The 57671-nt window shown below is 72.2% G+C and carries 43 protein-coding genes, 2 rRNA genes and 1 other RNA gene (1 of these 46 cut by a window edge); 26 read left to right on the forward strand and 20 right to left on the reverse strand.

Going from position 1 to position 57671, the window contains the following annotated elements:
- Both CP980_RS20555 and rrf read left to right on the forward strand, forming a co-directional pair.
- Positions 1-2208: ribosomal RNA gene (locus CP980_RS20555) — 23S ribosomal RNA — on the forward strand (it extends 916 nt beyond the left edge of the window).
- A gap of 77 nt (positions 2209-2285) precedes the next feature.
- Positions 2286-2402 (forward strand): 5S ribosomal RNA (gene rrf / locus CP980_RS20560).
- 119 nt (positions 2403-2521) lie between these two features.
- Here the strand turns inward: rrf and CP980_RS20565 are convergent.
- Genes CP980_RS20565 through CP980_RS20585 form a run of 5 tightly spaced genes read right to left on the reverse strand, consistent with a single transcriptional unit; the run spans position 2522 to position 8018 of the window.
- Positions 2522-3832 (reverse strand): DUF58 domain-containing protein, encoded by a 1311-nt coding sequence (locus tag CP980_RS20565; RefSeq protein WP_150528783.1) that lies wholly within the window; start codon positions 3830-3832, stop codon positions 2522-2524.
- Positions 3832-4794, reverse strand: coding sequence for an AAA family ATPase (locus CP980_RS20570; protein ID WP_150528784.1), 963 nt, complete (start codon positions 4792-4794; stop codon positions 3832-3834). Before CP980_RS20570 ends, CP980_RS20565 begins: the two co-directional genes overlap by 1 nt.
- Positions 4791-6035: a DUF4350 domain-containing protein gene (locus CP980_RS20575; RefSeq protein WP_150528785.1), complete on the reverse strand. Its 1245-nt coding sequence runs from the start codon at positions 6033-6035 to the stop codon at positions 4791-4793. The genes CP980_RS20570 and CP980_RS20575 overlap by 4 nt, the downstream gene beginning before the upstream one ends.
- A complete protein-coding gene (locus CP980_RS20580; RefSeq protein ID WP_150528786.1) occupies positions 6032-6712 on the reverse strand; it encodes a DUF4129 domain-containing protein in 681 nt (226 codons plus the stop codon). Before CP980_RS20580 ends, CP980_RS20575 begins: the two co-directional genes overlap by 4 nt.
- Positions 6713-6719: 7 nt before the next feature.
- Positions 6720-8018, reverse strand: coding sequence for a hypothetical protein (locus CP980_RS20585; RefSeq protein WP_150528787.1), 1299 nt, complete (start codon positions 8016-8018; stop codon positions 6720-6722).
- Positions 8019-8260: 242 nt separating this feature from the next.
- On the opposite strand from CP980_RS20585, the gene mtrA reads away from it, so the two are divergent.
- From mtrA to CP980_RS20615, 6 genes are all read left to right on the forward strand, one after another.
- Positions 8261-8950: a two-component system response regulator MtrA gene (gene mtrA / locus CP980_RS20590; protein WP_189973359.1), complete on the forward strand. Its 690-nt coding sequence runs from the start codon at positions 8261-8263 to the stop codon at positions 8948-8950.
- 70 nt (positions 8951-9020) lie between these two features.
- Positions 9021-11030 carry an MtrAB system histidine kinase MtrB gene (gene mtrB, locus CP980_RS20595; RefSeq protein WP_189998558.1) on the forward strand — a complete coding sequence of 670 codons (2010 nt, stop codon included), beginning with the start codon at positions 9021-9023 and terminating at the stop codon, positions 11028-11030.
- Positions 11020-12873 (forward strand): LpqB family beta-propeller domain-containing protein, encoded by a 1854-nt coding sequence (locus CP980_RS20600; RefSeq protein WP_373312879.1) that lies wholly within the window; start codon positions 11020-11022, stop codon positions 12871-12873. The genes mtrB and CP980_RS20600 overlap by 11 nt, the downstream gene beginning before the upstream one ends.
- Positions 12874-12949: 76 nt before the next feature.
- A complete protein-coding gene (locus CP980_RS20605; protein ID WP_150528788.1) occupies positions 12950-13699 on the forward strand; it encodes a ComF family protein in 750 nt (249 codons plus the stop codon).
- 260 nt (positions 13700-13959) lie between these two features.
- A complete protein-coding gene (gene hpf, locus CP980_RS20610) occupies positions 13960-14655 on the forward strand; it encodes a ribosome hibernation-promoting factor, HPF/YfiA family (RefSeq protein WP_373312881.1) in 696 nt (231 codons plus the stop codon).
- Between the two features lie 199 nt (positions 14656-14854).
- A complete protein-coding gene (locus tag CP980_RS20615) occupies positions 14855-15556 on the forward strand; it encodes a response regulator (protein ID WP_030161389.1) in 702 nt (233 codons plus the stop codon).
- 70 nt (positions 15557-15626) lie between these two features.
- Here the strand turns inward: CP980_RS20615 and CP980_RS20620 are convergent, their stop codons facing one another.
- Positions 15627-16796 (reverse strand): winged helix-turn-helix domain-containing protein, encoded by a 1170-nt coding sequence (locus tag CP980_RS20620; protein WP_132754805.1) that lies wholly within the window; start codon positions 16794-16796, stop codon positions 15627-15629.
- A gap of 9 nt (positions 16797-16805) precedes the next feature.
- Positions 16806-17387 carry a GNAT family N-acetyltransferase gene (locus CP980_RS20625; RefSeq protein WP_099891930.1) on the reverse strand — a complete coding sequence of 194 codons (582 nt, stop codon included), beginning with the start codon at positions 17385-17387 and terminating at the stop codon, positions 16806-16808.
- A gap of 241 nt (positions 17388-17628) precedes the next feature.
- On the opposite strand from CP980_RS20625, the gene secA reads away from it, so the two are divergent.
- Positions 17629-20418, forward strand: coding sequence for a preprotein translocase subunit SecA (gene secA, locus CP980_RS20630; protein ID WP_132754807.1), 2790 nt, complete (start codon positions 17629-17631; stop codon positions 20416-20418).
- Positions 20419-20591: 173 nt separating this feature from the next.
- Here secA and CP980_RS20635 read toward each other — a convergent pair whose 3' ends face one another.
- The gene (locus CP980_RS20635) at positions 20592-20981 is read right to left on the reverse strand and encodes an Rv3235 family protein (RefSeq protein ID WP_132754809.1); all 390 of its coding nucleotides are present in this window, start codon (positions 20979-20981) and stop codon (positions 20592-20594) included.
- A gap of 359 nt (positions 20982-21340) precedes the next feature.
- Here CP980_RS20635 and CP980_RS20640 point away from each other — a divergent pair, with 359 nt between their 5' ends.
- The 3 genes from CP980_RS20640 to CP980_RS20650 all read left to right on the forward strand — a co-directional run bounded on the left by CP980_RS20640 (position 21341) and on the right by CP980_RS20650 (position 27854).
- Complete coding sequence (locus CP980_RS20640) at positions 21341-21841, forward strand: DUF6912 family protein (protein WP_150528789.1); 501 nt, start codon at positions 21341-21343, stop codon at positions 21839-21841.
- Entirely contained in the window at positions 21838-22533 is a 696-nt protein-coding gene (locus CP980_RS20645) for an HAD family hydrolase (RefSeq protein WP_229907051.1), read from the forward strand. Before CP980_RS20640 ends, CP980_RS20645 begins: the two co-directional genes overlap by 4 nt.
- Positions 22534-22886: 353 nt before the next feature.
- Positions 22887-27854 (forward strand): NAD-glutamate dehydrogenase, encoded by a 4968-nt coding sequence (locus CP980_RS20650; RefSeq protein WP_099891938.1) that lies wholly within the window; start codon positions 22887-22889, stop codon positions 27852-27854.
- A gap of 72 nt (positions 27855-27926) precedes the next feature.
- Here CP980_RS20650 and CP980_RS20655 read toward each other — a convergent pair whose 3' ends face one another.
- Both CP980_RS20655 and CP980_RS20660 read right to left on the reverse strand, forming a co-directional pair.
- Complete coding sequence (locus CP980_RS20655) at positions 27927-28670, reverse strand: ABC transporter ATP-binding protein (protein ID WP_132755999.1); 744 nt, start codon at positions 28668-28670, stop codon at positions 27927-27929.
- 91 nt (positions 28671-28761) lie between these two features.
- Positions 28762-29679, reverse strand: a complete 918-nt coding sequence (locus tag CP980_RS20660; RefSeq protein ID WP_132754813.1) for an ABC transporter permease — start codon at positions 29677-29679, stop codon at positions 28762-28764.
- A gap of 158 nt (positions 29680-29837) precedes the next feature.
- Here CP980_RS20660 and CP980_RS20665 point away from each other — a divergent pair, with 158 nt between their 5' ends.
- Positions 29838-30485: a TetR/AcrR family transcriptional regulator gene (locus tag CP980_RS20665; RefSeq protein WP_150528790.1), complete on the forward strand. Its 648-nt coding sequence runs from the start codon at positions 29838-29840 to the stop codon at positions 30483-30485.
- 37 nt (positions 30486-30522) lie between these two features.
- Here the strand turns inward: CP980_RS20665 and CP980_RS20670 are convergent, their stop codons facing one another.
- The 5 genes from CP980_RS20670 to CP980_RS20690 all read right to left on the reverse strand — a co-directional run bounded on the left by CP980_RS20670 (position 30523) and on the right by CP980_RS20690 (position 39871).
- Positions 30523-32772: a bifunctional glycosyltransferase/CDP-glycerol:glycerophosphate glycerophosphotransferase gene (locus CP980_RS20670; protein WP_150528791.1), complete on the reverse strand. Its 2250-nt coding sequence runs from the start codon at positions 32770-32772 to the stop codon at positions 30523-30525.
- 175 nt (positions 32773-32947) lie between these two features.
- Positions 32948-33859 (reverse strand): carbohydrate ABC transporter permease, encoded by a 912-nt coding sequence (locus tag CP980_RS20675; RefSeq protein ID WP_132754819.1) that lies wholly within the window; start codon positions 33857-33859, stop codon positions 32948-32950.
- On the reverse strand, positions 33856-35175 hold the full coding sequence (locus tag CP980_RS20680) for a carbohydrate ABC transporter permease (protein ID WP_189998567.1): 1320 nt from the start codon (positions 35173-35175) through the stop codon (positions 33856-33858). The genes CP980_RS20675 and CP980_RS20680 overlap by 4 nt, the downstream gene beginning before the upstream one ends.
- A 64-nt stretch (positions 35176-35239) precedes the next feature.
- A complete protein-coding gene (locus tag CP980_RS20685) occupies positions 35240-36646 on the reverse strand; it encodes an ABC transporter substrate-binding protein (protein WP_150528793.1) in 1407 nt (468 codons plus the stop codon).
- Positions 36647-36787: 141 nt separating this feature from the next.
- Entirely contained in the window at positions 36788-39871 is a 3084-nt protein-coding gene (locus CP980_RS20690; protein ID WP_150528794.1) for an FHA domain-containing protein, read from the reverse strand.
- Positions 39872-40319: 448 nt separating this feature from the next.
- On the opposite strand from CP980_RS20690, the gene CP980_RS20695 reads away from it, so the two are divergent.
- Both CP980_RS20695 and CP980_RS20700 read left to right on the forward strand, forming a co-directional pair.
- Positions 40320-42092, forward strand: coding sequence for a serine/threonine-protein kinase (locus CP980_RS20695; RefSeq protein WP_132754827.1), 1773 nt, complete (start codon positions 40320-40322; stop codon positions 42090-42092).
- Between the two features lie 149 nt (positions 42093-42241).
- Positions 42242-43507, forward strand: coding sequence for a serine/threonine-protein kinase (locus CP980_RS20700; RefSeq protein ID WP_132754829.1), 1266 nt, complete (start codon positions 42242-42244; stop codon positions 43505-43507).
- A gap of 53 nt (positions 43508-43560) precedes the next feature.
- Here the strand turns inward: CP980_RS20700 and CP980_RS20705 are convergent, their stop codons facing one another.
- Positions 43561-44592 carry an isopenicillin N synthase family dioxygenase gene (locus CP980_RS20705; RefSeq protein WP_150528795.1) on the reverse strand — a complete coding sequence of 344 codons (1032 nt, stop codon included), beginning with the start codon at positions 44590-44592 and terminating at the stop codon, positions 43561-43563.
- A 313-nt stretch (positions 44593-44905) separates the two neighbouring features.
- Here CP980_RS20705 and prfB point away from each other — a divergent pair, with 313 nt between their 5' ends.
- Positions 44906-46015 (forward strand): peptide chain release factor 2, encoded by a 1110-nt coding sequence (prfB, locus tag CP980_RS20710; protein WP_099891960.1) that lies wholly within the window; start codon positions 44906-44908, stop codon positions 46013-46015.
- A 77-nt stretch (positions 46016-46092) separates the two neighbouring features.
- Here prfB and CP980_RS20715 read toward each other — a convergent pair whose 3' ends face one another.
- Complete coding sequence (locus tag CP980_RS20715) at positions 46093-46287, reverse strand: hypothetical protein (protein WP_030161346.1); 195 nt, start codon at positions 46285-46287, stop codon at positions 46093-46095.
- Positions 46288-46550: 263 nt separating this feature from the next.
- On the opposite strand from CP980_RS20715, the gene ftsE reads away from it, so the two are divergent.
- The 5 genes from ftsE (at position 46551) to ssrA (ending at position 50447) form a co-directional block, all read left to right on the forward strand.
- The gene (gene ftsE, locus CP980_RS20720) at positions 46551-47240 is read left to right on the forward strand and encodes a cell division ATP-binding protein FtsE (RefSeq protein ID WP_048476194.1); all 690 of its coding nucleotides are present in this window, start codon (positions 46551-46553) and stop codon (positions 47238-47240) included.
- A 17-nt stretch (positions 47241-47257) separates the two neighbouring features.
- Positions 47258-48190: a permease-like cell division protein FtsX gene (ftsX, locus tag CP980_RS20725; protein ID WP_132754833.1), complete on the forward strand. Its 933-nt coding sequence runs from the start codon at positions 47258-47260 to the stop codon at positions 48188-48190.
- 67 nt (positions 48191-48257) lie between these two features.
- The gene (locus tag CP980_RS20730; RefSeq protein WP_132754835.1) at positions 48258-49472 is read left to right on the forward strand and encodes a S41 family peptidase; all 1215 of its coding nucleotides are present in this window, start codon (positions 48258-48260) and stop codon (positions 49470-49472) included.
- A gap of 18 nt (positions 49473-49490) precedes the next feature.
- The gene (gene smpB / locus CP980_RS20735) at positions 49491-49976 is read left to right on the forward strand and encodes an SsrA-binding protein SmpB (protein WP_099891966.1); all 486 of its coding nucleotides are present in this window, start codon (positions 49491-49493) and stop codon (positions 49974-49976) included.
- 82 nt (positions 49977-50058) lie between these two features.
- Positions 50059-50447, forward strand: a transfer-messenger RNA (tmRNA) gene (ssrA, locus tag CP980_RS20740).
- Between the two features lie 62 nt (positions 50448-50509).
- On the opposite strand, the gene CP980_RS20745 is transcribed toward ssrA, so the two are convergent.
- The 3 genes from CP980_RS20745 to CP980_RS20755 are packed head-to-tail and all read right to left on the reverse strand — an operon-like array spanning position 50510 to position 52365.
- On the reverse strand, positions 50510-50812 hold the full coding sequence (locus CP980_RS20745) for a type II toxin-antitoxin system RelE family toxin (protein ID WP_150528796.1): 303 nt from the start codon (positions 50810-50812) through the stop codon (positions 50510-50512).
- A complete protein-coding gene (locus CP980_RS20750) occupies positions 50809-51090 on the reverse strand; it encodes a type II toxin-antitoxin system Phd/YefM family antitoxin (protein ID WP_229907052.1) in 282 nt (93 codons plus the stop codon). The genes CP980_RS20745 and CP980_RS20750 overlap by 4 nt, the downstream gene beginning before the upstream one ends.
- Before the next feature lie 45 nt (positions 51091-51135).
- Entirely contained in the window at positions 51136-52365 is a 1230-nt protein-coding gene (locus CP980_RS20755) for an MFS transporter (protein WP_373312886.1), read from the reverse strand.
- A gap of 84 nt (positions 52366-52449) precedes the next feature.
- On the opposite strand from CP980_RS20755, the gene CP980_RS20760 reads away from it, so the two are divergent.
- The 5 genes from CP980_RS20760 (at position 52450) to CP980_RS20780 (ending at position 57553) form a co-directional block, all read left to right on the forward strand.
- The gene (locus CP980_RS20760) at positions 52450-53421 is read left to right on the forward strand and encodes a LysR family transcriptional regulator (protein ID WP_132754839.1); all 972 of its coding nucleotides are present in this window, start codon (positions 52450-52452) and stop codon (positions 53419-53421) included.
- A gap of 97 nt (positions 53422-53518) precedes the next feature.
- The gene (locus tag CP980_RS20765) at positions 53519-54898 is read left to right on the forward strand and encodes a nitrate/nitrite transporter (RefSeq protein WP_150528797.1); all 1380 of its coding nucleotides are present in this window, start codon (positions 53519-53521) and stop codon (positions 54896-54898) included.
- A 125-nt stretch (positions 54899-55023) separates the two neighbouring features.
- Positions 55024-56190 carry a uroporphyrinogen-III synthase gene (locus CP980_RS20770; RefSeq protein ID WP_150528798.1) on the forward strand — a complete coding sequence of 389 codons (1167 nt, stop codon included), beginning with the start codon at positions 55024-55026 and terminating at the stop codon, positions 56188-56190.
- A gap of 172 nt (positions 56191-56362) precedes the next feature.
- Positions 56363-56887 (forward strand): GNAT family N-acetyltransferase, encoded by a 525-nt coding sequence (locus CP980_RS20775; RefSeq protein WP_132756005.1) that lies wholly within the window; start codon positions 56363-56365, stop codon positions 56885-56887.
- Between the two features lie 96 nt (positions 56888-56983).
- Entirely contained in the window at positions 56984-57553 is a 570-nt protein-coding gene (locus tag CP980_RS20780) for a CGNR zinc finger domain-containing protein (protein ID WP_132754845.1), read from the forward strand.
- Positions 57554-57671: the final 118 nt, after the last annotated feature.

The following is a 57671-nucleotide window of genomic DNA, read 5'->3' on the forward strand; positions in this document are numbered from 1 at the left end:
CTCCCCGAAATGCATTTAGGTGCAGCGTCGTGTGTTTCTTGCCGGAGGTAGAGCACTGGATAGGCGATGGGCCCTACCGGGTTACTGACCTTAGCCAAACTCCGAATGCCGGTAAGTGAGAGCACGGCAGTGAGACTGTGGGGGATAAGCTCCATGGTCGAGAGGGAAACAGCCCAGAGCATCGACTAAGGCCCCTAAGCGTACGCTAAGTGGGAAAGGATGTGGAGTCGCAGAGACAACCAGGAGGTTGGCTTAGAAGCAGCCACCCTTGAAAGAGTGCGTAATAGCTCACTGGTCAAGTGATTCCGCGCCGACAATGTAGCGGGGCTCAAGCGTACCGCCGAAGTCGTGTCATTGCAGCAATAGGGCCAACGCCCGCTGTGATGGGTAGGGGAGCGTCGTGTGCCGGGTGAAGCAGCAGCGGAAGCTAGTTGTGGACGGTTCACGAGTGAGAATGCAGGCATGAGTAGCGATACACACGTGAGAAACGTGTGCGCCGATTGACTAAGGGTTCCTGGGTCAAGCTGATCTGCCCAGGGTAAGTCGGGACCTAAGGCGAGGCCGACAGGCGTAGTCGATGGACAACCGGTTGATATTCCGGTACCCGCTTTGAAACGCCCAATATCGAATCAGGCGATGCTAAGTCCGTGAAGCCGTTCCGGACCCTTCGGGGAAAGGAAAGTGGTGGAGCCGACGAACCAGACTTGTAGTAGGTAAGCGATGGGGTGACGCAGGAAGGTAGTCCAGCCCGGGCGGTGGTTGTCCCGGGGTAAGGGTGTAGGCCGAGGGGTAGGCAAATCCGTCCCTCATATAAGGCTGAGACCTGATGCCGAGCCGATTGTGGTGAAGTGGATGATCCTATGCTGTCGAGAAAAGCCTCTAGCGAGTTTCATGGCGGCCCGTACCCTAAACCGACTCAGGTGGTCAGGTAGAGAATACCGAGGCGTTCGGGTGAACTATGGTTAAGGAACTCGGCAAAATGCCCCCGTAACTTCGGGAGAAGGGGGGCCATCACTGGTGATCGGACTTGCTCCGTGAGCTGGGGGTGGCCGCAGAGACCAGCGAGAAGCGACTGTTTACTAAAAACACAGGTCCGTGCGAAGCCGTAAGGCGATGTATACGGACTGACGCCTGCCCGGTGCTGGAACGTTAAGGGGACCGGTTAGTGACCTTTCGGGGTTGCGAAGCTGAGAACTTAAGCGCCAGTAAACGGCGGTGGTAACTATAACCATCCTAAGGTAGCGAAATTCCTTGTCGGGTAAGTTCCGACCTGCACGAATGGCGTAACGACTTCTCGACTGTCTCAACCATAGGCCCGGTGAAATTGCACTACGAGTAAAGATGCTCGTTTCGCGCAGCAGGACGGAAAGACCCCGGGACCTTTACTACAGTTTGATATTGGTGTTCGGTTCGGCTTGTGTAGGATAGGTGGGAGACTTTGAAGCCCCAACGCCAGTTGGGGTGGAGTCGCCGTTGAAATACCACTCTGGTCGTGCTGGATGTCTAACCTCGGTCCGTGATCCGGATCAGGGACAGTGTCTGATGGGTAGTTTAACTGGGGCGGTTGCCTCCCAAAGGGTAACGGAGGCGCCCAAAGGTTCCCTCAGCCTGGTTGGCAATCAGGTGTTGAGTGTAAGTGCACAAGGGAGCTTGACTGTGAGACCGACGGGTCGAGCAGGGACGAAAGTCGGGACTAGTGATCCGGCGGTGGCTTGTGGAAGCGCCGTCGCTCAACGGATAAAAGGTACCCCGGGGATAACAGGCTGATCTTCCCCAAGAGTCCATATCGACGGGATGGTTTGGCACCTCGATGTCGGCTCGTCGCATCCTGGGGCTGGAGTCGGTCCCAAGGGTTGGGCTGTTCGCCCATTAAAGCGGTACGCGAGCTGGGTTTAGAACGTCGTGAGACAGTTCGGTCCCTATCCGCTGTGCGCGTAGGAATATTGAGAAGGGCTGTCCCTAGTACGAGAGGACCGGGACGGACGAACCTCTGGTGTGCCAGTTGTCCTGCCAAGGGCATGGCTGGTTGGCTACGTTCGGGAGGGATAACCGCTGAAAGCATCTAAGCGGGAAGCCTGCTTCAAGATGAGTATTCCCACCTCCTTGAGAGGGTAAGGCTCCCAGTAGACGACTGGGTTGATAGGCCAGATGTGGAAGCCCGGTAACGGGTGGAGCTGACTGGTACTAATAGGCCGAGGGCTTGTCCTCAGTTGCTCGCGTCCACTGTGTTAGTTCTGAAATAACGAACAGCTGTGTTGCCGTCCAGTGTTCAAATTTCATAGTGTTTCGGTGGTCATAGCGTTAGGGAAACGCCCGGTTACATTCCGAACCCGGAAGCTAAGCCTTTCAGCGCCGATGGTACTGCAGGGGGGACCCTGTGGGAGAGTAGGACGCCGCCGAACAATCATTGTGAAAAGCCCCGTACCGGGTATCCGGTACGGGGCTTTTTGCGTTTACGGTCCCTCACCATTTCCTTCGCTGTTGATGGGCGCCCGACCGGCGTAGCCAGTCGGGGCGCCCGCTACAGGCGGCCCGCCGCCTTCAGGGAGAGGTAGGCGTCGGCCAGGGCCGGGGCCAGGGTGTCCGGGGTGGCGTCGACCACGTGGACCCCGTGGCGGGACAGCTGGTCCGCCGTGCGGCGGCGGGTGGCCTGGGACTGGGTGCCGGCCGCGGCCTCGTAGACCGCGTCGAGCGTGCCGCGGGAGCGCGTCATCTCCTCGACCCGGGGGTCGGCCACCGAGGCCAGCAGGACCGTGTGGCGCTGCGTGAGGCGGGGGAGGAGCGGGAGCAGGCCCTCCTCTGTCGGGGCTGCGTCCAGGCTCGTCAGGAGGACCACCAGGGACCGGCGCGGGGCGTTGCGGAGGATCGTGGAGACCAGCGTCCGGGTGTCGGTCTCGACGAGTTCCGGTTCCAGCGTGGCCATGGCGTTGACGAAGGCCGGGAGGATGTCGCCGGCCGAGCGGCCCTGGACCTGGGCGCGGGTGCGGCGGTCGTGGGCCAGCAGGTCCACGCGGTCGCCGGCGCGGGAGGCCAGGGCGGCCAGGAGTAGGGCGGCGTCCATCGCCGAGTCCAGGCGGGGGGCGTCACCGACGCGGCCCGCCGAGGTGCGGCCGGTGTCGAGGCAGATCAGGATGTGCCGGTCGCGTTCCGGGCGCCAGGTGCGGACGGCGACCTTGTTCTGGCGGGCCGTGGCCCGCCAGTCGATGGAGCGGGTGTCGTCGCCGGGGACGTAGTCGCGCAGGCTGTCGAACTCGGTGCCCTCGCCGCGCGTCAGGACGCTCGTACGGCCGTCCATCTCGCGCAGGCGGGCCAGGCGCGAGGGGAGGTGCTTGCGGCTGGTGAACGGCGGCAGGACGCGGACCGTCCAGGGGACGGTGTGGGTGCCCTGGCGGGCGAGCAGGCCGAGCGGCCCGTACGAGCGGATCGTGACGCGGTCGGCCCGCCGGTCCCCGCGCCGGGTGGGGAGGAGCCGGGTGGTGATCCGGCGGCGTTCGCCGGCCGGGATCACCAGGGTGTGCCGGGAGGCCTCGGTCTCGGTGCCGGCGGGCCAGCTGCTGGGGGGCCAGGCGTCGCGGACGCGGGCGCGCAGCGGGCGGGCGCCCGGGTTGGTGACGGTGAGGTGGACCTCGGCGGGTTCGCCGAGGCGTACGGAGGTGTCGCCCGAGCGGGTGAGGGTGAGCCCGCGGACGGGAGCGGCGAGGGCGTAGTCGACGGCGCAGGCCAGTCCGAGGGCGCCGTTGACCGCGAGCATTCCCGTCCAGCTGGGTTCGAGGATGCCGACGGGGAGGCTGCCGAGGGCCGCCAGCAGGGCGGCGCGTCCGGTGAGGGCCATCAGCGCGGGACGGGGACGTGGGACAGGATCGCGGTGATGACGGCGTCGGCCGTGACGCCTTCCATCTCGGCCTCCGGGCGGAGCTGGACCCGGTGGCGCAGGGTCGGCAGGGCGAGGGCCTTGACGTCGTCGGGGGTGACGTAGTCGCGGCCGGTGAGCCAGGCCCAGGCCCGGGCGGTGGCCAGCAGGGCGGTCGCGCCGCGCGGGGAGACGCCGAGGGTGAGGGAGGGCGATTCGCGGGTGGCGCGGCAGACGTCGACGACGTACCCGGCGATCTCCGGGGAGACGGACACCTTGGCGACGGCCTCGCGGGCGGCTTCGAGATCGGCCGCGCCGGCGACGGGGCGCAGGCCCGCGGCCTGGAGGTCGCGGGGGTTGAAGCCGGCGGCGTGCCGGGTCAGGACGCCGATCTCGTCCTCGCGGGAGGGGAGGGGGACGGTGAGCTTGAGGAGGAAGCGGTCGAGCTGTGCCTCGGGGAGGGGGTAGGTGCCCTCGTACTCGACGGGGTTCATGGTAGCGGCGACGAGGAACGGCTCGGGCAGCTCGCGCGGGGTGCCGTCGACGGTGACCTGGCGCTCCTCCATGGCTTCGAGGAGGGAGGACTGGGTCTTGGGCGGGGTGCGGTTGATCTCGTCGGCGAGGAGGAGGTTGGTGAAGACCGGGCCGTTCTGGAAGGAGAACTCGGCGGTGCGGGCGTCGTAGACGAGCGAGCCGGTGACGTCGCTGGGCATGAGGTCCGGGGTGAACTGGACGCGCTTGGTGTCGAGTTCGAGGGAGGCGGCGAGGGCCCGTACGAGGAGGGTCTTGGCGACGCCGGGTACGCCTTCGAGGAGGACGTGGCCGCGGCACAGGAGGGCGACGACGAGACCGGTGACGGCCGAGTCCTGGCCGACGACGGCCTTTCCGATCTCGGTGCGGATCGCTTCCAGGGAGGAGCGGGCGCTGTCCGTGGTGGCCGTCATGAGGTGCGGACCTCTCTTTCGAGGGCGTCGAGGTGGTCGGCGAGCGCGACGAGCGCCGCGTCGGTGGTCGGTGTGGTGCCGAAGAGGAGGCCGGTCAGGTCCGCCTGTCGCTCCGTCAGGCGGGCGGAGACGGCCGGGAGCAGGGCCTGCGGGTCGTGGGCCTGGGTGGGCGGTACGCCGAGCAGGGCGGCCAGGCGTTCGCGGGCGGCGGCGCGCAGCACGGTGGCGGCGCGGTCGCGGGCTGCGGCCTTGCGGTAGAGGCGGGCGCGGCCCTCGGTGGTCTCGGAGGCGCGGACGGCGACGGGCAGCTTCTCGGTGACGAGGGGGCCGAGGCGGCGGGCGCGCCAGAGGGCGGCGAGGGCGGCGGCGACGAAGAGCTGGAGGAAGGCCCAGCTCCAGCCGTGGGGGAGGAGGTCGAGGAAGCTCTGTTCCTGCGCGGGGTCACCGTCCTCGGCCTCGGCGGGGGAGGGCAGGTACCAGACGAGGTCGGGGCGGGTGCCGAGGAGTTGGAGGGCGAGGGAGGCGTTGCCCTCGGAGGCGAGCTCCTTGTTGAGGAGGATCGTCTCGGAGCCGAGCAGGACGGTGTCGCCGCCGGTGGTGCCGGAGGGGAGGACGAGGAGGGTGGGGTGGCCGCCGCTGGGGTAGCAGGCGGTGCCGGTGGCTCCGTCGGTGGTGTAGCGGTGGTCGCCGCCGGTGGTGGCGCGGCCGGCCGTGGCGGCGGCGGGCAGGGGGCAGCCGGGGTCGAGGTCCTCTTCGAAGGCGGTGCCCTTGGTGCGGGCGGCCGGGGCCAGGTCGTGGAGGCTGGGGCTGCCGGGGGCGATCAGGACGGTACGGCCGCCGGAGAGGTCGATGGCGGAGCGGATGGCGCGCAGCCGGCTCTCGCCGAGCCGGTCGGGGTCGGTGACCAGCAGGGTGGTGGCGGGGCCGGCCGCGGCGGCGGCCTCGCGGGCGGTGGTGACGACGCGGGTGGTGACGCCGCGGGCCCGGAGCAGCTCGGCGACGGCCCGGCTGCCGTCGGGGTCCGCGGAGCGGGGGTCGAGCCGGCCGTGGCGGCTGCCGGAGGAGAGGGCGGCGAGGGTGACGGCGGCGACGATCAGGATGCCGAGGCAGATCAGGAAGCCCCTGCTCCGCCGCCACAGGGTGCGGGGGGTGGTGACGGCGGCTGCGGCGGTCGTGCGGGGGCCGGGGGCCGCGGCGGTGACTGCGTCCGTCGCCGGGGCGCGGGGGTCCGGGGGCGTCATGAGGGGGTGCCCGTCAGGAGGGGCTTCGCGTGGGTCAGGGCGAGGTCCAGGGTGCGCAGGTGGGCGTACGTCTCGGGGTGGGCGGGGCGGCCGCCGTACGTGACGTCGTCGAAGGCGCGGGCCGCCGCGCGGAGGGCTTCGGCGTGGTCGGGGAGGGAGGCGGCGGCTTCGGCGGCGGCCTCGTCGGCGGTGCGGCCGGGGCGCGGGTCGAGCACCGTGCGCTCCTCCAGGGAGCGGACGACGGCCCGCATGCGCTCCTGGACCGCCGCGTTCCAGTGGCCCTGGGCGGCGTGGGCCTCGGCGGCGGTGCGGTGGTCGGCGGCGCTGCGCAGGCCGTCGCCGAACAGGGCGGCCGCGCCGGTGGCGGTCCGGCGGGGGGAGCCGAGCCGCCACCACAGGGCGGCGACGGCCAGGGCGACGAGGACGGCGATGGCGACCAGGCCCAGGGTGCCGCCGGGGGTGGCGCCCGAGGCGTGGTCGAAGAGGTCGCCGACCCACGCCCAGAAGCGGTCCAGGGCGCGCTGGAGGAGCCCCGGGTCGTCCTGGTGGTACATCTGCTTCGACAGTTCGCGTTCGGCCGCCTCGCGGGCGGGATCGCGCGGTGTCGTGACCGGTGGTTGCTCCGCGGCCGGCAGGAACGCCGCGGAGCGCGTGATGAGGCCCCCCGTACTCATCATCGGCGCGTCAGCCTCCGGTGGGCGGTGCGGCCGCGTCCGAGCCGTAGTTCTCCAGACCGGCCGCGCGGGCGAGCTCCAGGTCGAGGGCCTCGCGGCGGATGCGCTGGTCGACGTAGAGGAGGACGGTGACGCCCGACTGGATCGGCATGGTGATGGTCTGCGCGATGACGGCGCCGACGGCCGAGAGGATGAGCGGGGCCCAGCCGTTCATGACGGCGCCGGTCTCCAGGCCGGTCGCTCCGGCGTCGACGAGGCCGATCGCGACTCCGAGGGCGGTCAGCGGCCAGACGATGATGCCCGCGACGAAGGTGGTGATGATGCCGGTCAGGGCGGTGATGCCGAAGATGCGCCACCACGAGCCCTGGACGAGCCGGGAGGAGCGCCGCAGCGAGGTGGCGACGCTGCTCTTCTCCAGCATCAGCGCGGGCGAGGCCAGGCTGAACTTGATCCCGAGCCAGAGGAGGAGCGGGAGGGCGACGCAGCCGCCGAGGAGTCCGAGGTCGATGTTGCCCAGGGCGATGCCGGGGGCGATCAGGACGCCGACGAGGAGGACGCCGCCGATGCCCAGCAGGAGGGTCAGCCCGAGCAGGCGGAGCAGCTGGGGGCGGGCCTCGCGCCAGGCGGCGCCGATGGTCGAGGTGTGGCCGAGCACGGCCCGGCTGAAGATCATCGTGAGCATGGCGGTGGCCACGATGGTGCCGATGAGCTGGATGAACCCGTTGGCGACGAGGGCGAGCATGCTGCCGCCGAGGGTGTCGACGACGTCGCTCACGCTCGGTTCCTCGGCGGAGGTGACGGGGAGGTCGGAGAGCGTGTACTTCTGCACGAGCACGCTGATGACCTGCACGACGGTGGCCACGACGAGCGTGATCGGCAGGACCGAGCGCCAGTGGCTGCGCATGGTGGCGACGGCGCCGTCGAGGATCTCGCCGAGGTCCAGGGGGCGCAGCGGGATCACGCCGGGCTTGGCGGCCGGGGGCTTGCCCCACTGGCCGGGGCCGCCGGCGGATCCGTACGGGCCGTACTGGCCCTGACCGGCCCGGGGGCCCGCGTACGATCCCCAGCCCGCGCCCGGCTGCGGCTGCGGGTGCGGCGGCTGCGGGGTCTGCGGTGCCTGGGGCGTGCCGGGGCTGGACCACTCGCCGGGCGGCGGCTGCTCGGCGGACCACTTCGGCCCGCCGGCGGGAGGCTGCTGCGCGGGCGCCTGAGCGCCCTCGGCGGCGCCGTCCCGGCCGTCGGGTGCGCCCGGCCTCTCGCCGTCGGACGGGGAGGGTCCGGGCACGGCCCGGCCCGGAGAGTCGTTCATCGTCGCTCCTTCACGTGCACTGCGGGGCTGGCTGGGGCGGGGGCGCGGTCGGCTGCCATCGTGCCACGTGGGAACGTTGAGCGGACCGGCCGTCCCCCCGGATCTCCGGCAGCCCGCGCCTTCAATTGTCGCCCGGATCCGGGGCAGACTGGTCGCCCTGATCTCCACGCAGGTCCGAGGGGCGATTTCCAGCCCTTTTGGCTGTGGGACAGCTCACCGCCAGGTAACGATTAGCTAATGGGATGATGTCAAGCATGAAGGGACGAGTCCTTGTCGTCGACGACGACACCGCGCTGGCCGAGATGCTCGGCATTGTGCTGCGTGGAGAAGGTTTTGAGCCGTCGTTCGTAGCGGACGGCGACAAGGCACTGGCTGCCTTCCGCGAGGCGAAGCCGGATCTCGTGCTGCTCGACCTCATGCTGCCCGGACGGGACGGCATAGAGGTCTGCAGGCTGATCCGGGCCGAATCCGGCGTGCCGATCGTCATGCTCACCGCGAAGAGCGACACGGTGGACGTGGTCGTGGGCCTGGAGTCCGGGGCCGACGACTACATCGTCAAGCCGTTCAAGCCCAAGGAGCTGGTGGCCCGCATCCGGGCCCGCCTGCGCCGGTCGGAGGAGCCCGCGCCCGAGCAGCTGGCCATCGGTGACCTGGTCATCGACGTGGCCGGGCACTCGGTCAAGCGCGACGGCGCCTCGATCGCCCTGACCCCGCTCGAATTCGACCTGCTGGTCGCCCTCGCGCGCAAGCCCTGGCAGGTGTTCACCCGCGAGGTGCTGCTGGAGCAGGTCTGGGGCTACCGGCACGCGGCGGACACCCGTCTGGTCAACGTGCATGTGCAGCGGCTGCGCTCCAAGGTCGAGAAGGACCCGGAGCGCCCCGAGATCGTCGTGACGGTGCGCGGTGTCGGCTACAAGGCCGGACCGAGCTGACGTGCCGCCCGGCAAGACCCGCAGCGGCTCCCGCCGAGGAGTGCTGAGGGGAGGCCGGCAGCTCCGTCAGATGGCCGACGGAGCGCCCGGTGGTCCGGTGCTGCGGCTGTTCGTGCGCCTCGTGCGACGGCCGCTGCTTCCGGCTGTCCGGCTGTGGCGGCGCAACATCCAGCTGCGCGTGGTCGCCGCGACGCTGCTGATGTCGCTGGCCGTGGTCCTCGCGCTCGGTTTCGTGGTGATCGCCCAGGTCAGCAAGGGGCTCCTCGACGCCAAGGAGGAGGCCGCGCAGAGCCAGGCCGCGGGCGGGTTCGCCGTCGCGCAGGAGAAGGCCAACACGCCTTCCGCGGTGGACGGGCCCGACGCCACCGACAACAAGGTCGGGCGGGACGCCAGTACCTGGATGAACTCGCTGGTCAAGCAGCTCGCCAGTGGCGGCCAGACCGCCTTCGAGGTGGTCGCCCTCGGCGCCGGCCCCGACGCGGGCGGGCAGCCCGGCGGGCAGCCGAGCGGGCCGTTCGTCTCGGGCGTCAAGGGCGCCCGCGCCTCCGGGAACGTGGACCCGACCGCGAGCGTTCCCACCGCGCTGCGCCGCAACGTCAACCACGCGACCGGGACCTTCAAGACCTTCTCGCAGATCCGGTACACCGCCGGGTCCGGGGACAAGGCCCCCGAGCCCGCGCTGGTCGTGGGCAAGCGGCTCACCGACATCAACGGGGACCCGTACGACCTGTACTACCTCTTCCCGCTCACGCAGGAGGAGGAGTCCCTCAACCTCATCAAGGTCACCATCGCCACCGCGGGCGTGTTCGTGGTCGTGCTGCTCGGCGCGATCGCCTGGCTCGTCGTACGGCAGGTCGTGACGCCCGTGCGGATGGCCGCCGGGATCGCCGAGCGGCTGTCGGCCGGGCGGCTCCAGGAGCGGATGAAGGTCACCGGCGAGGACGACATCGCCCGTCTGGGCGAGGCCTTCAACAAGATGGCGCAGAACCTCCAGCTCAAGATCCAGCAGCTGGAGGACCTGTCGCGGATGCAGCGGCGCTTCGTCTCCGACGTCTCGCACGAGCTGCGCACGCCGCTGACGACCGTACGGATGGCGGCCGACGTCATCCACGACGCCCGGGTCGACTTCGACCCGGTCACCGCCCGCTCCGCCGAGCTGCTCGCCGGTCAGCTCGACCGCTTCGAGTCGCTGCTCGCGGACCTGCTGGAGATCAGCCGGTTCGACGCGGGGGCCGCGGCCCTGGAGGCGGAGCCGATCGACCTGCGGGACGTCGTACGCCGGGTCATCGACGGCGCCGAGCCGCTCGCCGAGCACAAGGGCACCCGGATCCGGGTGCTGGGCGACACCCAGCCCGTCATAGCCGAGGCCGATTCCCGCCGGGTGGAGCGGGTGCTGCGCAACCTCGTCGTCAACGCGGTGGAGCACGGTGAGGGCCGTGACGTGGTGGTCCGGCTCGCTTCGGCGGGCGGGGCCGTGGCGGTGGCCGTACGGGACTACGGGGTCGGGCTCAAGCCCGGCGAGGCCACCCGCGTCTTCAACCGCTTCTGGCGGGCCGACCCGGCCCGGGCGCGCACGACGGGCGGTACGGGCCTGGGCCTGTCCATCGCCGTAGAGGACGCCCGGCTGCACGGCGGCTGGCTCCAGGCCTGGGGCGAGCCGGGCGGCGGTTCGCAGTTCCGGCTGACCCTGCCGCGGACCGCCGACGAGCCGCTGCGCGGGTCGCCGATCCCGCTGGAGCCGGAGGACTCCCGGTCCAACCGGGCCAGGGCGGCGGCCGAGGCGGCCGGTTCGAAGAAGTCCTCGCGGGCGCAGGAGGGCCAAGGCCGCGGCGACCGGTCGCCGATACCGCCGCGGTCGGCGGTGGCCGGCGCGCTGCCGGTGCCCGCGGACCCGACGGCGCTGCCGGGCAGCGGGGCGCGCGTCGTCGCCCGCCCGGCCGATCCCGACCAGGCGTCGGCGGACCGGGCGCCGACGGACCAGGCGTCGGAGGAGCGGGCGCCGGCGGACCGGGCGGCGGCCGACCGCGCCGCCGCGCAGCAGTCAGCAGCAGCACAGGAGGATGGCGCAGGTGGACGCTGAGCCCGCACGGGTGCGCAGGGACGGCCGCCGCCGGTGGCGGGCGGTGCGGGCGTACGCCTTCGGCGCGGCCGGGCTGCTGCTGGCGGGCTGCGCCTCCATGCCCGACCACGGCGAGATCCGCGAGGTGAAGGCCTCGCAGGGCGTGGACTCGCAGGTGCGGGTGTTCGGGGTGCCGCCGGCCGACAAGGCCGGTCCCGCCGACATAGTCGACGGCTTCCTGGAGGCCATGACCAGCGACGACCCGCAGCTCCAGACGGCGCGCAAGTACCTGACCGAGGAAGCGGCGAAGAACTGGAAGCCGGCTTCCGCCGTCACGGTGCTCTCCGCGGGCATCGACCGGTTCTCCGTGGGCAACGAGAAGGACGCCCCGGGCCCCCGCTGGAAGATGACCGGCAAGAAGCTGGCGACGGTGGACGAGCGCAGCGCCTACCAGCCGGAGCCCGCGGGAGGCCGCTACGAGGAGTACCTCCAGCTGGTCCAGGAGAACAAGCAGTGGCGGATCGCGACGCCGCCGAGCGGCCTCGTGCTCAGCGAGTCCGACTTCCAGCGCATCTACATGCCGGTCAACAAGTACTACTTCGCGGGCGGCGGCCTCGTCGCCGATCCCGTGTACGTGCGCCAGCGCAGCGACCCGGATTCGCGGATGGACCCCACGACGCAGACCGTGCAGTCGCTGCTGGCCGGTCCGTCCAAGTGGCTCGGGCCCGTGGTCACTTCGAGCTTCCCGACCGGCACCGAACTGCGCGAGGGCACCAAGTCCCTCGCGTACGACGGCCAGAACGTGCTGAAGGTGCCGCTCAACGACAAGGTCGACAACGTCGCGCAGCCGCAGTGCGAGAAGATGGCCGCGCAACTCCTGTACACCGTGCAGGACCTGACGTCCTCGCGGATGGCGCGGGTGGAGCTGCTGCGCTCGGACCGCTCCTCGCTGTGCTCGGTCACCGACGCGACCGCGGGGACGATCGCCCACCGGCCGAGCCCCCCGGAGTACCAGTACTACGTCGACAGCGAGAGCCGGTTCGTCCGGATGAAGCTCGACGTCACCAGCGAGGACCAGCAATACCGGCCCGAGCAGGTGCCCGGGCCGCTGTCCCCGAGCGCCGGGAACCCCGGGTTCAAGGTCGGTACCGCGGCCGTCTCGTACGACGAGAAGCGCGCGGCCGTGGTGTCCGAGGACGAACACGGGCTGTACCCGGTGAACCTGACGACGGCCGGGCCCATGCCCGCGCCGGCGCTCAGCAGCAAGGGCGCCAAGCCGAACGGGCTGACCACGCCGAGCTGGGACGCGGCGGGCGACCTGTGGGTCGCGGACAAGGATCCGCAGAATCCGGCGCTGTACCGGGTGCCGGGCGGGACCGGGGCCCCGCAGAAGATCGACGTGGCCGGGCTCGACGGCGGGCGGATCACCGCGCTGAAGGCGTCGCCGGACGGGGTGCGGATCGCGCTGCTGGTGCAGTCGGGGAACAGCAAGAAGCTGTACATCGGGCGGATCGAGCGGCCCGAGGGCAAGGGCGACGCGGCGCCGGTGTCGGTGCGCGAGCTGCGTCCGGCGGCCCCGCAGATGGCGAGCGTGACGGCGCTGAGCTGGGCGCCGCGCGGCCGGCTGCTGGTGGTGGGCCGGGAGAACGGCGGGGTCGTCCAGGCCCGGTACATGCTGGCCGACGGCTCGATGGTCGCGGCGAGCCTGCCGGGGGCGACGGGGCTGGACGCGGTCGCGGCGACGGACGAGGAGAAGAAGCCGGTCGTCGCGCACTCGGACGAGGACGGGATCGTGTGGCTGCCGCCGGGGGCGCAGTGGCGCACGGTGGCGCCGGGCGGCCGGGCTCCGGTCTACCCGGGCTGACCTGCACGTCTTCCCCGGTGCCGGAGGTTTTCCACAGGGGTGGCGGGGTGGGCGGGCGGCCCGGCACAGTGGGTGGATGCGGGGGTGGTGGCAGGAGCTCGCCGGGCTGGTCCTGCCGGCCGACTGCGGCGGCTGCGGGGCTGCCCGGGTGCTGCTGTGCGCGGGCTGCGCGCAGGCGCTGGGCGGGGCCGCGGCGGGCCCTGTGAGCCCGTCTCCGCGGCCTGCGGGGCTGCCCGCGGTGTATGCGGCCGCCGCGTACGAGGGAGCCGTACGGGAGGTCGTACTGGCGCACAAGGAGCGCGGGGCGCTGCCGCTGGCCGGTCCGCTCGGCGGCGCTCTCGCGGCGGCCGTCGCGGGGGCGGCCGGGGTGGAGGCGGGGGTGGCGGCGGGGGAGGAGCTGGTCCTCGTACCCGTGCCCTCGGCGCGGCGGCAGGTGCGGGCCCGCGGGCACGATCCGGCGCGCAGGATCGCCCTGGCGGCCGCGGGGCGGCTGCGGCGGGCCGGTGTCCGGGCGCGGGTGGCGTGCGTACTGCGCCAGGTCCGGCCGGTGGCCGATCAGGCGGGGCTGGGGGCCCGGGAGCGGCGGGAGAACCTCGCGGGGGCGCTGGGGCCGTGCCGGGGCGGCGAGGTGCGGTTTCCGGCCGCCGCGCGGATCGTGCTGGTGGACGACGTGATCACCACCGGGGCCACGCTCGCGGAGGCGGCCCGGGCGTTGCGGGCGGCGTCGGCCGCGGTGGTGGCGGGGGCGGCCGTGGTCGCCGCACCGGCAGGATCCTTCGTACCAAATCGGTCGACAACCCGTACAGCGCAACGCTCTTGTGAATAGATTTGGAACTCTCGGGGAAGGCGCATCGTTGCTGGTAGTAAGAGAGAACAGCCACCTGAACGGAGGTACGGTCCGGTAGCGGGTGCCGACAACCGGCATGGAGGGATATGTTCGGTTGTAAGGACTGGCGAGTCCTGGCCACACGCACCGGATCGGGAGGTGAATGTCGCCAAGTCCGTGGCTCCGGTGACCACCGGGGCCTGGTGCGAAAGGGAGACGCTCCGCCCCAGGGGCGGGGCTATCCGGGAACGGAGTTCTGCGTGGACATCGTCGTCAAGGGCCGCAAGACCGAGGTGCCCGAGCGGTTCCGCAAGCACGTGGCCGAGAAGCTGAATCCCGAGCGGATCCAGAAGCTCGACGCCAAGGTGATCAGCTTGGACGTCGAGGTGTCCAAGGAGCACAACCCGCGCCAGGCCGACCGTTCCGACCGCGTGGAGATCACCCTGCGTTCGCGGGGCCCCGTGGTCCGTGCCGAAGCCGCCGCCACCGACCCGTACGCGGCGCTCGACCTGGCACAGGAGAAGCTGGAAGCGCAGCTGCGCAAGCAGCACGACAAGCGCTACACCCGCCGTGGCAGCGGCCGGCTCTCGGCGGCCGAGGTCGCCGACACGGTTCCCGGCGTGGCCCGGCTCAACGGCAGCGGCCAGCCGGTCACGGAGGAGCCGGGGGACGAGATCCCGACCACCCGGATCGGATCGCTGGAAGTACAGGGCGAAGGCCCGCTCATCGTCCGCGAGAAGACGCACTCGGCGGCGCCCATGCCGCTCGACCAGGCGCTGTACGAAATGGAACTGGTCGGCCACGACTTCTACCTGTTCGTCGACTCCGACACCAAGATGCCGAGCGTCGTCTACCGGCGCCACGGCTATGACTACGGCGTGATCCACCTCAATGCCGACGAGGCCTCCAGCTCGGCCGAGCCCGGTGCCGGAGCGGGTGGAGCGCTCGGCGGCTGACGCCGCGTCCTGATTTTCGGTGAAAAGCCCCCGGGGATGCCGCAGCGTCCCCGGGGGCCCCTGTATGACTCGTATGCGCCAGGTGGCCGTCGCGGGCTCCCCTCCGGGTGGCGCGGGCATGGAATCATGGCGGGCAGTCAACCTGCCGGAGTTCCCGCCCGGTTGACCCGACAGCTCGGTACATGCAGGGGGAGGAACGATGGCGGACAGCTTCGGGCCGGTGCGCGGTGATGACGGCGGCGAGCCGATCCGGGTGCTCGTCGTCGACGACCACGCCCTGTTCCGGCGCGGGCTGGAGATCGTCCTCGCGCAGGAGGAGGACATCCAGGTCGTGGGTGAGGCGGGGGACGGCGCGGAGGCGGTGGACAAGGCGGCGGACCTGCTGCCGGACATCGTGCTCATGGACGTGCGGATGCCCCGGCGCGGCGGGATCGAGGCGTGCACCTCGATCAAGGAGGTGGCCCCCTCCGCGAAGATCATCATGCTGACGATCAGCGACGAGGAGGCGGACCTCTACGACGCGATCAAGGCGGGCGCCACCGGGTACCTCCTGAAGGAGATCTCGACCGACGAGGTGGCGACGGCGATCCGCGCGGTGGCGGACGGCCAGTCGCAGATCAGCCCGTCGATGGCCTCGAAGCTCCTGACCGAGTTCAAGTCGATGATCCAGCGGACGGACGAGCGGCGGCTGGTGCCGGCGCCGCGGCTGACGGACCGCGAGCTGGAAGTGCTCAAGCTGGTGGCGACCGGCATGAACAACCGCGACATCGCGAAGGAGTTGTTCATCTCCGAGAACACCGTGAAGAACCACGTGCGCAACATCCTGGAGAAGCTCCAGCTGCACTCCAGGATGGAGGCCGTGGTCTACGCGATGCGGGAGAAGATCCTCGAAATCCGCTGACCTCGGCCGAGGTCGACCGAGGCCGGCTGACCTCGGCGAGGCCGGCTGAGATCCGCCGATGTCCGAGGCCTCAGAGGGCGGCCAGTTCCGCCGTGACCGCGGCCGCCTCCTCGGGGGTGCCCGCGCGCTCGACCCGTACGGTGTCGCAGCCGACCCATTGCGCCGCCTCGCGCAGCGCCTCGGCCATCGGGCGGGCCGCCTTGGGGGTGGTCAGCGACAGTTGCCGGGCCACCAGCGTGGAGCCCTCGCGGGCCGGGTCCACCCGGCCCTGGAGCCGCCCGCCCGCAAGCAGCGGCATCGCGAAGTACCCGTGGATCCGCTTGGGCTTGGGGACGTACGCCTCCAGCCGGTGCGCGAAGCCGAAGATCCGCTCCGTGCGCGGCCGGTCCCAGACCAGGGAGTCGAACGGGGAGAGCAGGGTGGTGCGGTGGCGGCCCCGGGGGACCGTCGCCAGCGCGGCCGGGTCGGCCCAGGCCGGCTTCGCCCAGCCCTCGACCTCGACGGGGACCAGCCCCGAATCGGCGATCACCGAGTCGACCTGCTCGCCCTTGAGCCGGTGGTAGTCCGCGATGTCGGCGCGGGTGCCGACGCCCAGGCTCTGCCCGGCCAGCGCCACCAGGCGGCGCAGGCACTCGCGGTCGTCCAGGTCGTCGTGGAGCAGCGCGTCGGGGACCGCCCGCTCGGGCAGGTCGTAGACCCGCTTCCAGCCGCGGCGCTCGGTGACGACCACGTCACCCGCGTCCAGCAGCCACTCCACCGCGATCTTGGTCTCGGACCAGTCCCACCACGGGCCGCCGTTCTTCGCGCCGCCCAGCTCGGTCGAGGTGAGCGGGCCCTCGGCCCGCAGCCGGTCCAGGACCAGCCGGCAGGAGGCCTCCTTGTCCTTCATCTTGTGCCAGCGGTAGCCGTGCGCGCGCTTGATCCGGCGCCGGAACGCGAAGTGCGGCCACTCCTCGATGGGCAGGATGCAGGCCGCGTGCGACCAGTACTCGAAGGCGTGCCGGTCGGACCAGTACGCCTCCTCCACGGCCGTCCGGCCCACCGCGCCCAGGCGCGCGTACGGGATCAGCTCGTGCGAGCGGGCCAGTACGGAGATGGTGTCCAGCTGGACGGCGCCCAGGTGGCGCAGCACGCCCCGCACGCCGCCCCTGCGGTCGGGCGCCCCGAGGAAGCCCTGCGCGCGCAAGGCGATCCGGCGCGCGTCGTCGGCGGACAGGGACACGGTGGCTGCGAGCGTCATGCCCGCATGCTAGGCGGGCCCACCGACAGCGGGCAGGTACGGCAGTGAGGGGGACAGGCCCAGGTCCGAGGGGACCAGGGCGCCGATCCAGGAGTCGCGTGCGGTGCCGCCGCGCAGCACCGCGGCCCGCAGGACTCCCTCGAAGCGGAAGCCGGTCTTCTCCGCGACGGCCCGGGAGCCCGTGTTGCCGACCTCCGCGCGCCATTCCAGCCGTACGGCGCCCACCTCGGTGAAGGCCCAGCGGGAGACGGCGGCGACGGCCTCGGCCATGTAACCGCGGCCCCGGTGCTCCTTCGCGGCCCAGTACCCGATCTCGTACGAGCCCTGCCCGCGCACGTGCACGCCGACGGCCGCCACCAGCGGGCCGTCCTGCCCGAGGCGCACCGCGAAGCTGTACGCCGTGTCCTCGCGCCAGCCGGCGGGGACGGTCTCCAGGACGAAGCCGCGGGCGTGCTCGCGGGAGTAGGGGGAGGGGACCATCGTCCAGCGCTGGATCTCCGGGTCCTGCACCGCGGTGTACACCTCCTCCTCGTCGGCCGGGACGAAGGGGCGCAAATGCAGCCGGGCCGTGTTCAGTGTCGTGGGCTCCATGTACGGATTCTGCGGGGCCGGGGCGGGTCGGGCGAGCAGTTTTCGGGCAAGACGTGTCGAGGACCCCGGCACCTTCCAGGTACCTCGTACGTTCTCCTTCAGGGCGCCCGTGCCCTGCGGGATACGGCGGGCCTCCCGGCGCGGCCGCGTCCTCGCTTACGATGGCCGTTGCGGTGGGGCCCACCCTCCGTGCCCGTGTACGAACCAGTGCCAGGCCCGACCGGCAAGGAGACAAACCTCGGTGTCCGTCTTCAACAAGCTCATGCGTGCAGGCGAAGGCAAGATCCTGCGCAAACTGCACCGCATCGCGGACCAGGTCAACTCCATCGAAGAGGACTTCGTCAACCTCTCCGACGCCGAGTTGCGGGCGCTCACGGACGAGTACAAGCAGCGCTACCAGGACGGCGAGAGCCTGGACGACCTGCTGCCCGAGGCGTTCGCGACCGTCCGCGAGGCCGCCAAGCGCGTCCTCGGCCAGCGTCACTACGACGTCCAGATCATGGGCGGCGCCGCGCTGCACCTCGGCTACGTCGCCGAGATGAAGACCGGTGAGGGCAAGACCCTCGTCGGCACGCTCCCCGCGTACCTGAACGCGCTGTCCGGCAAGGGCGTCCACCTGATCACGGTGAACGACTACCTCGCCGAGCGCGACTCCGAGCTGATGGGCCGGGTGCACAAGTTCCTCGGCCTGGAGGTCGGCTGCATCCTGGCCAACATGTCGCCGGCCCAGCGCCGCGAGCAGTACAACGCCGACATCACGTACGGCACGAACAACGAGTTCGGCTTCGACTACCTGCGCGACAACATGGCGTGGTCGGCGGACGAGCTCGTCCAGCGCGGCCACAACTTCGCCGTGGTCGACGAGGTCGACTCGATCCTGGTCGACGAGGCCCGTACCCCGCTGATCATCTCCGGCCCGGCCGACCAGGCCACGAAGTGGTACGCCGACTTCGCGAAGCTGGTCACCCGCCTCACCAAGGGCGAGGCCGGCCAGCCGCTCAAGGGCATCGAGGAGACCGGCGACTACGAGGTCGACGAGAAGAAGCGCACCGTCGGCATCCACGAGGCCGGTGTCGCCAAGGTCGAGGACTGGCTCGGCATCGAGAACCTCTACGAGTCGGTGAACACCCCGCTCGTCGGCTACCTGAACAACGCCATCAAGGCGAAGGAACTGTTCAAGAAGGACAAGGACTACGTCGTCATCGACGGCGAAGTCATGATCGTCGACGAGCACACCGGCCGCATCCTCGCCGGCCGCCGCTACAACGAGGGCATGCACCAGGCGATCGAGGCGAAGGAAGGGGTGGACATCAAGGACGAGAACCAGACCCTCGCCACGATCACCCTCCAGAACTTCTTCCGCCTCTACTCGAAGCTGTCGGGCATGACCGGTACGGCCATGACCGAGGCCGCCGAGTTCCACCAGATCTACAAGCTCGGTGTCGTCCCGATCCCGACCAACCGCGACATGGTCCGCAAGGACCAGCCGGACCTGATCTACCGGACCGAGGTCGCGAAGTTCGCCGCCGTCGTCGACGACATCGCGGAGAAGCACGAGAAGGGCCAGCCGATCCTCGTCGGCACCACCTCGGTCGAGAAGTCCGAGTACCTCTCGCAGCAGCTCTCCAAGCGGGGCGTCCCGCACGAGGTGCTGAACGCGAAGCAGCACGAGCGCGAGGCCTCGATCGTCGCCCAGGCCGGCCGCCGCGGCGCCGTCACGGTCGCCACGAACATGGCCGGCCGCGGTACCGACATCAAGCTCGGCGGCAACCCGGACGACCTCGCCGAGGCCGAGCTGCGCCAGCAGGGCCTGGACCCGGAGGAGCACATCGAGGAGTGGGCGCACGCGCTGCCCGCCGCCCTCAAGCGCGCCGAGGCGGCCGTGAAGGCCGAGTTCGAAGAGGTCAAGGCGCTCGGCGGGCTGTACGTGCTGGGCACCGAGCGGCACGAGTCGCGCCGTATCGACAACCAGCTGCGCGGCCGCTCCGGCCGTCAGGGCGACCCGGGCGAGTCCCGGTTCTACCTGTCGCTGGGCGACGACCTGATGCGCCTGTTCAAGGCGCAGATGGTGGAGCGCGTCATGTCGATGGCGAACGTGCCGGACGACGTGCCGATCGAGAACAAGATGGTGACGCGCGCGATCGCGTCCGCCCAGTCGCAGGTCGAGACCCAGAACTTCGAGACGCGCAAGAACGTCCTGAAGTACGACGAGGTCCTCAACAGCCAGCGCGAGGTCATCTACGGCGAGCGCCGCCGCGTCCTGGAGGGCGAGGACCTGCACGAGCAGGTGCGCTTCTTCATGGACGACACGATCGACGCGTACATCGCGGCCGAGACGGTCGAGGGCTTCGCCGAGGAGTGGGACCTGGACCGGCTGTGGGGCGCCTTCAAGCAGCTCTACCCGATCAAGGTCACGGTCGCCGAGCTGGAGGACGCGGCGGGCGACCGCGCGGGCATCACCGCCGAGTTCATCGCGGAGTCCGTCAAGGACGACATCCACGAGCAGTACGAGGCGCGCGAGAAGGCGCTGGGCTCCGACATCATGCGCGAGCTGGAGCGGCGCGTGGTCCTGTCGGTCCTGGACCGCAAGTGGCGCGAGCACCTGTACGAGATGGACTACCTGCAGGAGGGCATCGGCCTGCGGGCGATGGCCCAGAAGGACCCGCTGGTCGAGTACCAGCGCGAGGGCTTCGACATGTTCAACGCCATGATGGAGGGCATCAAGGAGGAGTCCGTCGGCTACCTGTTCAATCTGGAGGTCCAGGTCGAGCAGCAGGTCGAGGAGGTCCCGGTGCAGGACGCGGCGCCTTCGCTGACGAAGGAGCCGGCGGGCGCGCGTCCGGAGATCCGGGCCAAGGGCCTGGACGCCCCGCAGCGTCCGGACCGCCTGCACTTCTCGGCCCCGAGCGTGGACGGGGAGGGCGGGGTCGTCGAGGGCGAGTTCGACGCGGATGAGGCGGGCGACGGCATGACGCGCGCCGAGCGCCGCAAGGCGCAGAAGGCCGCGGGCGGCCGCCGCCGCAAGAAGTGACCCCTGCCCGTACGGGCACCCCCGCCGGGGCCGGACACCGCACGGTGTCCGGCCCCGGCGCCGTTGTACGCGGCGGGGGCGAGCCGAGTGCGGGCCCGTCTGGCTCGTCGCGGTGGTGACCACGGCCGCCGGCTCCGGGGCCGCAGCCTGGTGGACCGGTCGGTAGGGCCCGCTCACGGGAGGGGGCTCATCTCGATGGCCGCGCAGCGCCAGCGGAGGTCGGGGCCCTGTTCGAGGCGGAAGGCCATCGCCGAGACGCGGTCGCCGGTCGTGATGCGGGCGAAGGCCTCGATGACCCCCGGGCCGGGGTGGAAGCGGCCGCACCGGTGCAGGACCGGGCGCAGCCGGTCGCGCAGCGGGCCGGCGGGGGCCAGGGTGACCAGCTGGTCGTAGGCCTGGCCGACGGTGTGGCCCAGCAGCGAGTGGACCGGCCGCTGGCCGCTGACCACCGCCAGCAGTCGCTCGGCGAACCAGTCGTGCGGGCCGCGCGGGGTGCGGGGGCCGTGGGGGCGGCGCTGGTCGTGGCGGCCGGGGGGCCGGGTGGTGTTCCTGGTCCTGGTCATGGCGGTCGTCCCCGAGAAGTCCGGGCCCGGAGCGGTACCGGGCGGTAACTTGTTAGGGGACTTCTACGGTCCGTGACCGCCCTGCGCAACGACGCCCGCGGGGCCCGGACGGGCCGGGCCGGTTCACCTATCCGGGTGGGCGCCGCGCCGCCCCGGGCCGGTCCCGGTAGCGGTGGGGGCGTGCGGTGGACGGAGTCCGGCCGCGGCCCGGCACCCCGAAGGGGGACCCCGCCCGTCACCCACTGCGGTCCGGTGCGCCCTTCCGGAGCCGGAAGGGGCCGGCACAGCGGGGAGGTCGCGGCGACCGGTGGGGTCGGTCGTATCCTGGGGGCGTTTCCGACTACCGAAAGCAGCCGGCCATGCGCGTGTACGTCCCCCTGACCCTCCCCGGTCTCGCCGAGGCGCACAAGGCGGGTGAGCTGGGCCCCGCCCCGCTGCGGGCGTACGCCGTCACCCCCGGCCTGCGCGAGTGGTACGTGTCGGACGACATCGAGGAGCTGGAGTACGCGGCCCTCGGGCGGGCCTCCGCCGCGTCCCTGCGCCTGCTCGCCGAGGACGAGGGCGCCCCGCGCAAGCGCGTCGTCGTCGCCGTGGACGTGGACGACAAGGCCGCCGCCGCGACCCCCGGCGTCGACGAGGCCACGCTCGGCCAGGTGACCCTGGCCGCGGCCGTACGGCTCTCGGTGGCCGCCGCCGTGCACGTGGACGCCGATGACGCCCTGGGCGACGTGACGGCCGCCGCCGCTGCCCTGGAGGCCGCGGACGGCGGGGACGACGACGCGCGGTTCACCGTGGACGGCGCCGAGGACCACGAGCTGCTGTGGTTCGGCGTGCAGGAGATCCCGGGGCTGCTGAAGTGAGCATTCCCGTCACCTCCGGGGTCCCCTCAGCCCCTTCCGTCCACATAGTCTGGGACTGGAACGGCACCCTCCTGCACGACATCGACGCCGTCATCGCCGCCACCAACGCCTCCTTCGCCGAGTTCGGCTTCGCGCCGATCACGCTGGAGCGCTACCGCGAGCTGTACGTCGTACCGGTGCCGAAGTTCTACGAGCGGCTGATGGGCAGGCTGCCCACCGAGGCCGAGTGGGAGGTCATGGACGCGACGTTCCACCGCTACTACTGGGCCGCGGCCGACAGCGCCGGGCTCACCGAGGGAGCCCGCGAGCTCCTGCGGGACTGGCAGGCGGACGGGCGCACGCAGTCCCTGCTGTCCCTCGCCCCCCACGACAGGCTCGTACCCCTCGTGCAGGCCCATGGCATCGAGCGCCACTTCCTGCGCGTCGACGGTCGGATCGGCCCCTCGCACACCAGCAAGGCCGGGCATCTCGTACGCCACATGGCGGCCCTGGAGCAGACGGGGGTGACCGCCGCCCGTACGGTTCTGGTGGGCGATGCCGTCGACGACGCCCTGGCGGCCAGGCACATCGGTGCGAAGGCGATCCTCTACACGGGCGGTTCGCACAGCCGGCGCAGTCTGGAATCGGCAGGGGTCGAGGTCGTCGACACCCTGGCAGAGGCCGTATCCGCTGCTCGCCGACTGGCCGAATAAATACGCCCTGAATATGCCCCCGTCACTGCGCACATCGTCAAAGTTCGAGACCTGCTTTTGTACAGATCCAGTGCGTGACGGACAGGGGGTCAGGCGAGATAGCCTGGTACCCGTGATCAGCGCGATAGTCATCGGAGGCGCCGCAGCCTCCGGCCTGCGCCCGGCGCACGACCGTGCCCGGGCCTTCGCTGATCCCTGCCACCGGGAGCCCGGGCCGATCATGGCCAGTTCCCTCCCGGTCGGCTCTCTCCACGGCGCAGCGCCGATTCCCAGCGGTCACCCCGCATCACGGCGCCGCGCCATTCCTTCCTTCACCTACGTCACGCAATGGCGCGCGACAGGAGCCAGAGGACATGCAGACCAAGCTGGACGAAGCAAAGGCCGAGCTGCTCGCGCGGGCGGCCCGGGTAGCTGAGCACAGCCCGGCCGGGGGGCTACTTCCGACTGGGTCCGAGCAGGGGGAGCGTCCCGATCAGGACACCACTCTCGCCTACCTCCAGCGCTACTACCTGCACACCGCCCCAGAGGACCTCCTGGACCGGGACCCGGTCGACGTGTTCGGTGCGGCCCTCTCCCACTACCGTCTCGCCGAGACCCGGCCGCAGGGCACCGCGAACGTGCGCGTGCACACCCCGACGGTCGAGGAGAACGGGTGGACCTCCAGCCACTCCGTCGTCGAGGTCGTCACCGACGACATGCCCTTCCTCGTGGACTCCGTCACCAACGAGCTGTCCCGCCAGAACCGCGGCATCCACGTCGTGATCCACCCCCAGGTCGTCGTCCGCCGTGACGTCACCGGCAAGCTGATCGAGATCCTCGGCCCCGACTGCGACGCGCACGGCCCCAAGACCGCGCGCCCCCACGACTCCCTCGTCGAGTCCTGGATCCACGTCGAGACCGACCGCGAGACCGACCGCGCCGACCTCAAGCAGATCACCGACGACCTGCGCCGCGTCCTGTCCGACGTCCGCGAGTCCGTCGAGGACTGGGAGAAGATGCGCGACGCCGCGCTGCGCATCGCCGACGACCTCCCGGACGAGCCGACCGCCCCCGACCTGCGCGAGTACGAGCTCGAAGAGGCCCGCGAGCTGCTGCGCTGGCTCGCCGACGACCACTTCACCTTCCTCGGCTACCGCGAGTACAACCTCGTCGACGGCGACGCCCTGTCCGCCGTGCCCGGCACCGGCCTCGGCATCCTGCGCTCCGACCCGCACCACAGCGGCCAGGAGGACGACCACCCCGTCTCGCCGTCCTTCAACCGGCTGCCGGCCGACGCCCGCGCCAAGGCCCGCGAGCACCGCCTGCTGGTGCTGACCAAGGCCAACAGCCGCGCCACCGTGCACCGCCCGTCCTACCTCGACTACGTCGGCGTCAAGAAGTTCGACGCCGAGGGCAACGTCGTCGGCGAGCGCCGCTTCCTCGGCCTGTTCTCCTCGGCCGCGTACACCGAGTCGGTGCGCCGCGTCCCGGTCATCCGCCGCAAGGTCGCCGAGGTCCTCGACGGCGCCGGCTTCTCGCCGAACAGCCACGACGGCCGCGACCTGCTCCAGATCCTGGAGACCTACCCGCGCGACGAGCTGTTCCAGACCCCGGTCGACAAGCTCCGCGAGATCGCCACCTCCGTCCTGTACCTCCAGGAGCGCCGCCGGCTGCGGCTGTACCTGCGCCAGGACGAGTACGGCCGCTACTACTCGGCGCTCGTCTACCTGCCGCGCGACCGCTACACCACCGGCGTGCGGCTGCGCCTGATCTCGATCCTCCAGGAGGAGCTCGACGGCAGCAGCGTCGACTTCACCGCCTGGAACACCGAGTCGATCCTGGCCCGCATCCACTTCGTCATCCGCGTTCCGCAGGGCAAGGAGCTGCCCGTCCTGACGGACGCCGACGTCGAGCGCATCGAGGCCCGCCTCGTCGAGGCCGCCCGCTCCTGGGCCGACGGCTTCGCCGACGCCCTGGTCGCCGAGGTGGGCGAGGAGCGCGCCGCCGAGCTGCTGCGCAAGTACGGCACCTCCTTCCCCGAGGGCTACAAGGCCGACCACAAGCCGCGCGCGGCCGTGGCCGACCTCTGCCACCTGGAGCGGCTCTCCGCCAGCGACCGGGAGTTCGCCCTCTCGCTGTACGAGCCGGTCGGCGCGGGCCCCGGCGAGCGCCGGTTCAAGATCTACCGCACCGGTGAGCAGGTCTCGCTGTCCGCGGTCCTGCCCGTGCTCCAGCGCCTGGGCGTCGAGGTCACCGACGAGCGCCCGTACGAGCTGCGCTGCAGCGACCGCACCAACGCGTGGATCTACGACTTCGGCCTGCGGATGCCGCTGCCCTCCGGCAACGGCGACGCCTACCTCGGCGACGACGCCCGCGAGCGCTTCCAGGACGCCTTCGCCGCGGTCTGGCAGGGCGACGCCGAGAACGACAACTTCAACACCCTGGTGCTGTCCGCGGGGCTCACCTGGCGCCAGGCCGTGGTGCTGCGCGCGTATGCCAAGTACCTGCGCCAGGCCGGCGTGAACTTCAGCCAGGACTACATGGAGGACACCCTCCGCAACAACGTCCACACCACCCGGCTGCTGGTCTCGCTCTTCGAGGCCCGGATGTCGCCCGGCCGCCAGTCCGCCGGCACCGAGCTCATCGACGCCATGCTGGAGGAGCTGGCCGGGGCCCTGGACCAGGTCGCCTCGCTCGACGAGGACCGGATCCTGCGGTCCTTCCTCACCCTGATCAACGCCACCCTGCGCACGAACTTCTTCCAGCTCAACGACGCGGGCGAGCAGCACTCCTACGTGTCGATGAAGTTCGACCCGCAGGCCATCCCGGAGCTCCCGGCGCCGCGTCCGGCGTACGAGATCTGGGTGTACTCCCCGCGCGTCGAGGGCGTCCACCTGCGCTTCGGCAAGGTCGCCCGAGGCGGTCTGCGCTGGTCCGACCGGCGCGAGGACTTCCGTACGGAGATCCTCGGCCTGGTCAAGGCGCAGATGGTCAAGAACACCGTCATCGTCCCGGTCGGCGCCAAGGGCGGCTTCGTCGCCAAGAACCTGCCGGACCCGTCGGTGGACCGCGACGCCTGGCTCGCCGAGGGCATCGCCTCGTACAAGATCTTCATCTCGGCGCTGCTCGACATCACCGACAACATGGTCGGCGGCGAGGTCGTGCCGCCCACCGGCGTGGTCCGCCACGACGAGGACGACACCTACCTCGTCGTCGCCGCCGACAAGGGCACCGCGACCTTCTCCGACATCGCCAACGGCGTCGCCGAGGCGTACGGCTTCTGGCTGGGCGACGCGTTCGCCTCGGGCGGCTCCGCCGGCTACGACCACAAGGGCATGGGCATCACCGCCCGCGGCGCCTGGGAGTCCGTCAAGCGGCACTTCCGCGAGCTGGGCCACGACACCCAGACCGAGGACTTCACGGTCGTCGGCGTCGGCGACATGTCCGGTGACGTGTTCGGCAACGGCATGCTGCTCTCCGAGCACATCCGCCTGGTCGCCGCCTTCGACCACCGGCACATCTTCATCGACCCGACCCCGGACGCGGCGACCTCGTACGCCGAGCGCCGGCGCCTGTTCGAGCTGCCGCGCTCCTCGTGGGCCGACTACAACGCCGAGCTGCTCTCCGCGGGCGGCGGCGTGCACCCGCGCAGCGCCAAGGCCATCCCGGTCAACGCGCAGATGCGCGCGGCCCTCGGCATCGAGCCGGGCGTCACCAAGATGACCCCCGCCGAGCTGATGCAGACCATCCTCCAGGCCCCCGTGGACCTGCTGTGGAACGGCGGCATCGGTACGTACGTCAAGGCGAGCTCCGAGACGCACACCGACGTCGGCGACAAGGCCAACGACGCCATCCGCGTCAACGGCGGGGACGTCCGGGCCAAGGTCATCGGCGAGGGCGGCAACCTGGGCCTGACCCAGCTCGGCCGTATCGAGTTCGCCCGGATCGGCGCCGGCGGCGAGGGCGGCAAGGTCAACACCGACGCCATCGACAACAGCGCGGGCGTGGACACCTCCGACCACGAGGTGAACATCAAGATCCTGCTGAACGCGGTCGTCGCGGACGGGGACATGACCGTCAAGCAGCGCAACAAGCTGCTGGCGGAGATGACCGACGAGGTCGGCCACCTGGTGCTGCGCAACAACTACGCGCAGAACACGGCCCTGGCCAACGGCACCGCGCAGGCCCCCAGCCTGCTCCACGCGCAGCAGCGCTTCATGCGCCGCCTGGAGGCGGCCGGCCGGCTGGACCGGGGCATCGAGTTCCTGCCCACGGACCGGCAGATCCGCGAGCTGCTGAGCGCCGGCAAGGGGCTGACCCAGCCGGAGCTGGCCGTCCTGTTCGCCTACACCAAGATCACGGTGGCGGACGAGCTCATCGCCACCGAGCTGCCGGACGACCCGTACCTGCGCCGCCTGCTGCACGCGTACTTCCCGGGCGCCCTGCGCGCGAAGTTCCCGGAGCAGATCGACGCGCACGCGCTGCGCCGCGAGATCATCACGACGCTGCTGGTCAACGACACCGTCAACACCGGTGGTTCGACCTTCCTGCACCGTCTGCGCGAGGAGTCCGGAGCCTCCACGGAGGAGATCGTGCGGGCGCAGCTCGCGGCCCGCGAGATCTTCGGCCTGGCCGGGGTGTGGGACGAGGTCGAGGCGCTCGACAACAAGGTCGCGGCCGACGTCCAGACCCGGGTGCGGCTGCACTCGCGCCGCCTGGTCGAGCGCGGCACCCGCTGGCTGCTGAACAACCGGCCGCAGCCGCTCCAGATCACCGAGACGATCGAGCTGTTCTCCGACCGGGTCGCCGAGGTCTGGGCCGAGCTGCCCAAGCTGGTGCGCGGCGCGGACCTGGAGTGGTACCAGTCGATCATGGACGAGCTGATCGGCGAGGGCGTCCCGGAGGAGCTGGCGGCCAAGGTCGCAGGGTTCTCCTCGGCCTTCCCGACGCTCGACATCGTCGCGATCGCGGACCGGACCGGCGTCAACCCGCTGGACGTGGCCGAGGTGTACTACGACCTCGCCGACCGCCTGCAGATCACCCAGCTGATGGACCGGATCATCGAGCTGCCGCGGGCCGACCGCTGGCAGTCGATGGCCCGCGCCTCCATCCGCGAGGACCTGTTCGCGGCGCACGCGGCGCTGACCGCCGACGTGCTGGCGGTGGGCAACGGCGACTCGACTCCCGAGGACCGCTTCAAGGCGTGGGAGGACAAGAACGCGGCGATCATCAGCCGGGCGCGGACGACCCTGGACGAGATCCGGGGTTCGGACGACTTCGACCTGGCGAACCTGTCGGTCGCGATGCGGACGATGCGTTCGCTGCTGAGGGCGCACGCGTAGTCCCCGCGGGGCGTGGACGCAAGGGCGGCCCGGGCTTCGGCCCGGGCCGCCCTTGCGCGTGTGCGCCCCCCGTCAGCGGCCCGAGGTGAACCGCTCGTACGCGTCGCAGACCTCGGCGGCGGGGCCGTCCATGCGCAGCACGCCGGACTCCAGCCAGATCGCCCGGTCGCAGGTCTCGCGGACCGTGCCGATGCTGTGGCTGACCAGGAAGACGGTGCCGGCCTGCTCGCGCAGCTCCTCGATGCGGGCCTGGCTGCGGCGCTGGAAGTTGGCGTCGCCGGTGGCCAGGGCCTCGTCGATCATGAGTACGTCGTGGTCCTTGGCGGCGGCGATGGAGAAGCGCAGCCGGGCGCCCATGCCGGAGGAGTACGTGCGCATGGGAAGGGAGATGAAGTCGCCCTTCTCGTTGATGCCGGAGAAGTCGACGATGCCCTGGTAGCGCTCGCGGACCTGCTGCTTGGACATGCCCATCGCGAGGCCGCCGAGGACCACGTTGCGCTCGCCGGTCAGGTCGTTCATCAGGGCCGCGTTCACGCCGAGGAGCGAGGGCTGGCCGTGGGAGTAGATCCTGCCCCGGGCCACGGGCTGGAGGCCGGCGATCGCGGCGAGCAGGGTGGACTTGCCGGAGCCGTTGGAGCCGATCAGGCCGATGGCCTCGCCCTTGTACGCGACGAAGGTGACGCCCTTGACGGCGTGGACCTCGCGCATGCCGGGGGCGGCCTTGCGGGAGAAGATCCGGCTGAGGGCGGCGGTGGCGCCGCCCTTGCGCGCGCCGGCGCCGTTCACCTTGTAGACGACGTGGACGTCGTCGGCGATGACGGTGGGGACGCGGGTGTCGTGGGGGTCGAAGGCGGCCGCGGCCGGTGCGGTCGCGGGTGCGGGGGTGCTTGCGGGTGCGGTCTTGGTGTCAGCCACGGCCGTAGTCCTCCTCAGCCTTCCAGAAGTAGATGAAGCCGCCGACGCCCGTGAGCAGGGCCCAGCCGAGGGCGATCGCCCACACGTGGTGCGGGAGCGCGTGCGCGGGGAAGCTGTCGATCAGCGAGTAGCGCATCAGGTCGATGTAGACGGCCGCCGGGTTGGTCTTGAGGACGACGGTGACCCAGTGCGCGAGGTGGTCCTTGCTGAGCATCGAGTCGATGGACCACATGACCCCGGACGAGTACATCCAGGTGCGCAGGATGAACGGCATCAGCTGGCTGATGTCCGGGCTCTTGCTGCCGATGCGGGCCATGACCATGGCGACGCCGGCGCAGAAGACGGCCATCAGGGCCAGGGTGGGCGCGGCCATCAGCCACTTCAGGGACGGGGTCTGGCCGAACGCGAGCAGCAGGAGGACCAGCGCGCCCATGGTGACGAGCAGCTGCTGGAAGAGCTGGACGACCGTGGACAGGGGCAGGCTGGCGCGGGGGAAGTGCAGGGCGCGGACCAGGCCGAGGTTGCTGTGGACCGAGCGGGTGGAGGCGTTGATGGAGCTGCCGATGAAGTCCCAGACGAAGACGCCGGTGATCAGGAACGGGACGTAGTCCGCCACGCCGTGGCTGGCGTTCATGATGACGCCGAAGATGAAGTAGTAGACGGCCGCGTTGAGCAGCGGGGTCACCAGGTGCCAGACCTGGCCCAGTCTGGCGGTGCTGTACGTGGCGTGCATCCGGGCGGTGGCGTACGCGGTCACGAAGTGACGCCGGCCCCAGAGCTGGCGCACGTAGCTCGTGAGCGGGGGGCGGGCGCCGCTGAGGGTCAGGCCGTGGGCCGCCGCCAGGTCGGCGAGCGTGGCCGGTGCCGTCGTCTTCGTCGCCGGCTGGGCGAGGTGGGTGGTCGCTGTCACGGAGGTCGCTTTCGACGGGGTCAGGGCGTCGGCAGGCTGGTCGCTGACGATGGAACGCGTCCGTATCGTCGCTACGGCGAGGTTAGGGCGCGGGGCGACGGAACGCAACCGTATCGTCGTGACGAGTGGGTGACGGCGTGCGCGGCTATGCTCGGTGCATGGATTCCACGGACCCCGCCACCACCCCTGCCACCGGCCCCGCTCCCGCCGCCGCCCGCCGGGCCCCCGCCGGGGCCGCCGTCCTGCGCGAGGACGTGACGGAGGCGATCCGGGCCGCGGTGCTGGAGGAGCTGGCCGCGGTCGGGTTCTCGCGGATGTCGATCGAGGGGATCGCGCGGCGGGCCGGGGTCGGCAAGACGGCCGTGTACCGGCGCTGGAAGTCGAAGCTGCACCTGGTGCTGGACCTGGTCGGCGCCTTCGCCGTGGACGGCCTGCCGGTGCCGGCCACCGGATCGCTGTACGGGGACGTACGGGCCCTGCTGGAGGTGATGTCGCACGTGCTGCGGCATCCGGTGGCCTCGGCCGTGATCCCGGACCTGCTGGTCGAGGCGGCGCGGAATCCGGAGATCGCGGACGCCGTGCGCGGCGCGCTGCTGGAGGGGGAGCGGCGGATGGCGGAGGGGATCGTGTCGGAGGCGGTGGCCCGCGGGGAGCTGGCCGAGGGCACGGATCCGGGGCGGGCGCTCGACCTGGCGATCGGGCCGCTCTACTGGCGGCAGGTGGTGGTGCGCGACGCCGTTCCGGCCGGGTATCTGGACGACCTGGCCCGGTCGGTGGTGGCGGGGCTGACCGCCGCGGCGGGCTGACTTTCCCGGCGGCCCGGCCGTCCCCGCCGCGCGGGGCCTACGGCCACAGGCTCGGGGTCAGGTGGGGTTCCTGGCCGAGGGGCGGGGCCGCGGGGGCGGGGGTGCGCTCCTCCAGCGGGGTGATCGGCGGCGTGGGCGCCGGCTCGTTCAGGAAGACCCGGCGGACCACCCGCTCCGCCGCGTGGCCGTCGTCGTACGAGCAGAAGCGGGAGCGGAACGCCGCGCGCAGCTGCGCCGAGCGTGAGCCCTGCCAGTGGCCCGTCGTGAAGATGTCCACCAGCTCGTCCTCCGTGCGGGCGATCGCCCCCGGTGGGCAGGTCCGCAGGTCGAAGTAGGTGCCGCGGGCGGCCTCGTACGCCTCCCAGTCGTCCGCGTGGATCACGATCGGCCGGTCCAGCGCCGCGTAGTCGAACATCAGCGACGAATAGTCCGTCACCAACGCGTCCGAGGCCAGGCAGAGTTCCTCCACCGACGGGTACCCGGAGACGTCGACCAGGCGCGGGTGGCGCACCGACGGGGCGGGCGCGTCCGCGTACGTCAGATGTGTACGGGCCAGGATCGTGAAGCGCGGGCCCAGGTCGCGCAGCACCCGCTCGAAGTCCAGGTGTTCGGGCCGGCTGCGCCGGTAGTCGCGGTGGGTCGGCGCGTACAGGACCGCCGTCGAGCCGAGCGGGATGCCGAGGCGCTCGCGCAGCGCCACCACGTCCTGCGAAGTGGCCCGGTGGAAGGCGTCGTTGCGCGGGTAGCCGTACTCCAGCGTCGTGTACGAGGACGGGATCGCCCTCTCCCACACCAGCGTGGAGTGGCGGTTCGCGGACAGCAGGTAGTCCCACTGGTCCGCGCCGCGCAGCAGCCCCGCGAAATCCGTCGTCGGCGTGGCGGCCGGCCGGTCCTGGAGGTCCAGGCCGACCCGCTTGAGCGGGGTGCCGTGCTGGGTCTGGAGCAGGACCTGCCCGGGCCGCTTGACCAGGGCGCGCTCGAAGTTGACGTTCGTGGTGAGGTACGTGGCCCTGGCCAGAGCCGTCCAGTACGCCGCCGAGCCGGGGCGGAGCACGGCGGTCTGCGCCGGGAGCGTCGCCGCGTGCTGCGGATCGCAGATCCACGCCGTCCGCATGCGGGGCGCGAGCTCGCGCAGCTTGGCCTCGATGGCCGCCGGATTGCAGGCGTAGCCGCCGTGCCAGTACGCGGAGAAGACCGCCAGCTCCGGGCGGAGCGGCAGCAGCCGCTGGCCGCGGTAGTGCAGCCGCAGCGCGCTCTCGCGCAGGCCCCGCCACAGCGAGACCCCCGCCCGCCCCGCCGCCAGCGCCGCCGAGCGCAGCGCCGACGCCGTGCGGTACGTACGGCGCACGCCGAGCCGCATCAGCAGGTGCCGGATCCGGTCGGTGCGCGCCAGGGACCGCGGAGGCGGGCCGGCGGCACGGTAGCGGCGCAGCAGCGCGGCCGCCCGGCGGAAGAACTCGGCCCGGCAGGCGCGCGGGAGGCGGCGCGGGTCGGCGTACAGGGCGCAGAAGTGCTCGGCCATCCGCCGGTGCACGGTGGGGCGCCAGCGCTCCAGCTCGGGGCGGGTGGCGAGGTAGCCGAAGACCCGGTCGTACTGGTCGAAGATGTCCAGGTGGCGGCGGGTGGTGGTGGTCAGGATGGAGCCGGTGCGGCGCTGGCGGTAGTGGACGCAGACCCGGTCCAGGACCGCGATGGACTCGGCGGCCAGCAGCGCCGGGTAGGTCCAGGGGGTGTCCTCGTAGAGGCCGGGCGGGAACTGGAGGCCCTCGCGCTCCACGTACTCCCGGCGGTACGCCTTGTTCCACACGACCATCAGCATGCCGAGCAGGGCCGGGCGGTCGGCGAGGCGGAAACTGGCCGGGCCCTCCTCCGACAGCCGGTGCGCGAGGCGGTTGCGCACCAGCTCACCGGTCCAGAAGGTGCGCGCGTAGTCGTAGACGAGGACGTCGGGGGAGCCGGTGTCCTTGAGCCGGTCGGTGACGGCCTGGAGGGCGCCGGGGGCGAGGGTGTCGTCGCCGTCGAGGAAGATCAGGTAGTCGCCCGTGGCCCGGGCCAGACCCGCGTTGCGGGCCGGACCCAGGCCGAGGTTGTGCGCCAGGTGCACGGCGGTCACCCGGGGGTCCCGGGCCGCGTACTCGTCGATGATCGAACCGCAGGCGTCCGGCGAGGCGTCGTCGACCGCGATCAGTTCCAGATCCGGGAACGACTGGGACAGGACCGAGTCCAGACTCTCCTGGAGGTACGCCTGAACCTTGTACGCGGGCACGATGACGCTGAACCGGGGCACGGCACATCCAGGGGTCGGCGCGGGCATGTTCCTCCCCCAGCCACCGCCGGGAGTACCCCCAAGCAACCCCGGCGTGGCGTTCGGGTTACGCAGCGTGTGGCATTCGGGTTACCCAGCGTCAACGCCGCACCTCAACGGGCGTGCGGCGGCCGGCCGTGCGCTACGTGACCGTGCGCTACTTGACCGCCCCGGCCATCACCCCCGTGACGAACTGCCGCTGGAAGGCGAAGAAGACGACCAGCGGGACGACCATCGACAGGAACGCGCCGGGCGCCAGCACGTCGATGTTGTTGCCGAACTGCCGTACCTGCTGCTGGAGGGCGACCGTGATCGGCGGGTTCGCCGAGTCCGCGAACACCAGCGCGACCAGCATGTCGTTCCACACCCACAGGAACTGGAAGATGCCGAGCGAGGCGATCGCCGGCCCGCCCAGCGGCAGCACCACCCGGGTGAACAGCCGCAGTTCGCCCGCCCCGTCGAGACGGGCCGCCTCCAGTAGCTCGCGCGGGATCTCCGCGAAGAAGTTGCGCAGCAGGAAGACGGCGAAGGGCAGCCCGAACGCGGTGTGGAACAGGACCACCCCCGCCGTGGTCTCGAACAGGCCGATGGCGCCGAAGAGTTCGGAGACCGGGATCAGCGCCACCTGTACGGGGACGACCAGCAGCCCGACCACGACCAGGAACAGCCAGTCCCGCCCCGGGAACTCCAGCCAGGCGAAGGCGTATCCGGCGAACGAGCCCAGCGCCACCACGAGCAGGGTCGCAGGGACCGCGATGGCCACGGTGCTGAGCAGGGCACCGGTGATGGTGTCGTTGGCCAGCAGCCGCTCGTAGTTGTCGGCCGTCAGCCGGGTCGGGGCCGTCAGCGCCTGCCACCAGCCGCCCTTGTTCAGGTCGGTGGGGGACAGGAACGAGGAGATCAGCAGCCCGAGCGTGGGCATCAGCCAGAACAGCGCGGCCAGCACCAGGAACACGCGGACGGCTCCGGCCGCGGCGCCCGCGGCCAGCCTGCCGGCCCGGGCACCGGAGCGCGGAGCGGGACGGGTACCGGCACGTGCCTCGGGGCGGGCCTGCGCGGCGGCGCTCATCGGGCCCCCTCCTTCCGCAGCCTGCGGATGTTGTAGAGCATGACCGGGAGGACCAGCACCAGCAGCAGCACGGCGATGGCGCTGCCCAGCCCCGGATCGGCGTCGGTGCCGAACGAGGTCCGGTACAGCTGGAGGGCCAGGACGTTCGCGTCGTCCTGCACCGAGCCCGGCGCGATCACGAAGACCAGGTCGAAGATCTTCATCACGTTGATGACGAGGGTGACGAGGACCACCACGAGCAGGGGCGCCAGCAGCGGCACGGTGACCCTGCGGAACACCTGCCACTCGTTCGCCCCGTCCACCCGCGCGGCCTCCAGCAGCTCCCGCGGTACGGCGGCCAGCCCGGCCCCGATCAGCACCATCGCGAACCCGGCCCACATCCAGACGTACGCACCGATGACGGCCGGGGTCACCAGCGTCGGGCCGAGCCACTCCACCCCCGCGTACGCCTCGCGGAAGTTCGACGCGGGCAGCCGCAGCAGGGCCCCGTCGGCCTTCGCGGACAGGGTGAAGGTGCCGTCGGCGCGGGCCGTCGCCGAGTCGACCACCCGGCCGTCCTTGACCGCCTCGACCCGGATCCCGGCCAGGCCCGACTCGGCGGGGTCGACCGCGTTGGTACGTCCGCCCCCGCCCCGGGTGAAGTCCTGCCAGACCGTCCCGGTGACCTTGCCCGGCTCGGCGGGCGCGGCCCGGGCCGTACGGGTCCCGCCGGGCAGGTCCTCCGGGGCCACGCCGACCAGCGGGAGCAGCACCGGCACGCCCGCCCGTACGGGATCACGGGTCGTGAAGCCGCCCGTGTCGGCCCCCGCGGCCGGGGCCAGCGGGGAGTCGCGCCCCGGGCGGGCCTTCGGGAAGGCCGAGGACTCCGCGAAGGTGTCGTGCACCCCGACCCAGACCGCGTTGGCGATGCCCCGGTCGGGGTCGTGGTCGTACACGAGCCGGAAGATGATGCCGGCCGCCAGCATCGAGATGGCCATCGGCATGAAAACGAGCAGCTTGAAGGCCGTGCCCCAGCGCACGCGTTCGGTCAGGACCGCGAAGATCAGGCCGAGGGCGGTGGCGGTGGTCGGCGCCAGCACCACCCACAGCGCCGTGTTCTTCAGGGCCGTGCGGATCGTGTCGTCGTGCAGGATCTCGCCGTAGTTGCCCCCGCCCACGAAGGTGTCACCGGAGCGGTCGAAGAAGCTGCGGTAGAGCGAGTAGCCGATCGGGTGCACGACGAGCGCGCCGAGCAGCACCAGGGCGGGCAGGAGGAACGCCGCCGCGACGAGGCGGCGGCGCCGGGTCTCCGCGGCCCGCGCGGACCTGGCCGGTATGGCCCCGGCGGGCGGGGCGGCCTCGGCCGCCCGGGTGGACTTGCCGGACTTGGCGGTCACCGGATCAGTTCCCGTACGCCTTGGCCGCGTCCGCCTCCAGTCTGGCCTGCGTGCCCGCCACGTCCGACGGGTTCGCCAGGAAGTCCTGGAGCGCCTTCCACTCGCCGGCCCCCGGGGTCCCGCCGAACGCCGCCGGGGCCTGGTCCGACATGTCGAAGCGGAAGTCGTCGCCCGCCGCGATCAGGGCCTTGGCGATGTCCCGCTGGATGTCGTTCGGATAGGCCTTCAGGTCCACCGACTTGTTGGGGGAGACGAAACCGCCCTCGCGGGCCTGGATCTCCGCCGCGTCCGGCGACGCCAGGAAGGTCAGCAGCGCCTGCGCCCCCTTCGACGGCTTCAGCGCGACCGCCACGTCACCGCCCGAGACCACCGGCGGCTTGGCGCCGACCGAGGGGAACGGGAACACGAGGGCGTCCTCGCCGACCTTCGCCTCCGTCTGCGCGATGTTCACCGCCACGAAGTCGCCCTCGAAGACCATCGCGGCCGCCGGACGGTCGCCGCCGGTGAAGGTCTGCGTGACCGACTTCGGGAACTCGGTGGCCAGCGCCCCGCTCGCCCCGCCCGCCAGGAAGTCCTTGCGCCCGAAGAGCTCGCCGAGCGTGGTCAGCGCCTGCTTGACGCTGTCGTCCGTCCACTTGATCTCGTGCTTGGCCAGCTGGTCGTACTTCTGCGGACCCGCCTGGGAGAGGTAGACGTTCTCGAACCAGTCGGTGAGGGTCCAGCCGTCCGCGCCGGCCACCGAGACCGCCGGCTTTCCGGAGGCCGAGAGCGTGTCCGCCGCGTCCACCAGCTCCTTCCAGGTCTTGGAGGGCTCCACGCCCGCCGCCTTGAAGGCCTTCGCGTTGTACCAGATCAGCGACTTGTTGGCGGCCTTGTAGTACACGCCGTACTGGGTGCCGTCGACCGCGCCCAGCTTCTTCCAGCCGTCCGCGTAGTTCGCGTCGAGCTGCGCCTTGGCCTCCGGGCCGACCGGCTGCACCCACTTGTTCTGCACGGCCGCGGTCAGGGCCCCGACCTGCGGGAGCAGCGCCACGTCCGGCGGCTGGCCGCCCGCGATCTTCGTACCGAGGAAGGTGACGATCGGGTCCTGCGCCGGGACGAAGGTGACCGTCGCGCCGGTCCGCTTCTCGAACTCCTTGAGGACCTTGGTGAAGTTCGCCTGCTCCGGGCCCGTCCAGACCGCCGCGACCTCCAGCTTCTCCCCGTCCAGCTTCGGTAACGCGACCGGCGGCCGGGCCTGCGGGGACGACTCGGCGCCCTGCGGCGGGTCGGACTTCCCGCCCCCGTCCCCGCACGCGCCGAGCGCGAGCGCGCCCGCGGCCGCGAGGGCCGTCCAGGCGACCGCGCGCCTCGTTCTCCGCCCGCCGATACGGCTGCGGTCCTGCGTACGGCTCGTTCCGTGCCTGCGCATGGCTCTGCCCCCGATGCCCGTGGTGTGCCCGTGGTGCGACCTGTCGTGTGACTCGTCCCACAAGGTCTACGCCGAGCCGCGTACCCCCGCAATACCGCGTCGAACCGCGGAGCGGGCCTGCGGGCGGGCTCGCGGCAGGGCTCAGGGCGCGGGCGGGAACAGCACGGGTATCGCCGAGACCAGGTGCGAGGCCCGGTCCAGGGCGCTCGCCAGCAGCGCCAGGTCGGTGGGGCCGTTGCCCAGCTCGCGCACGGGCCGGCGGGCCGGGGGATCACCCATCCGCTCCCACTCCACCGGCACCACCGTCGGCCGCTGCGTCGCCGTCCGCGGGATCCGGCCGGTCACCCGGCCGCCCTGGAACGGGACCGTCCGCCCGTCGGCGTACCGCAGCCGGCCGCGGCCGGGGCCCGGCTGGTCGGGGGCGTCCAACTCGATCCGCAGCGGGTTCGCCCGGGCCAGCTCGGTGTCGGCCGTACGGTCGGGGCGGGCGCTGGTGGCCACCAGGTGCACCCCGAGCCGGGCGCCCTCGCGGGCCACCGCGTCCAGCGCCCGTACGACGGACCCGGCGGCGGGGCGGCCCGTACTGCCGAGACCCGGCGCGACCAGCGCGTCGAAATCGTCCACCAGCACCACCAGACGGGGCAGCGGACCGGGGCCGACCGGGTCGGTGCGCACGGCGGAGGCGCGCAGCCGCAGCGTGCCGGTGCGCTGGGTGTCGAGGTCGCCGAGCAGCTCGCCCGGGCTGGGCTGGCGGGGCGCGACCATCCGGTCGGACAGCTCCCGCCGGGCGTGCCACTCGGCGAACGCCACCCCGTCCAGGAGTTCGGCCCGGCGTTTCAGCTCGGCCCCCAGGGCCTGGGCGAACTCCCGCATCCGGACGGGGTCGGCGGCCACGAGGTGCGCGCAGACGTGCGGGAGCTCGGTGCAGGGCTGGAGCCCGTCGCCGCGCTCGCCGCCGGCCCCGTCGAGGAGCAGCAGTCCGAGCCGGTCGGGGCGGGCCGCCGCGGAGAGGGAGGCGGCCACCGAGCGCAGCAGCTCCGTACGGCCGCTGCCGGCGGGCCCCTCGATGAGCAGGTGCGGGCCGTCCTGGACCAGCTCGGCGCCGACCGGGCCGCGCCGACCGCTGCCGAGCACGAGCTCGACATGGCCGCCGACGCCCTGCCCCTGGTCGGTGGCGGCGGCCCAGCGGGCCATCAGGGAGGCCGGGGTGGCCCGGGCCAGCCCCAACTCGTCCAGCAGACGGGCCGTGTTCGGGAGGGCGGCGGCGAGGGCCGGGCGGGGGCCGGAGGGGGAGGGCTCGGCGCGCAGCGGGGCCAGGGCCCGGGCGAAGCGCTCGGCCCAGGCGGCGGAGACGGCGTCGGCGGTGGCGGTGGTCCCGGGCGGGACCGGCTTGCCGCCGCTCACCGCGAACGTCCGCACGGTGGTGGCCACGTCGCCGCTGAGCAGGGCGGCCGCACCGCAGGTACGGAAGGCGGGGCCGCTCGCGCAGGCCGCCTCGTACGTCTCGGTGACCGGCGAGGCGGGCGTGGCGGCCGGGGTCTCGGCGAGGACGAGGAGGTGGATCCCGGCGGCCGGGCCGTGCGGGGCCAGCCGGCCGGTGATGTCGCGCAGCGCGGCGGCGCCGGGATCGCCGTCGACGACGAGGAGCGTGGAGGGGCCGTGGCGGGGGTCGCCGAGGGGACCTTCGTCGAGGCGGCGGGTCAGCTCGGCGGTACGGGCGCCGGCCTGGTCGCGGTCGTACGCGAGGAGCAGGCGGCAGTCCTGGCCGTGCGCGGGCCGTACGTGCGGCAGCCAGCCGAGCCAGCCCCAGTCGGCGCGCCGCTCGGGCAGGGGCCGGGCGCGGTCGGCGGCGAGGAGCACGATCTCCAGCTCGCCGGGCCCGTGCAGGGCGGCGAGCTGGGCGATGACGGAGCGGGCGAGGCCGGTCAGCCGGGCGCGGGGCCCGGCGATGCCGAGTGCGCCGACCTCCTCGAACGCGATCCGGCTCCCGGCACCGAGCCCGACGTCGAGCCGCCCCGGCGGCCGGGACCACAGCCGCCGGGTGGGCCCCAGCGCGGCGAGCAGCAGCGCGGCGGGATCGTCGGCGTCGGGCGCGGCGGCCGTGACGGCTCCGGAGGCGGTGCCTTCGTACCCCGGCTCCTCCTCCCCCCGGACCCACTTGCGGGCCCAGGCCCCGAGACCGCGCTTGCGCGGCCGCTGCGCGGCTCCGCCGATGCCCTCGGGGGCGCCGGGGGTTCCTGTGGCTCCGGGGGCTCCGGGGGTTCCTGTGGTGCCGGGGGCTCCGTACTCCGCCGCGGCCCGGCCCGTACCGGGCGCGCCGATGTGCAGGCCGGGGCCCGACCCGACCCCGGAGGCCGCGACGTTCCACCCGGCCCCGTGGGTGCCGGAGTCGGGGCGCGGCCCGGAGCGGTGCTCCTGGGGGTCGGGCGAGGAGCCCTGGTTCCGGGAAGGAGCGGAGGGGGCGGAGGACCCCCGCGGTTCGGCGGCGGGGCCGCCGGCCGGGCCGGGGCCGCCGCTCCACTCCGAGGCGGAGGCTTCGGCGGCCGCGTCGGGCGGGGCCGGGAGCGGGCCGGCCGGGAGGGACAGGTGGCCTTCGAGGTCCGGGACCAGGGGCAGGGGGGCCGGGGCGTCCGGGGCCAGGCGGAGCGTCGATTCGCCGATGCGCAGCAGCGCCCCCGGCGCCAGCGCCACCGGCTGCGCGCCCACCGCGGCGCCGTCCACCGTCGTACCGTTCGTCGAGTCCAGGTCGGCCACGGCCACCCGCCCGCCGGGCATCACCGTCACGGCGCAGTGCAGTCGCGAGACGTCCGGATCGTCCAGCGGGACATCGGCGTCGGCCGAGCGCCCGATCCGGATCGCGCCCGGGTGCAGCAGGTGCACCCCGCCCGCGTCCGGCCCCGCCACCACGTGCAGCTGGGCGCCGTCCGCACCGGCGGGCAGGACCTCCCCGTCCGGCAGGACGCCCGGCACCGGCGCGTGCAGCCCCAGCACCGCCCCGTCCACCAGCGGCGGCTCCCCGAGCACGCGGCGCTGGAGGTCGAGGCGCTCGGTACCGGCGTACAGCACGACCGTGCCGCCGGTGTCGGGCCCGCCGACGGTCGCCGCGAGCCCGGAGGCCACGGCGGCGAGCGCGGTGCCCACGGGCGCGGTGACGAGCACGTCACAGCCGGCGGGCGCGGTCTGGTGGCCGCTGCGCGACCCAAGGACGGTCAGCCGGATCTGCATCGCCGTCAGCGGTCCCTTCTGCGCGGTGCGCGGTGCGTGCGCCCGGCAGGGGTACGACGGGGCACGGCCGCCCCATCAACCCCCCACCCGGCACGGCGCGTCGTCCGGTCAGGTCTGCCCGGAACGCGGGCTCCCGTCCCGGCCGTTCCGTACGGGTGCATCCTCGCACCTGTCACCGACAACACGCCCGGCACCCGGCAATAAATGATCTTGAATGATCACGCCGTGCGCGTGTCGCGTTCGCGCCCGGGCGTGCGCCCCGGCCGAAAAGTGGAGCACGGCCGGGGAAAATCGCCCCCGGCATACCCCTCAAACCTCACCCTTCGTACAAATGTGCGGCAACCAACCTCCGGCACCCCGCGTCTTCCCCGACGACACCCCCTAGAGTGGGCCGGAAAAAGAAGCACGAAAACGAACCACAGCAGGACGACAGCAGGGAGCGCGAGACGTGCGGCCAGTCGGCAGCAAGTACCTGCTCGAGGAGCCGCTCGGACGCGGCGCCACGGGCACCGTCTGGCGTGCCCGCCAGCGGGAGACCGCCGGCGCGGAGGCGGCAGTCGCCGGGCAGCCCGGTGAGACCGTGGCCATCAAGGTCCTCAAGGAGGAGCTGGCCCAGGACGCGGACATCGTCATGCGCTTCCTGCGCGAGCGCTCGGTCCTGCTGCGCCTGACGCACCCGAACATCGTGCGCACCCGCGACCTCGTCGTCGAGGGCGACCTGCTCGCCCTGGTCATGGACCTGATCGACGGCCCGGACCTGCACAAGTACATCCGGCAGAACGGCCCCTTCACGCCGGTCGCCGCGAGCCTGCTGACCGCCCAGATCGCGGACGCGCTCGCCGCCAGCCACGCCGACGGCGTGGTCCACCGCGACCTGAAGCCCGCCAACGTCCTGCTCGACGAGCGCGGCGGCCAGATGAAGCCGATGCTCACCGACTTCGGCATCGCCCGCCTCGCCGACTCCCCGGGTCTGACGCGCACGCACGAGTTCGTCGGCACCCCCGCGTACGTGGCCCCGGAGTCCGCCGAGGGCCGTCCGCAGACCTCCGCCGTCGACATCTACGGCGCCGGCATCCTGCTCTACGAACTGGTCACCGGGCGCCCGCCGTTCGCCGGCGGCACCGCCCTCGAAGTCCTCCACCGCCACCTCAGCGAGGACCCGCAGCGGCCGCCGAACGTGCCCGAGCCGCTCTGGATCGTCATCGAGCGCTGCCTGCGCAAGGAGCCGAACGAGCGCCCCAGCGCCGAGAACCTGGCCCGCGGGCTGCGCGTGGTCGCCTCCGGCATCGGCGTGCACAGCGCCCCCTCCGAGGTGGAGGCCGCCCTCGGCGTCGGCGCGCTGCTCGCGCCCGACCCCTCGCCGGCGCCGGTCCCGCAGACTCCGGGCGTCGGCGCCGCCGACCCGACCCAGGTGCTGCCCGGCCGCGTCGGCGCCGCCTCGCCGATGGGCGCGTACGACCCGAACGGCATGACCAGCGTGCTCCCGCCGGTCGGCGCGGCCGACGCCACCTCCGTGCTGCCCAGCACGGGCGGCCCCGGCGGCCCGGGCGCGGACCCGACCTCGGTCATGCCCCCGGTGCAGCAGCCGGACCAGCCGCACCCCTGGCAGTCCCAGATGCGGGCCGCGCGCGACCGCAACGAGCAGACGCAGATGCAGTACCTCGACCCGAGCGAGGACCCGCTGCGCCGGCGCCCGCAGCGGCAGGCGCCCCCGCCGCCGCAGCAGCGCCCCCAGCAGCCGCCGCAGTACCGCCAGGGCCCGCCGCCCCAGCAGTACCAGCAGCAGCCGCCGCAGTACCAGCAGCCCCCGCAGCAGCCGTACTACCAGCAGCAGCCGCCGCCTCAGCAGTACCAGCAGCCGCAGCAGGCTCCGTACCAGCAGCAGCCCCAGCGGCAGCCTCAGCGGCAGGCGCCCCCGCAGCAGCAGCCCCCGCAGGCCCCGCCGCAGCGCGCGCCCCGGGAGCCGCGCGAGCCGCGCCCGCGCAGCGCCAACCCGATCAAGATCCCCGGCCTGGGCTGCCTCAAGGGCTGCCTGGTCATGATCCTGCTGTTCGTGGTGGCGGGCTGGCTGGTCTGGGAGCTCACCCCGCTCCAGGAGTGGGTCGGCACCGGCAAGGGCTGGTGGGACCAGCTGTGGACCTGGGGTTCCGACATCGTGGACTGGGTCACCGCGCTCGGCGACTCCACGGGCAGCGGCGGCTCGGGCGCCGGCGCGCCCTGAACCGGGCGCCCGTAGCGCCGGGTTGTTGATTTGTCGACTTCCGGGACGTGATTTCGCCCCCAGAAGTGAAGGTCGCCGTGTTCCGGGGCGTTCAACCCCCATCCGGCCGCGTAGCTTTGGTGCGTACGCCAGCCGCTGAGGGAGCAGTCGTGGCACGGAAGATCGGCAGCCGGTACACCGCGCACCAGATCCTGGGGCGCGGCAGCGCGGGCACGGTGTGGCTGGGCGAGGGGCCGGACGGGCCCGTCGCCGTCAAACTGCTGCGCGAGGACCTCGCCTCCGACCAGGAACTGGTCGGACGCTTCGTCCAGGAGCGCAGCGCGCTGCTCGGCCTGGACCATCCGCACGTGGTGTCCGTCCGCGACCTCGTCGTGGACGGCAACGACCTCGCCCTGGTCATGGACCTCGTACGCGGTACGGACCTGCGCACGCGCCTCGACCGGGAGCGCCGGCTCGCCCCCGAGGCGGCCGTGGCGATCGTCGCGGACGTCGCGGACGCGCTGGCGGCGGCCCACGCGGCGGGGGTCGTGCACCGGGACGTGAAGCCCGAGAACGTCCTGCTGGACATGCAGGGGCCGCTGGGGCCCGGCGGTTCGCATCCGGCACTGCTGACCGACTTCGGCGTGGCCAAGCTGATCGATTCACCGCGCCGGGCGCCCTCCGGGGCGCCGGGAACGCGGGCCTCCGCACCCACGACGCGGATCATCGGCACGCCGGACTACCTGGCTCCGGAGATCGTGGAGGGTCTGCCGCCGCGGGCGGCGGTGGACATATACGCGCTCGCGACGGTGCTGTACGAGCTGCTGGCGGGCTTCACCCCGTTCGGCGGGGGCCACCCGGGCGCGGTCCTGCGCCGGCACGTCACGGAAACGGTGGTTCCGCTCCCCGGCATCCCGGACGAGCTGTGGCAGCTGATGGTGCAGTGCCTGGCGAAGGCGCCGGCCTCCCGCCTGCGCGCCTCGGAGCTCTCGCTGCGCCTGCGGGACCTGCTCCCCCTCCTGGCCGGGATGCCGCCGCTGGACGTGGACGAGCCGGACGAACCGGAGCCGGACCCCTCGTCGGCGGAGCCCGCCGCGGAGGCCGAGTCGACCACGCCCCGGCGGCGGGGCGTGGTCCCGCTGGTGCCGGGCTCCGCGACCGACTCGAACAGGGACACGCACACCTCGATGCGGGTACCGGGACCGGACGAGCTGGCCGGGGGCGCGCTCGGCACGGCCCGCGTGCCGCGCCCCGCGGGCGGCCACCGCCCGGGCTCGGCCCGCCACCGCGCGGAGACGGCCCGCAAGCGGCGCCTGGCGCTGACGGCGGGGGCCGTGGCGCTGGCCGCGGCGCTCGGCGTGGGCGCGTGGCTGGCCGCCTCCGGCGACGAGCCCCCGCCGCAGGACACCAAGCACTCCACCCCGGCCAGGCCGTAGCCGTAGCCGGGTGCGGGGGAGAGGCCCCCCCCGCACCCCGGGTCCGGGCGGCGCTACGCCTCCACGAGCTCCGGGTGCCAGCGGCGGGCCACCGCCGGGTGGGCCCGGGTCCAGCCCTTCAGCTCGTTGCGGCCGTACTGCGCGTGCAGCGGGTTCGAGGCGTCGTGCGCGACTCCCGGCGCCGACCGCAGGTACTCGCCCGGCACCGTCTCGATCACCGCGTCCAGCCGCGGGTTGTAGAAGAACGGCACCGAGTAGCGCTCCACCGCGCCCGGCGGGCTGATCACCCGGTGGTCCGTGGCCACCAGGTACCCCTCCGTCGCGATCTCCAGCAGCTCGCCCAGGTTGACCACGAAGGCCCCCGGCAGCGGCGGGATGTCCAGGAACCCGTCCCCCTGCCGTACCTGGAGCCCGCCCACGCCGTCCTGCAGCAGCAGGGTCAGGAACCCGTAGTCCTTGTGCGCCCCGACCCCCTGGCCGGCGCCCGACGGGGCCGATCCGGGGTAGCGGATCAGCTTCGTGTGCAGGTGCGGCCGGTCCGCGAACGCCGCGTCGAAGAAGTCGGACGGGGCCCCGATCGAGGTCAGCAGCTCCCGCAGCAGCCGGTGGGCCACCGCCGCCAGCCGCGCCTGCCACTCCAGCACCACCGGCCGCAAGTCCGGCAGGGCCTGCGGCCACTGGTTGGGGCCCTCCAGCCACAGGAACGCCGGGTCGTCCGGGCCCAGGACCGGCGCCGGCCGCTCGGCGCCGACGTCGAGCTGGTCGCGCCAGTCGGAGGCGCCGCCGGTCAGCTCGTGGCCGATGCGGGTGTAGCCGCGGAAGTGCGGCGAGTTCAGATTGCTCACCGCGAGCCGGTCGGCCTCCGGCAGGGCGAAGAAAGCCCTGGTCAGCTCCAGGATGCGGGCCGTCTCGGCCTCGGTGATCCCGTGCCCGGTGAGGTACAGGAAGCCGGTGTCCCGGGCCACGGCGTGCAGCTTCTTCAGGAAGTCGGCCCGCTGGGCCGGGTCGTCGGCCTGGGACAGGTCGATGACGGGAAGCGCCGGAGCTGCGGAATCGGCGGGAAGATCGGTGTGCGCGGACGGCATGACGGCTCCGTTTCGGATGTCACGGGGTCCTGTTCCCCAGAGGTGTCGGGGCAGCGGATGGGGAGGGCCGCCGGCAGGGATGGCGCCGGAGCCGCTTGGGCCGCGTACAGGACCAAGTCGGATCGGGGTGGATCAGGCTTGGGGATGGTCCGGCGGCAGACAGCTCGTCGTCGTGACACGCATGTGGTCCACATGGCGGCGCTTGACGAGGAGCAGAGTCATACCGGCAGCGTACGCCCGTTCCTCCGTTCATCAGAACGGGTGAACCGGCCTGCCCGGACGGCGCCGCCCGCGGACCGGCTACGCTGGACCCGTGGCAGTCGTCGATGTTTCCGAAGAGCTGAAGTCCCTCTCCTCGACCATGGGGTCGATCGAGGCCGTCCTGGACCTCGACAAGCTGAGGGCAGAAATCGCCGTGCTTGAGGAGCAGGCCGCCGCGCCGTCCCTGTGGGACGACCCGGAGGCCGCTCAGAAGATCACGAGCAAGCTGTCGCACCTCCAGGCGGAGGTCCGCAAGACCGAGACCCTGCGCGGTCGCATCGACGACCTCGCGGTGCTGTTCGACCTCGCCCAGGAGATGGACGACGCGGACACCCTCGCGGAGGCGGAGACCGAGCTGGTCTCCGTGCGCAAGGCGCTGGACGAGATGGAGGTCCGCACCCTGCTCTCCGGCGAGTACGCCGAGCGCGAGGCGCTGGTCAACATCCGCGCCGAGGCCGGAGGCGTGGACGCCTCCGACTTCGCCGAGCGCCTGCAGCGCATGTACCTGCGCTGGGCCGAGCGCCACGGCTACCCCACCGAGATCTACGAGACCTCGTACGCGGAAGAGGCCGGCATCAAGTCGACCACCTTCGTCGTCAAGGCCCCGTACGCCTACGGCACCCTCTCGGTCGAGCAGGGCACCCACCGCCTCGTGCGCATCTCGCCCTTCGACAACCAGGGCCGCCGTCAGACGTCCTTCGCGGGCGTCGAGGTGCTGCCGGTCGTCGAGACCAGCGACCACGTGGAGATCGACGAGACCGAGCTGCGCGTCGACGTGTACCGCGCCTCCGGCCCCGGCGGCCAGGGCGTCAACACGACCGACTCGGCGGTGCGCATCACGCACCTCCCGACCGGCATCGTCGTCTCCTGCCAGAACGAGCGCTCGCAGATCCAGAACAAGGCCAGCGCCATGAACGTGCTCCAGGCCAAGCTGCTGGAGCGGCGCCGCCAGGAGGAGCAGGCCAAGATGGACGCCCTCAAGGACGGCGGCAGCTCCTGGGGCAACCAGATGCGCTCCTACGTCCTGCACCCGTACCAGATGGTCAAGGACCTGCGGACGGAGTTCGAGGTCGGCAACCCGCAGGCGGTGCTCGACGGCGAGATCGACGGCTTCCTGGAGGCCGGCATCCGCTGGCGCAAGCAGCAGGAGCAGACCGCGTAACGGCGACGGACGTACGGAAGGGCCCGGACACCTCAGGTGTCCGGGCCCTTCCCGCGTCTGATGTCCGTCTCCGCCGTCTACGCCGTCTGCTGGGCCAGGAGGGCCAGAGCCGCCACGAGGACCACCAGGAGCACGATGAGCGCCAGGGGGTTCAGACCGCCGAAGGGGCCTTCCTGCTGCTGGAGGCGCTCCCGGTTCGCCCGGCACACCGGGCAGCGGCCCTGGCTGACGGGCGCGGCGCAGTTCGCGCACACGAGCCGGTCATACGTCATGCGCTCTCCTCCTCTCGTCCCCTGGAACAACGAACAACGTGAACAACGTCTGAAGGAACGACCGCGTTCCCCTACCACTGTGCCAGCTCCGGCGACATTCGGCGCGGCCCGTCCGGGCAATCACGGACCATCCCGTGACGATCCCCGCCCGGACCAGGGGATATATCGGGCAACTCCGGACGCCGGGCCCCCACCTCCCGCCCGTTCGCGTATGGTCACGCACACCGACTCCGCACACCTACTCCGGCGACCGTGGTGCACCCGTGATCCGATTCGACAACGTCTCCAAGTCCTACCCGAAGCAGAACCGCCCCGCACTCAGAGATGTCTCCCTGGAGATCGCGAAGGGCGAGTTCGTCTTCCTGGTCGGCTCCTCCGGCTCCGGCAAGTCCACCTTCCTGCGGCTGGTGCTGCGCGAGGAACGGGCGAGCCACGGCCAGGTCCACGTCCTGGGCAAGGACCTCGCCAAGCTCTCCAACTGGAAGGTCCCGCAGATGCGGCGCCAGCTGGGGACCGTGTTCCAGGACTTCCGCCTGCTCCCCAACAAGACGGTGGCCGAGAACGTCGCCTTCGCCCAGGAGGTCATCGGCAAGCCGAGGGGCGAGATCCGCAAGGCCGTCCCGCAGGTCCTGGAGCTCGTGGGCCTCGGCGGCAAGGAGGACCGCATGCCCGGCGAGCTCTCCGGCGGTGAGCAGCAGCGCGTGGCCATCGCCCGCGCCTTCGTCAACCGCCCGGCCCTCCTCATCGCGGACGAGCCCACCGGCAACCTCGACCCGCAGACCTCGGTCGGCATCATGAAGCTGCTGGACCGGATCAACCGGACCGGCACCACCGTGATCATGGCCACGCACGACCAGCAGATCGTGGACCAGATGCGCAAGCGCGTCATCGAACTCGAACAGGGCCGACTCGTGCGCGACCAGTCGCGCGGCGTCTACGGCTACCAGCACTGAAAGGCCCTTAGGACGTCATGCGCGCCCAGTTCGTCATGTCGGAGATCGGCGTCGGTCTCCGCCGCAATCTCACCATGACCTTCGCGGTCATCATCTCCGTGGCCCTGTCGCTGGCCCTGTTCGGCGGCTCCCTGCTCATGCGCGACCAGGTGAGCAAGATGAAGGGCTACTGGTACGACAAGGTCAACGTCTCGATCTACCTCTGCAACAAGAGCGACGCGGAGGAGAACGGCGAGAGCGGGAGCAAGGCCTGCGCCAAGGGCGCGGTCACCCCCGATCAGAAGCAGCAGATCGAGACCGACCTGAAGAAGATGGAGCTCGTCGAGACCGTCCACTACGAGTCCTCCGACGAGGCCTACAAGCACTACAAGGAGCGCTTCGGGCACACCGCGCTCGCCTCGGTGGTCACCCCGGACCAGATGCCCGAATCCTTCCGGGTGAAGCTGAAGCAGCCCGAGAAGTACCAGGTCATCACGACCGCCTTCGCCGGCCGCGACGGCGTCCAGTCGGTGGAGGACCAGCACCAGGAGCTGGACAATCTCTTCACGATGCTCGGCTACCTCAACCTGGCCGCCCTCGGCATCATGCTCATCATGCTGATCGTGGCCCTGCTGCTGATCGTCAACACCGTGCGCGTCTCCGCCTTCAGCCGCAGGCGCGAGACGGGGATCATGCGGCTCGTGGGCGCCTCCAGCTTCTACATCCAGGTCCCGTTCATCATGGAGGCCGCCTTCGCGGGCCTCGTCGGCGGCGTGTTCGCCTGCGTGATGCTCGGCGCCGGCCAGTACTTCGTCATCGACCACGGCGCCTCGCTGCGCACGAAGATGGAGCTGATCAACTTCATCGGCTGGGACTCCGTGTTGACGAAGCTGCCGTTGGTGCTGGTCATCGGGGTGCTGATGCCCTCCCTGGCCGCCTTCATCGCATTGCGCAAGTACCTGAAGGTGTGACAAGCGCCCCGTGTGAGGTCCGTCCAACCCGCCGTGCCCCCACGGGCCTTGTCCTAGACTCGGCGCCATGCCGGCTCTGCCCGCCTTCTGTCTCCGGCCCCGCGACCTGCGTCGCGGGGCCGTTCTGACGTTGGCCTTCATCGCCGCCGTGGGCACCGCCGCGAGCACCGGCTGCTGGGAGCGCGCGGACGCCGTCGGCGCCGCGGGAGGCGGGTTAACGGCCGCCGCCGGTACGCGGGACCCCGCGGCCGCCGGCACCGGCGCTCCGCCGGAGAGCGGCGCCGCGACCGCCGACCGCGAGGCCGTCGCCCGCGCCGCGGCCGAAGCCGTCGCCGAGGGCAAGTCCGGCAAGAAGGCCGCCCAGGAGGTGGTCAGCCGCAGCGGCGACCGCTGGGGCATGGTCTACGACCAGGGCGAGTACAGCGCCTTCACCGACGACCTCGACGGCCGCTGGACCGGCGTCGGGCTCTGGATCGAGAGCCGCAGCGACGAGCGCATCGCCGTCGAGAAGGTTCAGCCCGACAGCCCCGCCGCCCGCGCCGGCCTGCGCGCCGGCGACCGGCTCCTCAGCGTCGACGGCCACCCCGTCACCGGCCTGCGCGTCTGCGACGTGGTCGCCCTGCTGCGCGGCGGCGCCGGCACCCCGGTCGCCCTCCGCCTCACCCGGGACGGCGCCGACCTCACCGAGACCCTGCGCCGCGAGCAGCTGCACACCGAGCCCGTGACCGTACGGGAGCTCCCGGGCGGGATCACCGTCATCAAGGTCTCCTCCTTCAGCCGCGGCTCCGGCGAGAAGGTCCGCGCCGCCGTCCGCGCGGCTCCGGCCGGCTCCGGCTTCATGCTCGACCTGCGAGGCAACCCGGGCGGCCTGGTCACCGAGGCCGTGACGGCCGCCTCGGCCTTCCTGGACGGCGGGCTGGTGGCCACGTACGACGTACGGGGGGCCCAGCGCGCCCTGTACGCGAGCCCGGGCGGGGACACCGCCCGGCCCCTGGTGGCGCTGGTCGACGGCGGCACGATGAGCGCGGCGGAGCTGGTCACGGGCGCCCTCCAGGACCGCGGCCGCGCGGTGGCGGTGGGTACGAGGACCTTCGGCAAGGGCTCGGTGCAGATGCCGACGCCGCTGCCGGACGGCTCGGTGGCGGAGCTGACGGTGGGCACGTACCGCACCCCGGCGGGCCGCAGCCTCGACGGCACCGGCATCACCCCGGACCTGGCGGCCGGCGACGGGGTCGAGGAACGGGCCCGCACGGTATTGGGTGGCCTCGGGGTGGGTCCGTAGTGCGAAAATGACCGCACTATGGCTAAGGAAAAAGGGCGCAAGCTGATCGCCCAGAACAAGAAGGCGCGGCACGACTACACGATCATCGACACCTACGAGTGCGGCATCGTGCTCACGGGTACCGAGGTCAAGTCCCTGCGTCAGGGCCGTGCCTCGCTGGTGGACGGCTTCGTGTCGGTGGAGAGCGGCGAGGCCTGGCTCTACAACGTGCACGTGCCGGAGTACAGCCAGGGCACCTGGACCAACCACAGCGCCCGCCGCAAGCGCAAGCTCCTCCTGCACCGCGAGGAGATCGACAAGCTGGACTCGAAGACCGGCGAGACGGGCAACACGATCGTGCCGCTCTCGCTGTACTTCAAGGACGGCCGGGCGAAGGTCGAGATCGCGCTGGCCAAGGGCAAGAAGGAGTACGACAAGCGCCAGGCCCTGCGTGAGAAGCAGGACACGCGCGAGACGAACCGGGTGATCTCGGCCGTGAAGCGCAAGGAGCGCGGTCAGCTGTAATCTCCTGGCATGCGGTGGTCCACTTCGCGTACCATGGCGTCAGCACCGCCCCCCGGGGTGGAGCACTTTGTTAACAAAACATGGGGATGATCGGTTTCGACAGCGGATGTCGATGCAGGGGAAGCGAGCCGAGGAAGCGGCAATGATCTCGCTAACCACATGTCGCAAAAAATAATCGCCAACTCCAAGAGCGATAACTCCCGCTTCACCCTCGCTGCCTAATAACAGTGAGCTGAAGCCTCTGTGAGGAGCGTCAGCCCGGAAGTGGTCCCGGTCCGGATCCTGGCGTCAACTAGGGATCTAAACCTCTAGCCCCGGTCACGGGGGTTGGAGGGAAACCAAACAGTGACTGAGCCCGTCGGAGACTTGTCCGTGTGATCTCCGGGGCCGAGAAAAGCGCAGCGGACTGCGCTCGGAGAAGCCCTGCTTCTGCACCGTTGGACGCGGGTTCGATTCCCGCCATCTCCACTCATCCCATGTGGGCGAAGGCCCCGCAGCCGTCAGGCTGCGGGGCCTTCGTCATGTCCAAGGGGCTACAGGGAACGGTAGATCTCGCGACGGTGGCCGACTGCCACGACCCATACCGTGACGACGAGCTCGCCGTGCGGGCCCTCCTCCAGGGTGTAGACGGCGCGGTAATCGCCGATCCTGAGCCGCCAATGCGCGGTGTGGCCTTGGAGCGCCTTGATGTCGAAGGCGTCCGTGCTGCCGGCGTCCAAGGCCTGTTGCAGCTCGGCCAGCCGACGCAGGATCCGGATCGCGTCCGACTGGGGGATCTTGCCGAGTTCCCGGCGGGCGGCGGCCCTGAACCGGGTCAGGTGCCGACGCTCGGTCACGCACCACCACGCAGGATTTCGGCCGTCATCTCTTCCAGGCTGAGGGAAGTGCCGTCATCTTCGGTACGGGCGGCGTCGACCAGCTTGGACAGCCATGCCTCCTCGGCCGATTCCTCGATCGCCTTGAGACGTCTGTACTCGTCGATGTCGAGGACGATTCCCTCCTCTTTGCCCCGCCGGGTCACGATGGTGGGCGTGTCTTCCCGCCGAGCGCGGTCGAGTACGTCCGCAAGGTGCGCACGTACCTCGGCCATCGATTCGATCACAGGCTCACTCATGTAACCAATGTACTGGATGTACATAACCGCGGTCTGCGCAGTCCGTCACTTGGCGCGAGTGGCCGTCATGCCCGCTGCCAGAGCCGCGACGGCAGCCGCCGCCGGGAGGGCGTAGGGGGTGGTGGGGCCCAGGTGGTCCACCAGGGAGCCCGCCGCGGCCGAGCCCAGGGCTATGCCCGCCAGGATGGCCGTCACCGCCAGGGTCATCGACTCGTTCAGGCGGCCCTCGGGGGCGAGGGCGTGGACGCGGGACATCGCCGTGACCATCGTCGGGGCCGTGGCCATGCCCGCCAGCAGGAGGGCGGCCGCCAGGAGGGGCAGGGAACCCGTGGCGGCCGCGGCCCAGGGGAGGGTCAGGGCCGCCGCCAGGGCGAGCAGGCAGGTGCGCAGGCTGCGCGGGCGGCGGGCGCCGTAGAGCAGGCCGGCCGCGCAGGAGCCCGCCGCCTGGAGGGACAGGACCAGGCCGGTGGCGGCGCCCAGGCCGCGTGCGTCGAGGTGGGCGATCGAGGTGACCTCCATCGAGCCGAACAGCACGCCCAGGGGGGCGAAGAGGGCGAGCACCGGCATCAGCGCGCCCAGGGGGGACCTTCCGGCGCGGGGCGCCGAGGGCGGCGGCTCCGTACGGCGCTGGGAGGTGAAGACGAGCATGCCCGTCAACAGCAGGGCGGCCGCCGTGAGCGTGCCCGCCTCCGGGAAGAGCGCCGAGCAGAGGAACGCCGCCACCACCGGGCCGAGCATGAAGCACAGCTCGTCGGCGGCCTGTTCGAAGGACATCGCCGTGTGGTGCGCGGCGGGGGAGTCGCGCAGCAGGTGGGTCCAGCGGGCCCGGGACATGCCGCCGATGTTGGGGGTGGTCGCGGTGGCGGCGTACGCGGCGAACAGGGTCCAGGCGGGGGCGTGCGTACGGACGCACAGCACCAGGGCCGCCGAGCCCAGCACCGCGATCAGCGTCGCGGGGACGGCGATCCGGGCCTGTCCGTACCGGTCGACCAGGCGGGCTGTCCACGGCGCGACCAGCGCCGTGGCGGCCAGCCCGGTGGCGGTGACCGCGCCGGCGAGGGCGTACGAGCCGCGCTGGCCGGCGATCATCATGACCGCGCTGATGCCGAACATGCCCATCGGTAGGCGGGCCAGCAGGTTTCCGGCCGTGAAGGCGCGGGTCCCGGGGTGGGAGAAGAGGCGGGTGTACGGGCCCTGCGGGCGGAGCGGTCGGCGGCGGTGCGGGGCGGGGGCTATCACGAGCGTCGAGCCCGTCACGGTCATCAGCGGCGGCATGGTCCAAGGTTCCGGCGCCCGGTCCCGGGGCGTCCAACACCTGTTCCGGAGCCATTCACCCGGTTCTGTTGTTAGTCTCCGCGGGTGATACCCCGTGATGTGGAACCCCGCCTGCTGCGCGGGTTCGTCGCCGTGGCCGAGGAGTTGCACTTCACCCGCGCCGCCGCCCGCCTGTACGTCGCCCAGCAGGCCCTCAGCCGCGATGTGCGGCGGCTGGAAACCGCCCTGGGCGCGGGGCTGTTCGTACGGACCACCCGCGCCGTCGAACTGACCGCCGACGGGGAGCGGCTGCTGCCCCTGGCCCGGCGGGTGCTCGCCGCGCACGAGGAGCTGGCCGCCGCCTTCGCCTGCGCCGGCCCCCGCCCGCTGCTCGTCGACCTGAACACCGACGGGCCGAGCACCGCCCGCACCGTCCTGGAGCGGGCCCGCGAACTCGCCCCGGACTGCGAGCTGATGGCCCGCTTCGAGAGCGGGCTCACCTACGCCGCCGCCGAGGTCGCCGCCGGACGGCTCGACGTCTCCTTCGGGTACGCCGACGGGCTGGACCCGGCGCTGCGGGCCCGCCTCGCGCACCGGCCCGTACGGTACGAACCGCTCGCGGTGCTGCTGCCCGAGGGGCATCCACTGGCCGCGCGGGCCGCCGTGGAGCTGGACGCGCTGGCCGGGGAGGCCGTCTACGCCGGGGCGGGCAATCCGCGGACCCTGGAGTGGACCGGGCTCGCCCGCGAACTGCTGGAGGCCCGCGGGATCGCCCTCGCCCCGCCCGCGCCCGTGGCCATGGGCAAGGACGAGTTCCGCCGGGTCATGGCCAAGACCCGCCATCCGGTCCTGGTGACGGTGGACTTCGTCGACCTGCCCGGGAGCGTGAAACGGCCGCTCGTCGACCCGGTGCCGCTGTCCCCGCTGTCGATGGTGTGGCGCAGGGGCTTCGGCCACCCCGGGCTCGACGCGCTGCACCGGGCCGCGGCCGCCCTCGGCGCCGAGCGGGGCTGGCTGGACGTGCCCCCAAGCAGCTGGCGCCCCGCCGCGCTCACAGGCGGCCCCGGCGGGGGGTGAGTGCAAGGTTTCCCACCGGTCATCCGGCGGGGACCGGGGCCGAAACGCGCCGTTCCTACGGTCGTCACCACGGACGCGACAGCTGTGGAGGCCTGTGATGACCGGTACGACCGCACCGCGCGGGGAGCGCGCGGGGGGCCGCTGGATCGAGCGGTGGGAACCCGAGGACGAGACCTTCTGGAAGGAGTCCGGGGAGCGCATCGCCCGCCGGAACCTGCTCTACTCCGTGCTCAGCGAGCACATCGGCTTCTCCGTCTGGACCCTGTGGTCGGTGATGGTGCTCTTCATGGGCCCCGCGTACGGGATCGACCCGGCCGGGAAGTTCTTCCTCATCGGTACCGCCACCTTCGTGGGCGCCTTCGTCCGGGTGCCGTACACCTTCGCCGTCGCCCGCTTCGGCGGCCGCAACTGGACCGTCGTCAGCGCCCTGCTGCTGCTCGCGCCCACCGTCGCCGCGCTGGTCGTCATGGAGCCGGGGACCTCGTACGGGACCTTCCTGGCCGTGGCCGCGCTGACGGGCGTGGGCGGTGGGAACTTCGCCTCCTCCATGACCAACATCAACGCCTTCTTCCCGCTGCGCAAGAAGGGCTGGGCGCTCGGCCTGAACGCCGGTGGCGGCAACATCGGCGTGCCCGTCGTGCAGCTCGTCGCCCTGCTGGTCATCGGGACCGCCGGGGCCGGGCACCCGCGGCTGCTGCTCGCGGTCTACCTGCCGCTGATCGTGGCCGCCGCCGCGCTGGCCCTGCTGCGGATGGACAACCTGGCAGCCGTACGGGGCGACACCGGAGCCGTTCGCGAGGCGGTCCGCGACGCCCACACCTGGATCATGGCCTTCCTCTACATCGGCACCTTCGGGTCCTTCATCGGCTACAGCTTCGCCTTCGGGCTCGTCCTCCAGACGCAGTTCGGCCGCACCCCGCTCCAGGCCGCCTCGCTCACCTTCGTCGGGCCGCTGCTGGGCTCGCTGGTCCGGCCCGTCGGCGGCGCCCTCGCGGACCGGTTCGGCGGCGCCCGGATCACCCTCGCGACGTTCGTGGCGATGGCGGCCGCGACGGGAGTCGTCGTATACGCCTCGGGCGAGGAGTCCCTGCCCGTCTTCCTCGTCGGGTTCGTGGCGCTGTTCGTGCTCAGCGGGCTCGGGAACGGCTCCACGTACAAGATGATCCCCGGCATCTTCCGGGCCAAGGCGCTCGCGCGGGGCATGGAGGCGCAGGCGGCGGCCGCGTACGGGCGCCGGCTGTCCGGCGCCGCCATGGGGCTGATCGGGGCGGTCGGCGCACTCGGCGGCCTCGGCATCAACCTGGCCTTCCGGCAGGCGTTCTCGGCCTCCGGGTCGGGGACGGCCGCCTTCGTCACCTTCCTCGGCTTCTACGCGGCCTGCTGCGCGCTGACGTGGGCGGTATACCTTCGCCGGCCCGCCCCCGCGGTGCTCCCGACGGCCGGGCCCGAGGCGAAAGCGCAGCTCACGTCGGTGTAACGGCGGTTTACGGGCACGAAATACGGCGGAACCGAGCCTGACACGGCCACTTGACAGGCTCGGTTGCGTTCTCGCGACACGTGTCGCGCGATGTGATACCGACCCACTGGGCAAGGCAGGTCACCATGGACGACACGCGCACCGCCGCCGCAGCCGCGACGACGGGCCCCCTCGCGGGATTCACCGTCGGGGTCACCGCCGCCCGGCGGGCGGACGAGCTGATCGCCCTGCTGCGCCGGCGCGGGGCCACGGTCGTGCACGCCCCGGCCCTGCGGATCGTGCCGCTGGCCGACGACAGTGAACTGCTCGCGGCCACCAAGGAGTTGATCGGCTGCGCGCCGGACACGGTGGTCGCCACCACCGCGATCGGGTTCCGGGGGTGGATCGAGGCCGCCGAGGGGTGGGGGATCGGCGAGGAACTGCTGGCCCGGCTGCGGGCCACCGAACTGCTGGCGCGCGGCCCGAAGGTGAAGGGGGCCGTACGGGCCGCCGGGCTGGTGGAGACGTGGTCCCCGCAGTCGGAGTCGCTGGCCGAGGTGCTCGACCGGATGCTGGCCGGCGGGGTCGCCGGGCGGCGCATCGCCCTCCAGCTGCACGGGGAGCCGCTGCCCGGGTTCGTCGAGGCGCTGCGGGCGGCCGGGGCCGAGGTGGTCGTGGTCCCCGTGTACCGGTGGATGGCCCCGGAGGACCTCGCGCCGATGGACCGGCTGCTGGACGCGGTGGCCGCCGGGGTCGGCGCGGTCGACGCGGTGAGCTTCACCTCCGCCCCGGCGGCGGCGTCGCTGCTCTCGCGGGCCGAGGAGCGGGGGATGACGCAGGCGGTGCTCGCGGGGCTGCGGGGGGACGTGCTGTCGGCGTGCGTGGGGCCCGTGACGGCCCTGCCGTTGCAGGCGCGGGGGGTGGACACGGTGCAGCCGGAGCGGTTCCGGCTGGGGCCGCTGGTGCAGCTGCTGTGCCAGGAGCTGCCGGGGCGGGCGCGGGTGCTGCCGGTGGCGGGGCGCCGGGTGGAGATCCGGGGCCACGCGGTGCTGGTGGACGCGCAGCTGCGGGCGGTGCCGCCGGCGGGGATGGCCCTGCTGCGGGCGCTGGCCCGCCGGCCGGGGTGGGTGGTGAACCGGGCGGAGCTGCTGCGGGCGCTGCCGGGGGCGGGGCGGGACGAGCACGCCGTGGAGACGGCGATGACCCGGCTGAGGGGGGCGCTGGGGGCGCCGAACCTCGTCCAGACGGTGGTGAAGAGGGGGTACCGGCTGGCCCTGGACGCCGGGGAGTGCAGCGGTGGCTCCGCCGGTTGAACCCGCCGGGCGCCGGGGCCGCGGCCGGGGGGCGCGGCCCCGGCGCCCGTGCCTTCCTCGGGGCGGACCGGGTGCCGCGCCGCACCGGGGATCCGCTCCGGACGCCCCGCCGGGGGTGGAGGTGGCGGCGGGGGTTGGTTAGCGTGCTCGGGTGATCATTGACGGGGTGGAGATGCGGGGCGTCCGGGTCGAGGACGCCGCCGGACTGGCCGACACGCTGGCGCGCAACCGGGCCTTCATGGCGCCCGTCGAGCCGTGGCGCTCCGAGGTCTTCTACACCGAGGCGGGGCAGGCCGCCCGGATCGAGGCGCTGCTCGCCGAGCGCGACGGCGGCCGCGGGGCCTCGTACGTGCTGGTCGAGGCCGGCTCCGGCGCGCCCGTCGGGATGATCAACCTCGGCGGCATCGCCCTCGGGCCCCTCCGCAGCTGCGGCGTCGGCTACTGGGTCGACCGGGCCTGGCACGGCCGGGGACTGGCCACCGCCGCCGTCGAGGAGGTCTGCCGGATCGCCCGCGACGAGATCGGGCTGCACCGCGTCGAGGCCGGGACGCTGGTCGACAACCTCGCTTCGCAGCGGGTCCTGGCCAAGGCCGGGTTCGAGCGGTACGGGCTCGCCCCCCGCTACCTGCACATCAACGGCGCCTGGCGCGACCACATCCTCTTCCAGCGCCTCCTCCACGACGACCCGCCCCCCTGAGGGGCGCCCGGCCCCCGTTCGGGGGGTTCCGCATCGCGGCGGGGCGCGGCACTCTGAGAGGCACGCGCACCCCCCAGCCAAGAGGCGGTGACGGGCATGTGGTTCGAATCCGGACGGGTGTGCCTGGACCTGGTGGCCACCTTCGCCGCCCCCGCGGGCGCCGAGGAGCTCCGCGACGGCGACGAGCTGCGGCTGTGGCTCGCCGGAGCCGGGCTCGTGCCCGACCGGACGCCGATCGCCCGCGTGGGACCCGACTGGGTGGAGGCCTTCCGGGCGCTGCGCCGCGACGTCGGCAGCCTCGTACGGGCCGAGCTCGCCGGGGCCGGCCCCGACGGGGGCGCGCTGGCCCGGGTCAACGCGCTGGCCGCCGGTCCACCCCCGGCACTGTGTGCCGTACAGGACCAAGAGGGGCACCTCGTGCGGGAGTTGTGCGGCGGGGTGGAATGCGGCGCGCTGCTCGCCGCCGTGGCCCGCGACGCCGTCGAACTGCTCACCGACCCCGGCGAGCGGGACCTGCTGCGCTCCTGCGAGGGGGACGGCTGCACCCGGGTCTACCTGGACACTTCGCGCGGGCACCGGCGGCGCTGGTGCTCCAGCGAGCTGTGCGGCAACCGCGAGCGGGTCGCCCGGCACCGCCGCAGGGTTCTCGCGGCCCGCCCCGGGTAGCGATCGGGGGGCGGCCGGACGGCGTACGGGCAGTGATCTTCGCCCGGTCACCGGAACGGGCGTGCGGACAGGGCGCCGGTTCGCGTACGGTTGACGGTCGCCCATGCACGTCAGAAGG

The sequence above is a fragment of the Streptomyces vinaceus genome (genome assembly GCF_008704935.1).
In the GTDB taxonomy this organism is placed as follows: Bacteria; Actinomycetota; Actinomycetes; order Streptomycetales; family Streptomycetaceae; genus Streptomyces; species Streptomyces vinaceus.

Excerpts from the sequence above, each read along its gene's own strand:
- CP980_RS20565 (WP_150528783.1), bottom strand. The coding sequence starts at position 3,832 with ATGGCCCTCACCGGACGCGCCGCCCTGCTGGCGGCCCTCGGCAGCCTC.
- CP980_RS20570 (WP_150528784.1), bottom strand. The coding sequence starts at position 4,794 with ATGACGGCCACCACGGACAGCGCCCGCTCCTCCCTGGAAGCGATCCGC.
- CP980_RS20575 (WP_150528785.1), bottom strand. The coding sequence starts at position 6,035 with ATGACGCCCCCGGACCCCCGCGCCCCGGCGACGGACGCAGTCACCGCC.
- CP980_RS20580 (WP_150528786.1), bottom strand. The coding sequence starts at position 6,712 with ATGATGAGTACGGGGGGCCTCATCACGCGCTCCGCGGCGTTCCTGCCG.
- CP980_RS20585 (WP_150528787.1), bottom strand. The coding sequence starts at position 8,018 with ATGAACGACTCTCCGGGCCGGGCCGTGCCCGGACCCTCCCCGTCCGAC.
- mtrA (WP_189973359.1), top strand. The coding sequence starts at position 8,261 with ATGATGTCAAGCATGAAGGGACGAGTCCTTGTCGTCGACGACGACACC.
- mtrB (WP_189998558.1), top strand. The coding sequence starts at position 9,021 with ATGGCCGACGGAGCGCCCGGTGGTCCGGTGCTGCGGCTGTTCGTGCGC.
- CP980_RS20605 (WP_150528788.1), top strand. The coding sequence starts at position 12,950 with ATGCGGGGGTGGTGGCAGGAGCTCGCCGGGCTGGTCCTGCCGGCCGAC.
- CP980_RS20615 (WP_030161389.1), top strand. The coding sequence starts at position 14,855 with ATGGCGGACAGCTTCGGGCCGGTGCGCGGTGATGACGGCGGCGAGCCG.
- CP980_RS20620 (WP_132754805.1), bottom strand. The coding sequence starts at position 16,796 with ATGACGCTCGCAGCCACCGTGTCCCTGTCCGCCGACGACGCGCGCCGG.
- CP980_RS20625 (WP_099891930.1), bottom strand. The coding sequence starts at position 17,387 with ATGGAGCCCACGACACTGAACACGGCCCGGCTGCATTTGCGCCCCTTC.
- CP980_RS20635 (WP_132754809.1), bottom strand. The coding sequence starts at position 20,981 with ATGACCAGGACCAGGAACACCACCCGGCCCCCCGGCCGCCACGACCAG.
- CP980_RS20640 (WP_150528789.1), top strand. The coding sequence starts at position 21,341 with ATGCGCGTGTACGTCCCCCTGACCCTCCCCGGTCTCGCCGAGGCGCAC.
- CP980_RS20650 (WP_099891938.1), top strand. The coding sequence starts at position 22,887 with ATGCAGACCAAGCTGGACGAAGCAAAGGCCGAGCTGCTCGCGCGGGCG.
- CP980_RS20665 (WP_150528790.1), top strand. The coding sequence starts at position 29,838 with ATGGATTCCACGGACCCCGCCACCACCCCTGCCACCGGCCCCGCTCCC.
- CP980_RS20675 (WP_132754819.1), bottom strand. The coding sequence starts at position 33,859 with ATGAGCGCCGCCGCGCAGGCCCGCCCCGAGGCACGTGCCGGTACCCGT.
- CP980_RS20685 (WP_150528793.1), bottom strand. The coding sequence starts at position 36,646 with ATGCGCAGGCACGGAACGAGCCGTACGCAGGACCGCAGCCGTATCGGC.
- CP980_RS20690 (WP_150528794.1), bottom strand. The coding sequence starts at position 39,871 with ATGCAGATCCGGCTGACCGTCCTTGGGTCGCGCAGCGGCCACCAGACC.
- CP980_RS20705 (WP_150528795.1), bottom strand. The coding sequence starts at position 44,592 with ATGCCGTCCGCGCACACCGATCTTCCCGCCGATTCCGCAGCTCCGGCG.
- CP980_RS20715 (WP_030161346.1), bottom strand. The coding sequence starts at position 46,287 with ATGACGTATGACCGGCTCGTGTGCGCGAACTGCGCCGCGCCCGTCAGC.
- ftsX (WP_132754833.1), top strand. The coding sequence starts at position 47,258 with ATGCGCGCCCAGTTCGTCATGTCGGAGATCGGCGTCGGTCTCCGCCGC.
- CP980_RS20730 (WP_132754835.1), top strand. The coding sequence starts at position 48,258 with ATGCCGGCTCTGCCCGCCTTCTGTCTCCGGCCCCGCGACCTGCGTCGC.
- smpB (WP_099891966.1), top strand. The coding sequence starts at position 49,491 with ATGGCTAAGGAAAAAGGGCGCAAGCTGATCGCCCAGAACAAGAAGGCG.
- CP980_RS20750 (WP_229907052.1), bottom strand. The coding sequence starts at position 51,090 with ATGAGTGAGCCTGTGATCGAATCGATGGCCGAGGTACGTGCGCACCTT.
- CP980_RS20755 (WP_373312886.1), bottom strand. The coding sequence starts at position 52,365 with ATGCCGCCGCTGATGACCGTGACGGGCTCGACGCTCGTGATAGCCCCC.
- CP980_RS20765 (WP_150528797.1), top strand. The coding sequence starts at position 53,519 with ATGACCGGTACGACCGCACCGCGCGGGGAGCGCGCGGGGGGCCGCTGG.
- CP980_RS20770 (WP_150528798.1), top strand. The coding sequence starts at position 55,024 with ATGGACGACACGCGCACCGCCGCCGCAGCCGCGACGACGGGCCCCCTC.
- CP980_RS20775 (WP_132756005.1), top strand. The coding sequence starts at position 56,363 with ATGCGGGGCGTCCGGGTCGAGGACGCCGCCGGACTGGCCGACACGCTG.
- CP980_RS20780 (WP_132754845.1), top strand. The coding sequence starts at position 56,984 with ATGTGGTTCGAATCCGGACGGGTGTGCCTGGACCTGGTGGCCACCTTC.